Below are 52,065 nucleotides of genomic sequence, written 5' to 3'. Positions count from 1 at the left end.
CCGCCATCCCCACCCACTGCGCCCCCTGACCCGGAAACACCCACACCGGACGGGAGTCGGTGACCCGGGCGGCGGACAGCGTGAGGGAACCCGGTTCCTCACCACGGGCCATGGCTTCGAAGGCGGTGCACGCGGCCTTCCGGTCCCCGACCACGGTCGCGCTGTACTCGAACCGGGTGCGTGTGGTCGCCAGGGAGTAGGCCAGGTCGGCCGGGGCGAGGTCCGGCCGGGACTCCAGGTGGTCCACCAGCGCCCGTGCCTGGGCGCGCAGCGCGGGCAGGCTCCTGCCGGACAGCTGCCACACCACCCGCTCGTCCCGCGCGAGCGGTCGCCGCTCGGGCGTCTCGGGCTCCGGCGCCTGCTCGAGGATGATGTGCGCGTTGGTGCCGGACACCCCGAACGACGACACTCCGGCACGTCGCGGCCCGCCGGTCTCCGGCCAGTCGGTGGTGTGCGCCAGCGGGGTGACCGCGCCCGACGCCCAGTCGATACGCGAGGACGGCGCCGAGAAGTGGAGCAGACCGGGCAGCACTCCCGTCCGCAGCGCCGCCACCATCTTGATCACGCCGCCGACCCCGGCCGCCGCCTGGGAGTGGCCGATGTTCGACTTCAACGAGCCCAGCAGCAGGGGCCGTTCGCGATCCTGACCGTAGGTGGCCAGCAGCGCCCCGGCCTCGATCGGATCGCCCAGCCTCGTGCCGGTGCCGTGTGCCTCCACGGCGTCCACGTCGGAGGGGGCGAGCCCGGCGTTCTCCAGCGCGCTCCAGATGACCTGCTGCTGTGCGGTGCCGTTCGGCGCGCTCAGACCGTTGGAGGCGCCGTCGGAGTTCATGGCGGAGCCGCGGATCACGGCCAGCACCTCGTGGCCGTCGCGCCGGGCGTCGGACAGCCGTTGCAGGGCGAGCATTCCCGCCCCCTCCGACCATGCCGTGCCGTCCGCGTCGTCGGAGAACGACTTGCACCGGCCGTCCGGGGCGAGGCCGCCCTGTTTGGTGAACTCCAGGAAGGGCGAGAGCGTGGTCATCACGACCACGCCTCCGGCCAGCGCCAGCGAGCACTCCCGGGCACGGAGCGCACGCACCGCCGAGTGGAGCGCGACAAGGGACGCCGAGCATGCCGTGTCCACCGTCAGGGAGGGGCCTTCCAGCCCGAGCGTGTACGAGATCCGGCCCGACATGACGCTGGCGGCGCTGCCGGTGCCGACGTAGCCCTCGACCTGGTCGGCGGTGTCCCGCAGCAGTTCCGGGTAGTCCTGGGCACAGGTGCCCACGAACACGCCGGTGTCACTGCCCCGCAGGGAGTCCGGTGCGATGCCCGCGCGCTCGACCGACTCCCACGCGGTCTCCAGCAGCAGCCGCTGCTGGGGGTCCATGGCGACCGCCTCCCGGGGGCTGATCCCGAAGAACTCGGCGTCGAACCGGTCGATGTCCCGCAGGAAGCCACTGGCCTCGGTGGCCACGCGGTCCCGCACCGAGGCCAGGTCCCAGCCGCGGTCGGTGGGGAACTCGGTGATCGCGTCCACTTCGGACACGGCGAGCTCCCACAGCTGCTCGGGGGTGCGTACACCGCCCGGGTAGCGGCAGGCCATGCCGACGATGGCGATCGGCTCGGTGGCCATGGCCTCGTAGCGGCGCAGTGACCGGCGGGTGCGCTTGAGGTCGGCGGTGACCCGGTTCAAGTAGTCACGGAGCTTCTGCTCACTCATCGGACACCCAACTCCTCGTCAATCACATCGGACGGCGCGGCGTCGAAGGCGGGCGCCCGGGTAGCGCGGCCACGGGCGCCCGGCCCGTCGCACAGGGACACGTTCACAGCTCGAATTCCTCGTCGATCAGCCGGAACAGCTCCTCGTCGGGGACGCCGTCCACCTCGTCCAGCTCGCCGGGGTCGTCGTCGAGCCGGCTGCTGAGGCTCCGCAGCCGGGCGGCGAGCCGGGAGCGCGCCGCACGGTCGGCGCGTACGGCGGGCAGGGCCGACTCCACGTCGTCGAGCCCGCGGAACACGGCGTCGATCCGCTGCCGGTCGTCGGGCAGGACGACGGTGTCCAGGTACTCCGCCAGCGCCGCCGCGCTGGGATGGTCGAAGGTGATGGCGGTGGGCAGTTCGGTGCCGGCTCGCCTGGCCAGCACGTTCCGCAGCCGGACCGCGGCCAGGGAGTCCATGCCCAGCTCGGCGAACGACACGGTGGGCTCCACCTCGGCGACCGTGCGGTGGCCCAGCACCGTCGCGACGTCCTGGCGGACGACCGACAGCAGCAGACCGGCCCGCTCGGCCCGGGTCAGGGGGGCCAGCCGTTCGGCGAGAAGGGGCTCCGGGACCTCATACGGCTCGATGTCGGCTGGCTCCGGGACGTCCGTGGTGTGCTCCGTCGCCACGGCTTCGACGGGCCCCCCGGCCACGTCCGCCACGGCTTCGACGGGACCCCCGGCCACGTCGCGCTCCGGCCAGTAGCGCTCGCGCTGGAAGGCGTAGGTCGGCAGATCGACGCGTCCGCCTCCGCGGCCGTCCAGGACCGAGGACCACGCGACGGTGACACCTCGCACGGAGAGTTCGGCGAGCGCTCCGGTCAGCGCGGACACCTCGTCGCGGTGACGGCGCAGCGCGGACACGACGACCGTCGAGCCCGGGTCGGAGACGCTGTCCTCCGCCATCCCGGCGGCGACGCTGTCGGGTCCGAGCTCCAGGATCGCGGTGACGCCGTCGGCCTCGGCCGAGCGCACCCCGTCGGCGAAACGGACGCAGCCGCGCACCTGCCGCACCCAGTACTCCGGGGAGCACAGCTCCTCGTCGCTCGCGACCTTGCCGGTCAGGTTGGACACCACGGGAACGGCCGGCGCCCGGTAGCGGATGCCCTCGGCGACGGTGCGGAACTCGTCCAGCATGCCGTCCAGGTGAGCGGAGTGGAACGCGTGGCTGACCCGCAGCCGGCTCGTTCTGCGTCCGGCCGAGCGCCAGTGCTCGCGGACACGGTCGACTTCGGCGGCGTCCCCGGTGATCACCACGGCGGACGGCCCGTTGACGGCGGCGAGTTCGACGCCGGGGCCGAGGCCGGACACGATCTCCTCCTCGGATGCCTCGATCGCGGCCATCGCCCCGACCGCGGGCCGTCCCTGGATGAGCCGGCCCCGCGCGGCGACCAGCGCGCAGGCGTCGGGCAGCGACAGGACTCCGGCGACGTGTGCCGCGGTGAGTTCGCCGATCGAGTGGCCCAGGAGCAGATCGGGGGTGACTCCCCAGTGCTCCACCAGCCGGAACAGGGCCGTTTCCATTGCGAACAGGGCCGGTTGGGTGTACTCGGTGCGGTCGAGGACCTCGGCGTCGGCGTCGAGGACCACATGGCGCAACGGCAGTGCGAGGTGGCGGTCGAACTCGGCACACACCGCGTCGAACGCGGCCGCGTACGGCGGGAAAGCGCGGTACAACTCCCGTCCCATACCGGGCCGCTGGCTGCCCTGTCCGGAGAACACCATGGCGAGCCGCTGTGGCCGGGCCCGGCCGGCGCCGCCGGTGAGCTCGCCGTCGGCGAGGTGGGCCAGTTCGGCCAGCAGCTCTTCGCGGCTGTCGCCGACCAGCACCGCACGGTGCCCCATCAGCGACCGGCCGGTCGCCAGTGACCAGGCGACATCGACCGGGTCGTGGTCCGGGCGGTCCGTCAGCCAGGAGTGCAGGCGGGCGGCCTGGGCCCGCAGTGCTGCCGCGCCACGGGCGGAGAGCACCCACGGCACCACGCGGGTGGACACCGTGGGAGGCGCCGGTGGGGGCGCGGTCCCGGCCGGGGCCTGTTCGAGGATGACATGGGCGTTGGTGCCGCTGATCCCGAACGAGGAGACTCCGGCCCGGCGGGGCCGGTCGGCCGACGGCCACGGCGTCGGCTCGGTCACCAGGGACACCGCGCCCGCCGACCAGTCCACATGCGGAGTGACCTCATCGACGTGCAGCGTCCTGGGGACGACACCGTGCCGCATGGCCAGCACCGCCTTGATCACCCCGGCGGCGCCCGCGGCGGCCTGGGTGTGGCCCAGGTTGGACTTCACCGAGCCCAGCAGCAGGGGGCGTTCGCGGTCCTGGCCGTAGGTGGCCAGCAGCGCCCCGGCCTCGATCGGATCGCCGAGCGCCGTACCGGTGCCGTGCGCCTCGACCATGTCGACCTCGGAGGGGGCCAGCCGGGCGTCGGCGAGGGCCTGCCGGATGACGCGCTGCTGTGCGGTCCCGTTCGGCGCGGTCAGCCCGTTGGAGGCGCCGTCCTGGTTGACGGCCGTCCCCCGGACCACGGCCAGCACCTGGTGGCCGTTCTTCCTGGCGTCGGAGAGGCGTTCCAGCAGCAGCAGGCCGACTCCCTCGGACCAGCCGGTGCCGTCCGCCGCCGCGGCGAACGCCTTGCAGCGCCCGTCGGGGGCCAGTCCGCGCTGCCGGGAGAACTCGACGAAGGCGTTCGGAGTGGACATCACGGTGACGCCGCCCGCCACCGCGAGCGTGCACTCCCCGGCGCGCAGCGCCTTGGCCGCCGCGTCCAGGGCGACCAGCGCGGAGGAGCACGCCGTGTCCATGGTGACCGCGGGCCCCTCGAGGCCCAGGGTGTAGGACAGCCGCCCGGACAGCACGCTCGCCGCGGTTCCGGTGAGCAGGTAGCCCTCGGCGTCCAGGGCCCCGGGGGCGATCCCCGTGCCGTAGTCCTGGCCGTTGGTGCCCATGAACACCCCGCAGCGGCTGCCGCGCTGGGCCTCCGGGTCGAGTCCCGCCCGTTCGAACAGCTCCCACGCGGATTCCAGGACGAGCCGCTGCTGCGGGTCCATGCCCAGCGCCTCGCGCGGGGAGATGCCGAAGAACGCCGCGTCGAAGCGGTCGGCGTCGGGCAGGAAGCCGCCGGTGCGGGCGTAGCTGGTGCCCACCCGGTCCGGGTCGTCGTCGTACAGGCGGTCCAGGTCCCAGCCCCGGTTCCCGGGGAAGGGCGACACCACATCACGGGCCTCGTCGAGGAGCCGCCACAGGTCTTCGGGGGAGGACACGCCGCCGGGGAAACGGCAGGCCATCGACACGATCGCGATCGGGTCGCCGGTGGCGGCCACGGCCGTCGGCGCTTCCGCCGACGCGGCTGCCACGTCCAGCAGTTCGGCCAGCAGATAGTCGGCCAGCGCCGCCGGGCTGGGGTGGTCGAAGACCACGGTGGTGGGCAGTCGCAGCCCCGTGCGCGCACCGAGGCGATTGCGCAGCTCGACGGCGCCCAGCGAGTCGAACCCCAGGTCACGGAAGGGGCGGGTCAGGTCAGGAGAGCCGGACTCGGTGTGCCCGAGGACGGTGAGCACCTCGTCACGGACCACGTCGAGCAGCAGCCGCGGCCGCTCCGACTCGGGGCGTTCCCGCAGCCGTTCCGCCAACGCGGAGGGCCGCTGGGCCGAGGTGCCGGAGGCCCGGCGCGCCGGGGCCCTGACCAGTCCGCGCAGCAGGGCGGGCAGGGTACCGGCGCCTGCCTGTGCGCGCAGTGCCGAGAGGTTCAGGCGCACCGGTGCCGTCACCGGGTGGCCGGCGCGGAGCGCGGCGTCGAAGAGGGCCAGCCCGTGGTCCGTGGTCAGCGGGTCGATTCCCGCGCGGGCGAGTCGTGCGAGGTCCCCTTCGGCGAGATGTCCGGTCACACCGCCGCGCTCGGCCCACAGGCCCCACGCCATCGACACGCCCGGAAGGCCCTGTGCGCGCCGGGTCTGCGCGAGTGCGTCGAGGAAGGCGTTGGCCGCGGCGTAGGCGCCCTGCCCGGCGTTGCCCACGAGGCCGGAGTACGAGGAGAACAGCGCGAAGACCTTCAGGTCCGCACCCGTGGCGAGCTCGTGGAGGTTGACCGCGGCCCGCACCTTCGGGCGGTACACCCGTGCCACCTGGTCGTCCGTCATCGAGGTGATGACGGCGTCGTCGACGATTCCGGCCGCATGGACGACGGCCGTCAGCGGCCGGTCGGCGGGTATGGACGCGAGCAGTGCGGCGAGTGCGCCGCGGTCGGCGGCGTCACAGGCCGCGATGGTGACCTCGGCCCCCATGGACTCCAGCTCGGCGCGCAGCCCGGCGGCGCCCTCGGCGGCCGCACCACGACGGCCGGTCAGCAGCAGGTGCCGTACCCCGTGTTCGGCGACGAGGTGGCGTGCGGCGAGGGATCCCAGCGCACCGGTTCCGCCCGTGATCAGCGCGGTCCCGGTGAGGGTCGGCGGGGTGCCGTCCACGGCGGGCGCGGCGACGAGCCGTGGTACGCGGGCCCTCCCCTCGCTGAGGACGATCTGCGGCTCGTTCGAGGCGAGCGCGCCCGGCAGTGCGCGCAGCGACGCTTCGGTGCCGTCGAGGTCGACGAGGACGAACTGGTCCGGGTGTTCGGTCTGGGCGGTGCGTACCAGCCCCCACACCACGGCCTGGGCGGTGTCCCGGAGTTCGGTGCTGCCGTACACGGCCCGGCGGGTGAGGAAGACCAGGCGCGCGCCGGCGGGGTGTTCCTCGGCGAGCCACGTCCGGAGGAGGTTCAGCGCCCGTGAGGTGGCCTCCTGCGCCCTTGCGGCGATGTCCTCTTCGTGGCCGGGCTCTTCGTGTCCGGGTCCGAAGGCGGCGAGCACCACGTCCGCCTGCCCGTCCGCCGTGGGCGGGAGCTCGATACCGGCGTGGACGGCGCGGAGCCCGTGCTCGTCCTCACCGTCCAGGGCCCAGCGGCCCGCTTCCGCCACGGGCAGCCGAGTGACCGTCCACGTAAGTCGGTGGAGCGGCGCGTGGTGCCGGGCCCGCGCGGTGTCCACCGCCGCGAGCGTCACGGACTCGACGGTGTACACGGGCTGACCGGCACCGTCCGTGATCCGCAGCGCGTAGGTGTGCTCGCCGAGCGGCAGCAGATGGACGCGGACCGATGCGGCACCGGCGGCGTGCAGACGTACTCCGTGCCACTGGACGGGGGTCTCGTCCTCGGCCGCCATCAGGCTCAGCGCCGCACCGACGAGTTCCGGGTGCAGACCGTACGGTTCCGCCTCGCTCCCCTGCCCCAGAGCGGCCTCCGCGAACAGCTCTCCCCCGGCGCGCCAGACCCGCTCCAGCAGGGGGGACGAGCCGTCCGGGAGGCTCACCGCTTCGGCGTCGGCCGGTGGCCACCGGGTGAGACCGGCCCCGGTGTCCGGGGGCGCGACGACGGCGCTCGCCGTCGCGTTGCGGGTCCACGGGGTCTCCTCGTCCGGCTGCGAGAACACGTCGATGGTGCCGTCGGCGCCCACGCGCACCTGCACCCGGAGCACCCCGGAGTCGGGCAACCGTGGCGGGGTCACCTGGCGCAGGGCGTCGACCCGGTCGAAGCCGGCCTCGGCCGCGGTGTGCACCACCAGTTCCAGCAGTGCGGCATCCACACCGGCGGGATCGGCCAGCCACGGATGCGCACCGGCGGACAGCACACCGGTGAACACGGTGTCACCCTGGTCCGCCAGGCGCACCGCGGCGCCCAGCAGCGGGTGGTCCACGGCCGTCATGCCCGCGGTCCGCACATCCGCCGCGCCGCCGCTCGGCAGCCAGTAAGGGCGGTGCTGGAAGGCGTACGTCGGCAGCTCGAGGTGTCCGTGTCCGGCCCCGGCGAACACCGTGGCCCAGTCGACCGCGACGCCGTGCGCGTGCAGGGCGGACAGCGAGCCGAGGAAGCAGTCGGACTCGTTGCGCTCCCGCCGGAGGGTGCCCTGGACCGCCGCCCCGGCACCGAGTTCGTCGACGGTCTCCTGGACGCCGACCAGCAGCACCGGGTGCGGGCTGCACTCCACGAAGGTGTCGAAGCCGGCGGCCAGCAGCGCCCGGGTGGCCGGTTCGAACTGGATGGGGCTGCGAAGGTTGCGGTACCAGTACTCCCCGGTGAGCTCGGCCGGGTCGATCCAGTCCCCGGTCACGGTGGACATGAACGCCGTGGACGTGGCGGTGGGCCGGACCGGGGCGAGCAGTTCCACCACCCGCTCCCGGATCGACTCGACGTGGGCGGAGTGGGACGGGTAGTCGATGGGCACCCGCCGCGACCAGACGCCCTCCTCCGACAGGGCGGACTCCAGCCGGGCGAGGGCGGGGAGATCGCCCGCGACCACGGTGGACGTGGGGCCGTTGAGCGCGGCCACGCTCACCCGCTCCAGGCCCTCCAGGCGGGACCGGACCTCGTCCAGGGGCAGGTTGACCGAGAGCATGCCGCCGCGGCCGGACAGGCCCTCGGCGATGGCCTTGCTGCGCAGCGCGACCGCGCGGGCGGCGTCCTCCAGGGACAGGGCGCCCGCGACGACCGCGGCGGCCATCTCGCCCTGTGAGTGGCCGATCACCGCGTCCGGCACCACCCCGACGGACTTCCACAGCGCTGCCAGCGAGACCATCACCGCGAACAGGACCGGCTGCAGGACCTCGGTCCGGTCGAACTCCCCGGAACGCACCACGTCGATGAGCGCGAAGTCCACGTGGGGGGCCAGTGCGCGCTCGCAGTCGGCCATGGCCCGGGCGAAGACCGGCGAGGTGCCCAGCAGGTCCACCGCCATCCCCGCCCATTGCGGGCCCTGCCCCGGGAAGACGAACACGATCTTGCGTGGGCCCGCCGTGGCGCGTGTGACGGTGGAGTCGGGCTCGTCGCGGGCCAGTGCGGCCAGCCCCGTGCGGAGCTCCCGCGCCGACCGGCCGAGCAGCACGGCACGGTGTTCGAACGCGGTCCTGGCGAGGGCGAGCGAGGCGCCGAACGCGGTGAGGTCCGCGTCGTCGGTCAACGCCGCCGACAGCCGGCCGGACTGCGCCCTCAGCGCCTCCGGGGTACGTCCGGACACCACCAGCGGCACGCTGGTCAGGGTCAGCGGCGCGGCGGCCGGCACGGGCTCCGCCGGTTCGGCCGCGGGCGCCTGTTCGATGATGGCGTGGGCGTTGGTGCCGCTGATGCCGAACGAGGACACCGCGGCGCGGCGCGGGCCACGGGTGTCCGGCCAGGGCGCGGGCTCGGTGAGCAGCCGGACCGCGCCGCTGTCCCAGTCCACCAGCGGTGTGGGCCGGTCGATGTGCAGCGTTCTCGGCAGCCGGTCGTGCTGGAGGGCCATCACCATCTTGATGACGCCACCGACCCCGGCCGCGGCCTGGGCGTGGCCGATGTTGGACTTCAGCGAGCCGAGCAGCAGGGGGTGCGCACGGTTCTGTCCGTAGGTGGCCAGCACGGCCTGGGCCTCGATGGGGTCGCCCAGCCTGGTGCCGGTGCCGTGTGCCTCGAGGGCGTGCACATCGGCCGGGGACAGGCCGGCGCCCGCCAGCGCGGCGCGGATCACCCGCTCCTGCGACGGGCCGTTGGGGGCGGTGAGGCCACTGCTCGCGCCGTCCTGGTTGACCGCTGTCGACCGGACCAGGGCCAGTACCCGGTGGCCGTGGCGACGCGCGTCCGACAGCCGCTCGAGCACCAGCACCCCGACCCCTTCGGACCAGCCCGTGCCGTCCGCCGCCTCGGCGAAGGACTTGCACCGGCCGTCCGGGGACAGCGCCCGCTGCCGGGAGAACTCCACGAAGGTGCCGGGCGTGGCCATGACGGTGACACCGGCGGCCAGCGCCAGCGAACACTCACCGGCGCGTAGTGACTGCGCTGCCAGGTGCATCGCCACCATCGACGAGGAGCACGCCGTGTCCACGGTGACCGCCGGCCCCTCGAGACCGAGGGTGTAGGCGACGCGACCGGACAGCACGCTGGCGGTGGTGCCGGTCAGCCGGTGCCCGTCGACCGCGCCCGCGGTGTGTTCCAACGGCGGTCCGTAGTCGTGGTACATCACTCCGGCGAAGATTCCGGTGCGGCTGCCGCGCAGTGTGGACGGGACGAGTCCGGCGCGTTCCAGCGCTTCCCAGGACGCCTCCAGCAGCAGCCGTTGCTGCGGATCCATGGCCAGTGCCTCACGCGGGCCGATGCCGAAGAAGTCGGCGTCGAAGCCGGCCGCGTCGTGCAGGAACCCGCCCCGGTCGCAGTAGGACGTTCCGGGGTGCGACGGGTCCGGGTCGAAGAGCTCGGTCAGCCGCCAGCCCCGGTCGACCGGGAACTCGGTGACGGCGTCGCCTCCCCGCTCGACCAGATCCCACAGGTCTTCGGGCGAACGGACGCCACCGGGGTAGCGGCAGCTCATTCCCACGATCGCCAGGGGCTCACTCGCGGCGGCGGTGAGCTCGTGGTTCTTCCTGCGCAACCGCTGGACCTCGCGGAGGCTGTCGCGCAACGCGTCGGTGACCGCGGCAGCGGATGATTCGCTCATCGGTGTCGTCTCCCGGCTCGCTCAGGATTCCAGGCTGCGACGGGCGAGCCTGACCAGGTCGTCCGCGTCCAGCTCGTCGAGGCCGTCCAGTTCGTCGAGGCCGCCCAACTCGTCGGCGGCGTCCGGCCCGTCGGGACCGGCCACTCCGTCGATGCCGTACGGGGGCGCGGCCTGGGCGGAGGTCTCGGCCACCAGCGTGAGAAGGGGGTCCAGCAGTCCCGCGGTGCGCAGACGGGCCACCGGCAGCGTGGCCAGGGCCCTGCGCAGCGCCTCCTCGTCCACCGGCTCCGGTGCGGCGGGCTGCATCTTCTGGGCGATCAGGGCGGCCAGCCGATGCGGAGTGGGGTGGTCGAAGACGACCGTGGGGGTCAGGGTGAGTCCTGTGACCCGGTTGAGCCGGTTGCGCAGGTCGACCGCGATCAGTGAGTCCACGCCCAGTTCCCGGAAGCCGCGGTCGAGGTCGATCGGCTCGTCGGGGCCCTGGCCGAGGCAGCCGGCCAGTTCCCGGCGCACCAGGTCGAGCGGTGAGGCCTCCGGCTCGGGAGGTGTCCTCGACACCACCGGAACCAGGCCACCTGGCAGTGGCCCCGGGTCGTCGGACACGGACCGCGGCCGGCCGGGCTTCCGGCCCACCGCCACCAGCAGCGGGGTGTCCCGTCGCAGCGCGGTGTCGAACAGCGCCAAGCCGTCCTCGGTGGACAGCGTCGGCATGCCGATGTCCGCCAGCCGGTCGAGGTCGGCACGGGACAGCTCGGCGGCCATGCCCGTGTGCTCCCACGGGGCCCATGCGAGCGAGGTGGCGGGCAGCCCGTGGGCCGCTCGGTGCTGGGCCAGGGCGTCCAGGAACGTATTGCCGGCGGCGTAGTTCGCCTGTCCGGCGGCACCGAGGACGCCGGACGCCGAGGAGAACAGCACGAACCCGTCGAGGGCGAGGTGCCGGGTCAGCTCATGGAGGTGCCAGGCCCCGTCCACCTTCGGACGCAGTACCGATGACAGCCGCTCGGTGGTCAGCCCGGAGATCACGGTGTCGTCCAGGGCTCCCGCCGCGTGCACCACCGCGGTGAGCGGATGCTCGGCCGGGATCGAGGCCAGCAGCGCGACCACCGCGTCGCGGTCGGTGACGTCGCAGGACCGCCAGCTGACCCCGGGGCCGAACTCCTCCGGGTCCACCGGCCGCCTGCCGGCCAGCACCAGGTGGCGCATGCCGTGCTCGGTGAGCAGCCGCCGGGCGACCAGCCGGCCGAGCCCTCCGGACGCGCCGGTGATCAGCACGGTCCCGTCGGGGTTCCATCCGCGGGAGGCGGCGGGCCCGGGGCCGCGCGTGAGCCGAGGCGCGAGGAGTGTTCCGGCGCGCACCGCCAGCTGTGGCTCGTCCGGCGGGAGCACGTCCAGGACGGCCCTCGCGGCTTCGACGTCGACGTCCAGGTCGAGCAGGACGAACCGGCCGGGATGTTCACGCTGCGCGGTCCGCACCAGACCCCACACCGGGGACTGCGCGAGGCCCGGAACCTCCTCCCCCTCCCGGGTGGCCACCGCCGACCGCGTCACCAGTACCAGCCGAGCCGAGGCGAACCGCTCGTCACCGATCCACGAGTGCACCAGCTCCAGCACACCGGCGGCCGCCGCGTGGGCGGCGCCGGGCAGTGTCGGGTCCTCCTCCGAGGGCACCGGCACCACCACGAGGTCCGGACGCTCCTCCGCGCACCGGGAGAGATCGCCGTTGTCCGGTACGGCGACGCGGTAGGCCATGGACGCCGGGGCGACCGGCGCCCAGTCGACCCTCAGGAACGGATCGCCGTGCGCCACGGGGCCGGCGGTGCGGACACTCAGCGCCTCGACGTCGGCGACCGCTCGCCCGGCGGTGTCGGTGATCCGCAGCGACACCGTGTCGTCACCGGTGCGTTTGATGTGGACCCGGACGGCGGCGGCGCCGGTGGCGTGGACGACCGTCCGCTGCCAGGAGAACGGCAGTTTCCCGCCGTCGAAGAGGCCGAGCGCACCGGCACCGTGCAGACACGCGTCGAGCAGTGCCGGGTGGAGGGCGAACTCGCCGGCCCGCCCCGCGAGGTCCGCGTCCAGTTCGACCTCGGTGATCACCTCGTCGTCGGCGTGCCGGACACGGCGTACGTTGCGGAACCGCGGACCGTACTCCAGCCCGCACCGGGCCAGGCCGCTGTAGAGGTCCCGGGTGGACAACTCGACGGCGGACACCGGCGGCCGGGGATCGAAGTCCGGCTGGGCGGCGGCCGACGCGGGGACGAGGGTGGCGGTCGCGTGCAGTGTCCACCCGGCGTCGCCGTCCGACGGCCTGGAGTGCACGCTCAGCGCACGGCGCCCGTCGGCGTCCTTCTCCCGCACCCCCACCCGGAGTTCGACGCTCTCGTGCGGCGGCAGGGCGAGTGGCGCCGGCATCAGCAGCTCCTCGACGGTGCGACAGCCCGTCACTGCACCGGCGTGCACGGCCATCTCGAGGAAGGCGGTGGCCGGGACGAGCACGGTGCCGCCCACGACGTGGTCGGCCAGCCATGGATGCGCCTGCGTGGACAGCACACCGGTGAACTCCACGGCGTCGCCGTCGGGTTGCGCGATCCGCGCGCCGAGCAGGGGGTGCCCGGCCGGGCGCAGCCCGACCGCGCCCGGCGAGGAACCGGTGCCGGGAGTCCGGTCCAGCCAGTAGCGCCTGCGCTGGAACGGATAGGTGGGCAACTGCGTACGGCGTGCCGGGGTGCCGTCGAACACGGCTGCCCAGTCGAGGGCGGCACCGTGTGCGTACAGCCTTGCCACCGCCTCGGTGAGCGTGGCCACCTCCGGGCGGTCGCGGCGCAACGCGGGCACGAACCGCGCGTCCCCGTCGACACACTCCGGCCCGAGCGTCGTCAGCACGGCATCCGGCCCGAGCTCCAGGAAGTCCCTGACGCCGTGGTCGTACAGCCACCGCACACCGTCGCCGAACCGCACGGCCGCGCGCACCTGCCGCACCCAGTACTCCGGGGAGCACAGCTCACCGTCGGCGGCCACCCGGCCGGTCACATTGGACACGATGGGGATCGCCGGTGCGTGGAAGGTCAGCTTCTCCGCGACCGCGCGGAAGTCGGCGAGCATGGGCTCCATGTGCGCGGAGTGGAAGGCGTGGCCGACCCGCAGCCTGCGGGTGCGGCGGCCGTGCCGCTCCCAGTGGCGCAGCTGCCCGGTGACGGCCCGCTCGCCCCCGGCGATCACCACGGCCCGCGGCCCGTTGACGGCGGCGATCTCCACGTGTCCGTCCGCCCCCGGCAGCCGGGCCAGCACCTCCTGCTCGGTCGCGGCGATCGCGGCCATACAGCCCGCGCCGGGAAGCGCCCGCATCAGCGTGCCGCGCGCGGCCACCAGCGTCACGGCGTCCGCCAGGCCGAGCACACCGGCCACATGCGCGGCGGCGAGCTCACCGATCGAGTGCCCGACGAGGTAGTCGGGCCGCAGTCCCCAGCTCTCGACCAGCCGGAACAGGGAGACCTCGATCGCGAACAGCGCCGCCTGGGTGTAATCGGTCCGGTCGAGCAGATCCGACCCGTCGAACACCACGCCCTTCAGCCCGGCGTCGAGGTGCTCGTCGAATCCGGCGCACACGCGCTCGAACGTCTCGGCGAACACCGGGTACCGCACGTGGAGTTCCGCCGCCATCCGGCCGCGCTGGCTTCCCTGGCCGGTGAAGAGGAAGGCGAGTGCACCGGGCGTCGCCGTGCACACGTCGTGGGCCTCCAGGGAGTCCAGCTCCGCGATGAGCGTGTCGCGGTCCCCGCCGACGACGACCGCGCGGTGCTGCCGGTGCTGCCGGGTGGTGGCCAGCGAGAAGGCGACGTCGTCCGGGGCGGCCCCGGACAGCGCCACGGCCAGCCGCCGTGCCTGGTCGACCACCGCCTGCCCGGTGTGCCCGGACAGCAGCAGGGGCATGGTGCTGCCGCTGTCCGGTGTCCGGTCGGGATCGGGCGCGGGGACGCCCTCGACGACGATGTGGGCGTTGGTCCCGGAGATGCCGAACGAGGAGACGGCGGCGCGGCGTGGGCGGCCGCGCGACGGCCACGGTGCGGCCTCGGTCAGCGGGCGCACCGTCCCCGCCGACCAGTCCACATGCGCGGTCGGGTCGGTGATGTGCAGGGTCTTCGGCGCGATGCCGTGCCGCATGGCCTGCACCATCTTGATGACCCCGGCGATCCCGGCGGCCGCCTGCGTATGGCCGATGTTCGACTTGAGCGAGCCGAGCAGGAGGGGGTGTTCCCGGTCCTGGCCGTAGGTGGCGAGAATGGCGTGCGCCTCGATCGGATCGCCCAGGACGGTGCCCGTGCCGTGCGCCTCGACCACGTCGACATCGTCCGGCGCCAGCCGGGCCCGGGCCATGGCCTGGCGGATGACCTCCTCCTGCGCCGGCCCGCTGGGCGCCGTGAGCCCGTTGGAGGCCCCGTCCTGGTTCACGGCGGTGCCGCGGATCAGCGCGATAACGTCGTGGCCGTTGCGCCGGGCGTCGGACAGGCGCTCCAGCACCAGCACACCCAGCCCTTCGGCCCAGCCGGTGCCGTCGGCCCCGGCGGAGAACGCCTTGCAGCGCCCGTCCGGTGAGAGACCGCCCTGGCGGCTGAACTCCACGAACATGCCCGGGGACGACATCACGGTCACCCCGCAGGCCAGGGCGAGCGAGCACTCCCCCTGCTGCAGCGACCGTACGGCGAGATGCACGGCCACCAGCGAGGACGAACACGCGGTGTCCACGGTGACGGCGGGCCCCCGCAGGCCGAGTGTGTAGGCCACGCGACCGGACAGCACGCTCGGGCTGGTGCCGGTGAGCAGGAAGCCTTCGGCACCGTGCGCGGTTTCGTGCAGACGCGGCCCGTAGTCCTGCGCCGTCGCGCCGACGAACACTCCGGTCCCGGTGGCGCGCAGGCTCTCGGGAACGATTCCGGCCCGTTCGAGCGCCTCCCACGTGCCCTCCAGCAGGAGGCGCTGCTGCGGGTCCATCGCCGTGGCCTCGCGCGGGGAGATGCCGAAGAAGGCCGCGTCGAACTGGTCGATGCCGTCGATGAATCCACCCTGCCGGGTGGCGGTGCTGCCGGGGGCGATCTCCCAGCCTCGGTCGGTGGGGAACCCGCTGATGGCGTCGCGTTCCCGCACCACCAGGTCCCACAGGTCCTCGGGCGAGGTCACCGAGCCCGGCAGCCGGCAGCTCATGGCGACGACGGCGATGGGGTCGTCCGTCGCCGTCGGGATGGCGGCGACCGCCGTCCGGGCGGCCCGGGGGCGCTCACCGCTCAACCGGTCGGCGAGGTGTTCGGCCAGCGCCGCGGGGGTCGGATGGTCGTACAGCACGGCGGACGAGAGCGGTACGCCGGTCGCCGCGACGAGCCTGTTGCGCAGCTCGACGGAGGTCAGCGAGTCGAAGCCCAGGTCACGGAATGTCTCCGTCACGGCCAGCGACCGCGGATCGTCCCGGTCGAGCAGAACGGCCCCGTGCTCGCGCACCAGGTGCAACGCGGCGTCACGTCGCTGCTCCGCGGTCTGCCGCGACACCCGCGGCGCCCCCGCGGCGGACTCGTGAGCCGGCTCGCCGGTCGGCTCGTCAGTCGACTCATCGGTCGGCTCGCCGGGCCAGTACCTGCTGCGCTGGAACGCGTAGGTGGGCAGATCCACCGGCCGGCCGCCCGGGAAGGCGGGCCGGAAGTCCACCTCCATTCCCCGCACATGGGCCTCGGCGACCGACCGCAGAAAGCGCCCGATGCCGCCGTCGTCACGGCGCAGCGAACCCACGACGACGGCCTCGGACCCGACGCTCTCCTGGACCGGCATGACCAGGGCCGGGTGCGGGCTGCACTCGATGAACCCGGTGAAGCCCTCGGCTTCCAGCGCCCGGACACCGGCTTCGAACCGCACGGTCTCCCGCAGGTTGCGGTACCAGTAGCCGGCGTCGAGTTCGATGCCGTCGGCCCAGCCCCCGGTGACGGTGGAGAGCATCGGGACCACGGAGCGGGTGGGGCGGACGGCGGCCAGCTCATCGAGAAGTGCCGACCGGATGTCCGCCACGTGCGGGGAGTGCGAGGCGTACGCGATCGGCACCGTGCGCACCCACACTCCCCGGGCCGACAGGGACTCCAGAAGTTCCCGCACCGGCTCGGTGTCGCCGGACACCACGACCGAACGTGGGCCGTTGACCGCACCGATCGTGACACCCCGCGGCAGCAACGGCTCGACCTCGGCCGCGGGCAGGGCGATCAGGCCCATGCGGCCACGGTCCTTGATCGCCTCGACAACCCTGCTGCGCGACACCACGACACGTGCGGCGTCCTCGAGGCTGAGCGCTCCGGCGACGACAGCGGCGGCGATCTCGCCCTGCGAATGCCCGATCACCGCGTCCGGCCGCACTCCGTGGGAGCGCCACAGTTCGGCCAGCGACACCATGACCGCGAAGGTGGCCGGCTGCACGACATCGTCACCGGTCATCGGTTCGCGCAGGACGTCGAACAGATCCCAGTCGACGAACGGGGACAGCGCCCGTGCGCATGCGCGCATCCGCGCGGCGAACACCGCCGACTCCTCCAGCAGTGCCAGTCCCATACCGGACCACTGGGAGCCCTGACCGGGAAACACGAAGACGGTCCGCCCCGGTTCCCGCGCCGTTCCGAGCGCGGGTCCCGGCCGCTGCTCCCGGAGTGCCACCAGCTCCTCCCGGTCGAAGACCACGGCGCGGTGTTCGAGGGGCGTGCGCGTGGTGGCCAGCGAGTATCCGACGTCGGCGGGCGACGGATCGTGGCGGTCCAGGTGGTCGAGGAGGCGTTCCGCCTGACCGCGCAGCGCCTGTCGGCTGCGGGCGGACAGGACCCACGGCGTCACCACGGGGGATTCGGCGGGCGGCGGCGGCTCGACGGAGGGCGGCTCGGCGAGCACGACGTGGCAGTTGGTGCCCCCGATGCCGAAGGAGCTGACCCCCGCCAGCAGCGTCCGGTCCTCGTCCGGCCATGCGGTGGTCTCGGTCTGTACCCGCAGGTTCAGCTCGGACAGCGGGATCGCGGGGTTGGGCCGGGCGAAGTTCAGGCTCGCGGGCAGCCGGCGGTGGGTGAGGGCCAGTACCACCTTGAGCAGCCCGGCGATTCCGGCCGCGCCTTCGAGGTGACCGATGTTGGTCTTCACCGAGCCGACCCGTAAGGGCGTGCCCTCCGGCCGTCCGGAGCCGAGTGCCGCTCCCAGCGCGGCCGCCTCGGCCGGGTCACCGGCCCTGGTCCCGGTGCCGTGCAGCTCGACGTACTGCACCGCATCGGGTGCGACACCCGCGGCCCGGTAGGCGGCGCGCAGCACATCGGTCTGTATCGCGGGATCCGGTGTGGTCAGATTCGCCTGACCGGCGCCGTCGTTGTTGACGGCGCTGCCGAGGATCACGCCGTGCACGCGGTTCCCGTCCAGCAGCGCGTCGGCGAGCGGCCGGAGCACGATCATGACGCCGCCCTCGCCGCGCACATAGCCGTTCGCCCGTTCGTCGAAGGTGTAGCAGCGGCCGTCCGGGGAGAGGACGCCGAGCGCGTCGACCGCCCGCGCGGAGGCCGGGGCGAGGTTGAGGTTGACCCCGCCGACGAAGGCGTGGTCGACCTCACCGCGGCGGATGCTGTCACAGGCCAGGTGCACCGCCACGAGGGAGGAGGACTGCCCCGAGTCGACGGTGATGCTCGGGCCGCCCAGCCGCAGCAGGTGCGACACCCGGTTGGCGATCATGGAGCGGTGGGTGCCCGTCAGGGTGTAGCGGTCCTCCGCCGTGCGGCGGGCGCGGGTGAGGGCGGACCAGTCGTCGGACGAGACCCCCAGATACACACCCGAGCGGCTGTCGCGAAGGGGGTCCGCCACGAACCGTGCGGACTCCATCGCCTCCCAGGCCAGTTCGAGCGCGAGCCGCTGCTGTGGATCCATCGCGGCCGCCTCGGCCGCGGTGACTCCGGCGAACTCGGCGTCGAAATGGCCCACTTCGGAGAGGAAGCCGCCTGACTCGACGGCTTCTTCGGCGCTCCAGCGCCCGTGCGCGGTCCCGTCGACCGCATCCCGCCCGGCATGGAGCAGCCGCCAGAATTCCTCCGGGTTCCGGCCACCGGGGAGACGGCAGGCGATACCTGTGATCGCGATCGGCACCGACGCATGAGCGCCCGTGGAGGGCACGACGGACCCGGCCAACCTTTCCTCCCCGCGAGATCAGGACAAGCGGCGAGAGGATGTCGTCCGGAAAATGCTTCCCATGCGAGCGGAATGCCGCTGGGCGAAACCAGATCCATCGCCGAGTCAGTGGCAGCGACAGGTTTTCGCTGCCTTGACCCGAGACGCTAATCAGTTCACTGATCGCCCGGAAGGCAACTGGCATCGATCATGGCCATCCGCGCCAGGGATACCGGACGTATCATACAAACAGCCCACATCCGCGCACATGGAGCGCGGGGTCACAACCGTGCCGCCATCTCCTGGATACGCTCGCGCAGCCAGCGGTGCGCCGGATCCGCGGTGTGCCTGGGGTCCCAGTACATCGCTTCCGTCAGCTCCCCCACCGGCTCCAGGGGCACCGCCCGCAGGCCCATCGCATGCCCCAGCCGCTCGAAGAGCCGCCGGGGAATCACCGCGACCATCCGGGTGCCGGACACAAGGCAGGCAGCGCCGACGAAGGTGTCGCTCATCGCCACTGTCCGGCCGGACAGGCCGCCTTCGCCGAAGGTGACGCCCGACGACGGCGTGGCCTGCGAGCCGATCCCGATACCGGGCAGGTCGGCCAGTTCCTCCCGGCTCAGGCTCGGGCCCACGTCGGGATGGTCACCGTCGACGACGGCGACCAGCTCGTCCGGGGGCAGATCGCCGCGGGAGAACGACGTCAGCTCGTCGGCCAGCACGTTCGGCGGCCAGATCAGCAGGTCGGACTGGCCACGGCGTAATCGGTCGAACATGCCGGTGTGCACTCCGGTGACGCTGACCCGCACATCAGGGGCCACCTCGCTGAGCTCGCTGAGCAACGGACGCAGCATCACTATGGTCACGTAGTCATCGGCGATCAGGTTGAAGGTTCGGGCGCTGGTGGCCGGATCGAACTCCTCCGTACGGTCCAGGACCCCGTACATCCCGCCCAGGAGCTCCTTGACCGGGTTGACCAGCGACTCCGCGAGCGGGCTGAGGACCATCGCCCGCCCGGCCCTGACCAGCAGCGGATCGTTGAAGTGCCGCCGCAGCTTCGCGAGTGCCGTGCTCATCGCGGGCTGGCTGACGGATATCCGCTCGGCGGCCCTGGTGACACTCCGTTCCGAAAGGAGCGCGCTCAGCGGGATCAGAAGGTTCAGGTCAATCTTGGTGGGCCGATCCGCCACGACGGGCGGCAGGCTCCGCTCGGCCGAGGACGCCGGCCGGCTCCCCCTCCGCCCATGGGCGGCCATCCGCCGGAAGAAGTCGCCGAGATTCCGTACGTGGTGCGGAACGGTCCCCTCATCGGTGATTTCCTCCAGCTCCTCGACCATGGCCGCCGCACGCTCACGCATGGTCTTCTCGTACCCGGCGATCGCCGCCGTGAGGTCGTCACCGGCCCCGATGACGGCTCGGGCAAGGTCGGCGGCATCCCGCATGGCGAGATTGACGCCCCAGCAGAACGACACCATGCCGTGGGCGGCGTCACCCAGCAGAGTGCGGCCCGGTGTGGTCGGCCAACTGGTGCCGGCGGGAAGGCCGTAGAGGCGTCGGGGCACCATCGTGTCATCGCAGTGGCGGACGAGGTCCGTCAGTTGCGGGGCCCAGTCGGTGAAGTGCTCCAGGATCGCGGCGCGGGCCCGCTCGGGCCGGTCGTAGGGGATGCCGTTCGTGGTCAGCCAGTCCTCGGGAACGCGGAAGGCGATGTGGATGCGCAGGCGGCCATCGGCGGCGCGCTGCGCCATCAGGCCCTTGTCCTCCTGGAGCGCGAACATGGTGCCGCGGCCCACGAGCGCGGCCAGCGCCGGCTGGGTGCGGTGGGCCTCGGGGACACCGATCTCGATGCAGCTGATCCCGGCGTACACGGGCTCGGCATCGGTGAACGTCGGACGGACACGGGACCAGATGCCGTCCGCTCCGATGAGCAGGTCGCAGGTCTCCACCGCACCGCCCTCGAAGTGGAGTTCGTGGCGGCCGCCCTCCAGGGCGGTGACGGTTCCGAGGGTGTGGCCCCAGCGAACGCTGTCGGGGGGCAGGCCGTCGAGGAGCATGTCGCGCAGGGCGCGGCGATCGATCTCCGGCCGGCCCGTGTCCCCTTCGGGGGTGACGTCCTGGGGTTGGACCGTGGCGTCCTTGCCGAGGATCTTCACATCCAGACCCCTGGGGCGGGCCCGGGCCCAGAAGTCGTTCTCCAGCCCCGCCTCGCGCAGTGCGTGCAGGCCGAGCTCGGGGTGCAGGTCGAGGGCGCCGCCCTGACCGCAGGCGGCGTCGGCGGACTCGCGCTCGTACACGACCGCGTCGATGCCGTTGGCCTGAAGAATGCGCGCGAGGGTGAGGCCGCCTGGGCCACCGCCGACGATGGCGATACGGGGGGTGGTGTTCATGACCGAGGAGTCCTTCTCAGACAGCTGGGGGTGTGCGGCAGGATATGCGGAACCCTTCATCCACCGCTGGCACAGCACACCTCATGCATCGAGTCAGCCGAGGCTGACGAGCGTCTTTCCAGCCGTTCGGCCGGCGATCATCTCCGTCAGCGCATGCGGAGCCGACTGCAGACCCGCGAAAACCGTCTCGCGATAATCCAGCTCGCCGCTGCGAAGCCACTCGGTCATCCGGCGCCGCATCTGCCCCATGAGATGCAGGTTGCTGCTCCCGCGAAACCCACGAAGGGTCAGGTCCTTGGACACCGCGAGGAACAGGTTCCGCGGCCCGGCCGAGCCGGACTCGTACTCCGAGATCGAGCCACACATCGCTACGCGCCCACCCCTCCTCAGCTGCGACAGGGCGGCCTCGAGGTGGGTCCCCCCGACGGAGTCGAAATAGACGTCGATTCCGTCGGGCGCGATGTCGCCCAGCCTCGCCTCGATGTTCCCCGCCCGGTAGTTGAAGGCGTCGGCGCCCAAGCGGTCGCGCAGCCAGTCGACCTTGTCGTCGGTGCCCGCGCTGGCGACTACCCGGTTGCCCGTGAGCCGTGCGATCTGCACGGCCAAGCTGCCCACCGCCCCCGCAGCCGCCGAGACCCAGACCGTTTCCCCACCTCGTAGCGCGTCAACGACGTACAGACCGGCGTAGGCCGTCAAACCCATACCGCCCAGGGGGCCGAGATACCACTGCGGCTCGCATTCATCGACGTCCAGGCGTGTCAGGGTGCCGAGTCCGCCGAGCTGCTCGGCACCCGCGTCCACGACGGCGTACTCGCGCCAGCCCTGGGCGTGCCACACCACGTCGCCCGGGGCGAAGCCCTCGGCCCGGGACTCCACCACCTCCCCCACTGTCATGATGCCGTCCATGGCGCGGCCGAGAGCGAAGGCGGTGAAATAGCCGGAGGGCGCGTCGGGACGTAGCCGCAGCCGAAGGCCGGGGTCCACCGATGTCCACGTGTTGCGTACGAGCACCTGCCCCGGCCCGGGCCGGTCCACAGCGACCTCGACCACCTCGAAGTCGTCCGGGCTGACGCTGCCGGCCGGGTACGTCCTGACCCGGATCTCCCGTCCGGTCCGCATCATGCCGGTACCACCGTGACGGGCGTCATGAGACGTAGTCCGGTTCGTTCAAGCGCATAGGTCGAGCCATATTGAACCAATATCAGTTTGGTTGGATCGGGCGCAATGGTTGAGCGCGTCCGTGCGGCATACGGTGTCGTACCGCGGTGGCGATTCTGACGGCGGCCTCCCGCCCCTCGGCGATCGCGTGCGCCACACGTCGCGGAACCACGGCGTCGCCAACCGTCAGTACCAGGGGGACGGCGTAGTCCAGGGCGCCGCGCGGACGGCGCTCCCCCACCACGACGACCCGGTCCGCGGGCACGGTGGTGGCCCCTCCGGAGGTGCGGTGAGCGACGGTGACGCCGTCGGGGCTGATGCCGGTCGCCGTGCACAGCGGCAGGATCTCAAGTTCGCAGGTGCCCGACAGACGTTCCAGCAACTGGACGCGGCTCTCGGGCGGGATCGCCCCGGCGAAGGCCGTTCCCGGCGTGACGAAGGTGATGCGGGGAACTCCTGCGGCAACGGCCAGTTCTGCGACATCGCACCCCGGCCACCAGCCGAACCCGTCGTCGGCCACGACCACATGCGCGGCACCGGCCAGCGACGGAACTCCCCGCGCCAGCGCGACCGACGAGGCCATGGCACCGGCTTCCAGCAGCGGCGATGTCTCCACCGCGCCCGTGGCCAGCACCACGGCGTCGAATCCTTCGAGTTCGGCGCCCGGCTCCGCGGTCTGCCCCAGACGTACCTCGACACTCGCGGCGGACAGCCCCCGTTCGTAGAAGCCGAGCAGCGCGGCCCAACCGGCGCGATGGGGCGCCAGGGCTGCCGTGGCGAGCTGTCCGCCCAGCCGGTCGGCGGCCTCGTAGAGGACGACGTCCGCCACCCCGGCGTGGGCGAGACTCAGCGCGCACTCCAGGCCCGCGGGTCCCGCCCCCACGACGGCGACGCGCTCTCCGGTGACGCGTGCCGGATCCCACGCGCGCACCAGCGGTGCGGCGGGCCGACGCGGTTCGCCGGGCGGCGCGAGGTCCGGGTTGACCACGCACAGCAGCACTGGGTCGAACGTCCGGCAGTCCTCGTTGCAGGCCACGCAGGGCCGGACCTCCGCCGCACGGCCGGTGAGCACCTTGCGCGGCAGGTCCGGGTCGGCGATGAGCGCGCGCGCCATCCCCACCAGGTCGGCTCCGGCCGCCAGGGCGTCGCCGATCGAGGCCGCGGTACGGAAGGCATGGGACGCCACGAGCGGCCGGGTGACAAGTGGCCGCAGACGGGCCAGATCGTCCAGCACCGGCGGTTTTTCGGTGGCCATGTCACGGACGTACGTGGTCCGCACCCCGACGGTGACGTTGACATAGTCGACCAGCGGATCGACGGCGGGCAGCAGCTCGGCCAGCTCGTCCGGCCTCAGCGCCACGTCCTCCGAGGCGTCGACGCTGAAACGGATGCCCAGCAACGCGTCCGCCGACAGCCCGCGAATCGCGGCGATCACCCGCGCCAGTACCTCGAGCCCGTCATCGCGTGGGTTCGTGCGCGGCGAGAGGAACTGCTCCAGCAGATAGCCGTGCGCGGCATGCAATTCGATGCCGTCGAACCCCGCCTCCAAGGCGTGGGCGGACGATACCCGGAACGCCTCCACCACCTCGTCGATCTCGCCGCCGAGCAGGGCACGCGGCGCCGTCGGCTCACGGGGAGAGCGCACGGCCGAGGGAGCGACCGGGGCGTAGTACGACTGCGCGCCGAGCGTCTCCCGGCCGAGGTGAACAAGCTGGCAGACGGCGACAGCGCCTTCGGCGTGCATGGCGTCCACCCGCTCCCGCAGCGGCTCGACCGCCTCCGGACGGTGGAGCTGAAGGATGTTCCCCTGCCGCGGCGCGGACTCCGGTGCCACCGTCGTACCGCCGCAGACCAGCAGCGCCGCGCCACCGGCCGCCAGACGGCCCCAGTACTCGGCGTCGCCGCCAACCGGCAGCCCGTCCCGTATGAAACCGCTGGCATGGGCGGTGGCGACCAGCCGGTTCCGCAGCGTCGACGAACCGATGACCAGCGGCGCGGCGGCCAAGGGAAGAGGTGAGGCGGCCATGGGCCCTCCGGCATCGGTCATGATCGTGACTACGCTGGGGTGACGGCGCTCTCGCCCGCGATGGGACCGGCCAGGCGCCCGCGGATGAGGTCCGACAGCCGTTCCGCGGCAGCGATGGTCGGCAGGTTCGTGTTGGCCCGCGGCACTTCCGGGAACACGGAGGCGTCGGCGACCCAGAGTCCGTCGACGCCGATGACGCGGCCGGACGGATCGACCACCGCACGAGGGTCGTCGGGCGCGCCCATGCGGCAGGTTCCGCAGATGTGGCCGGTGTCGCCGATGGTCTCCATCAGCCAGCGGTCGACCGTCGCGTCGTCGGACAGCGCGTCGAGGCCCCGGCCGGCGATGTCGATGGCGATGTGTTCGAAGGCGGTGTCGAACGGTCCGCTGCGCAGCAACTCCACGCAGTGTTTGACGCCGTCACGCATCCGGACGAGGTCCGCGGGGTGGCTCAGCAGATCCTGGTCCATCACCGGATGCACATCGGGGTCCGCGGAGGCCAGGCGCAGCACGCCGCGCGAGAACTGCTGGTTCGCCCAGAGACAGAGCAGGCCGGGACCGCCCGCGGTGTGGCCGCCGCCTGCGCCGCCCCAGGTTCCGCCGGTGCCTTCCGCGACGAGATGCGAGTCGCCGGGGTCCGGCAGGGCGAGCGTCTGGTTGATCGAGGCGATCATCATGTCGTTCTCACCCGCTCCCTCCAGTCCGGAGGAGTAGCGCAGACAGCAGTTGGTCTGCCGGGCATCGACATCGGGATGCCTCCCGGGCCGGGCGTACAGCCAGAACAGCGCCAGAGGATGTTCCTGCATCCCCTCACCGACCGGGAGCGCCGCCACCGGGCCGTCCGGCCCGATACCGGACCGCAGCAGGATCGCCGGAGAGTGCACCGCTCCGGCGCAGAGGACAACGTGCTGGGCACGGACTTCCGTCCAGTCGTTCCCCCGGCGCAGCCGCACCCCAACGGCCCTGCCGCCCTCGACGAGCACCGTGTCCACCGTCGCGCAGCCGAACACTCGCAGGTTGGGGCGCTGTCGGGCCGGCTCGAGGTAACCGTCGTTGGTCGTGACCCGCGCACCGTCGCGGGAGCTGATGGCGTACGGCGAGACGCCGGTCCCCGCCGGCCCGTTGTGGTCGTCACACCAGGCATGGCCATGTCCCAGCGCGGCCTCGGCGAGCGCGTGGTCGGCAGGGCCCCAGTCCTCGCGGCCGAGCCGCTGCACCGGTATGGGTCCGTGATCGCCGTGGTGAGGGCGGTCACCGAAGTCCGCGTCGCTCTCCATGCGTCGCAGGTACGTCAGCATGTCCGCGTACGACCAGCCGGGACAGCCGTACGCCGCCCACCGGTCGTAGTCGTCCGGCATGGCCCGCAAGGCGATCATGCCGTTGACCGACGACGATCCGCCGAGACCCCGTCCGCGCACATGCGGCCGCGGCGCCTGGGCGCGGCTGCGCCGTGACGTAAGACCCGGCCACTGGAACTCCGCGCAGGCCGTCCCGTCCAACGCCCGCCAGCCGTTCATACTGCGCAACTGCGGTGGAGCGTCGGCGGACCGCCAGTCGCGCCCCGCCTCCAGCAGCACGACCTCGCTGGCCGGATCCTCGCTCAGACGCGCCGCCAGCACGCTCCCGGCACTGCCACCACCGACGACCGCCCAGTCGGCCTCCACTGTCGGCGTCATGGTGCCCCCACCTCCATCCACACGCTGGACATCGTCACCTCGTCGAGCGAAGGATCCGTCAACTGGGTGGACATGCGCGGCTCCCCTTGGTGCGACGCTGCGCGTGGTCGGTCGGGTCGGACAGCCGTAAGGGTCGTCGTCCCACGGCGACCCGGGCGCCGGATCGCCCACCCAAGACAGAGATTGAACTAACTTCAATTCTGCGGAGAGCGTACTGCCCCGAACGGAAGAGCGGCAAGGCTCGTGACGGACATTGACATGCCGCGTGTGACCACCACGCGCCCCGCGCGGAAAACGTGTCGGCCGCGCAAGCCGACTGACCACCGACAGCGACCACGGTGGACCTTCGCCGTCGTCGTCCCCTCCATCAGCGGCCACGCGGAAAGAGCTCAGCGTTTCGAGTTCGGCACCGTTCCGGGGCTGAGGGCATGACGCCCCTTCACGCGGCAGGCCAGTGTGATACGGCCCGGTGGCGGCGGTGCGGCTCACCGATGGCAGTGCCGTCGGCGATGTCGAAGGCGGCGAACAGGCTGGTGTTCACTCAGCCGTGAACGGCGTTGAGGACGGCGGCCAGCTTTCCTGGAGCGCTGATCATTGCCATGTGGCCAGCGTCGAGATCGATGACCTCCGCCCGGAGCAGCGCGATGGATCGCTGCTGGAATTCCTCGACGTAACACTGGTCCCGGGTGAGGTGCACATACGTCCGCGGGATGTCCCGTCGGTAGCCTCTCAGGTTCACGGGCTCGCTCAGCAGAGCGGCCGAATCGTCGGCCAGTCGGCTCAGAGCTGACGCGGCGGTCGCCTCGTCCATGTCGTTGCACAGCATCGCGACAGCACCCACGCGGGCCTGGTGGTAGACCCCAGCGGTGATGGACTGCTCGACCAGGTCACGCACGCCGGGATCAATCTGGTCGAGTACCCGGGCCCCGTCGGGAGGCACGACGGCCGACACGAGGACGACCTGCCGGATTCGTTCGGGTATGCGGTCGAGGACGAGCGGCACGGTGACTCCCGCGAAGGAGTGGCCGACCAGCACCACGTCCCGCAAGTCCTTCGCCTCGACGTCCTCGCGGACGGCGTCGGCGCAGTCCGCGAGGGTGACCGTGCCGAGTGCGACGTCAGCCCTCGTCCCGCGCCCCGGAAGGTCGACTGCCAGCACTTCGGCGCTCAAGTAAGGAATCAACTCGTCCCAGCAGTCCGCGCCGAAACCGGCACCGTGAATGAGAACGAAAGACATACGCGACCTCCCAGGCCATAACGGCAACTTTAACTGAATTCAGATCGCCCTCCTAGGGTTTCTGATGGCCGGCCCCGTGACGTGAACGCCGCGAAGAAATTCCTGGCCGCCGGACGGGCAGCGTCGGTCCGTGGAGCCGGCCGGCGTGTGCGGACGAGCATCATGCGTGGGGCGGTCGGCCTTACGGCACCAACGCGATGCCCCCGTCGACGCGCAGATCGATTCCGTTGATGTAGCCGGCCGGCGGACTGGCGAGAAACGCGACCGCTGCCGAGATATCCGCCGCGGTGCCGAGCCTGCCCGTCGGGTTCGGGGCGTACTCCGCCACCACCAGCGGTTCCAGCTCCGTCCATTGCTCCGGCCAGCCTCGCGCGGCCGCCCCGTCCTCGAACATCTGCCGCATGCCGTCCGTGACGATGACACCGGGGCTCACGGTGTTCGCGGTGATGCCGGATCCGGCCAGATGCCGGGCCAGGCTGGTCGTCATGTTGACCACCGCCGCCTTCGCCGCCGAATACTCGACCATGTTCGGCAACGGAGTCGTCGCGGCCCGGCTGCCCACATTGACCACCCTCCCCCAGCCGCGCTCGCGCATCTGGGGCACCAGGGCCCGGATCATCCGCACCGCGGACACGACGTTCCCGTTCACCGCGTCCAGCCACAGCGTCGGCTCGGCGGTGTCCCAGTCATGCTCGGCGAAGGGGCCGGCGTTGTTGACCAATATCTCCACGCCCCACTCCCGGGCCCGCTCGGCCACCGTCTCCGCGGCAGCGTCATCAGCGAGGTCCCCCAGCACGACGTCCACCACCCCGCCAACGGCACGGAGCCGCTCCGCGACGTCGCCGACACGCGCGGGGTCGCGACCGTGCACCAGCACGGCGCACCCCTCGCCGACCAGCCGCCGGGCCACCGCGGCACCGATACCGCCGCTGCTCCCCGTCACCATCGCCCGTCGTCCCGCAAGCTCCAGGTCCATACTCCGCACGCTAGACCACGCCTGTGACAACGGCGCCGGCGAAGAGGACCGCGAGGGTGGGAGCGCTCCCAACCCGCCACTGTAACTGGCACACGACAAGCCGGGAAGGCCAACCGCCGTCTTGGTGAGGGACGTTGACGCTCCTGAAAGCGCTTGCTAATTTTCCGACTCGCATTGCCGCACCGTCACCCGTCACATCCCGTTCACCTCTGGGCTCTGACGATGGGGAATGGTCAGCAATCGCTCTCATGTGCTGTCTGTCGTCTCCACGGCAGCTCCCCCACATCAGGAGGTCTCAGCGCCATGAAGCACTCTCGGACGCTCCCTCGCACCCTCGTCGCCGCGGCGGCGGCCCTGATCGCGTCGGCGGGTCTGCTCGCCGTCCATCCGCCCGCCTCACGGGCGCAATCCGCCTCCTTCGACGCCGACGACTTGTTCGTGTCGCCGAAGGGCAGTGCCGACGCCCCCGGGACGGAGTCCTCTCCGACCACGCTCGCCTCGGCGATCACCCGTATCACCCCGGGCGGCACGATCTACGTACGCGGCGGGGCCTACAACCTCTCGCAGACGGTCACCATCGCACCGGGCAACAACGGCACGTCGAGCGCCCGCAAGGAGCTGGCCGCCTACCCCGGCGAGACCCCGGTGCTGAACTTCTCGGCCATGAGCGAGGATTCGGCGAACCGCGGGCTCGCCCTCAACGGGTCGTTCTGGCGCGTCTCCGGCATCACCGTCGAACGCGCCGGTGACAACGGAATCTTCGTCGGTGGCAGCAACAACGTCATCGAGCGCACGGTGACCCGCTTCAACCGTGACACCGGGCTCCAGATCTCCCGCATCGCCTCCAGCACCCCGCAGAACCAGTGGCCGTCGAACAACCTCGTCGTGAGCTCGGAGTCGCATGACAACGCCGACTCCGACGGCGAGGACGCCGATGGATTCGCCGCGAAGCTCACGGTCGGCTCCGGGAACGTGTTCCGCTACGACGTGTCCCACAACAACATCGACGACGGCTGGGACCTCTACACCAAGAAGGACACCGGCCCCATCGGCCCGGTGACCATCGAGGACTCCCTCGCCTACGGCAACGGCACCCTCTCGGACGGCACCCAGAACTCCAACGGCGACCGCAACGGCTACAAGCTCGGCGGCTCGGACATCGCCGTCGACCACGTCATCCGGCGGAGCATCGCCTACCACAACGGCAAGCACGGCTTCACCTACAACAGCAACCCCGGCCATATGTCGGTGTCGGGCAACGTCGGCATCGACAACGGGCAGCGCAACTTCTCGTTCGACGGCGGCACTTCGGTGTTCCGGGACAACGCCTCGTGCCGCGCCGGCAGCAGCGGGACGAAGGACCGCATCATCGGTGACGCCGACGGTTCGAACCAGTTCTGGTCCGGGACGAACGGATCCCGGTGCTCGTCCTACGCCGGCGCGCTGAAGTGGTCCTTCGCCGCGGACGGCAGCCTCCGCGTGAGCTTCGGCGGCCAGGCCCCAGGGCGTTCCTGATGACTCTTGGACACCGCCCCCTTCCCGTCGGCAGCGGTCGTCCGCGTTCAGCGCGTCACAGCGGACCTTGGCCATCGCGAAGTTGAGTGTCTGTCATATTTTGCCGTCGGAGCCCTTGTGAGAGGTACCCACCTTCATTACTTTCCAGTAAGTGGCGCCCGACGACGACAGACCCCCACCCCCGATGGAGTGACCATGGCTCCCGAGCACCGTGGCTCCACCCGAATGCTGCTCTCCCTTGCCGCCGCCGTGGCGCTGGCCGTGACCGGTTCCACGGCGGCCAGCGCCTCCGCACAGCCGAAGTCGGCCGGCCTGCGGGAGGTGATGTTCGTGGGCAACAACTGGGACGGCACCGCCGACGTCATCAAATCCACCGGCGACTTGGCCAGGATCGGCCGGATCAACGTCATACCGGACAAGGACCAGCGGCTCACCGAGATCTACCTCAACCCCATCAAGCTCGCCTTCTTCCTGGGGATCCGGCTGGGGCCGGGTGAAGGACACGACCAGTTCGTGGACGACATGTACTCGACCCCTGACGGCTCGGCCATCGTCGTCTCCCGGCCCAGCTTCGCCGATGTGGTCTCGATCGACGTGGCGACGGGCAAGGTCAACTGGCGCTTCCCCGTGTCGGGGTTCCGCGCGGACCACATGGCCGTGTCCCCCGACGGCAAACGCGTCGCGGTGTCGGCTTCGACGTCGAACACGGTGCATGTCCTCGACATCGTGACGGGGAAGCAGCTCGGTTCGTTCTCCGCCGGTGACAAGCCCCATGAGAACGTCTTCACCGACGGCGGCAAGTATCTCTGGAACATGTCGATCGGCGAGGTCAACACCGACCTGGATGATCCGTCGATGGACTGGACGAAGGGCGACCGGCACATCACCGTGGTCGACGCGACCACATATCGGCAGGTCAAGGTCATCGACATGCGCGAACGGCTCGACGCCTTCGGCCGCAAGGACCTGTCCGACGCCGTCCGGCCCGTCGCCTTCACCCCCGACGAGTCCAAGCTCTACTTCCAGGTCTCCTTCTTCAACGGGTTCCTGGAGTACGACGTGGCCAAGGACAAGATCACCCGCGCGAAGACCCTCCCGAAGAACCCTGAGACCAGCGAGGACCGCACCACCTGGGTCAACGACTCCCGCCACCACGGCCTGTCGATGAGCCCCGACGGCAAGAAGCTGTGCGTGGCCGGAACGATGGACGACTACGCGACCGTCGTGGACCGGGAATCGCTCCAGGAGGGCCCCCTGGTGCCGACCTCGAAGCCGTACTGGGCGACGGTGAGCGGCGACGGCACCGCGTGCGTCGTCTCCGAGAGCGGTGCCGACCGGGTCACCGCGATCGACTTCGCGACGGGCGAGAAGACCGCGTCCGTGTCGGTGGGCGACCACCCGCAGCGGGTGCGCATCGGCCATGTGGCCGCCGACTGGACGGGACCGTCGGGCTCGTAGCCGACGCGGACTCGGCGATCGACGGCGACGCGGAAGGCTAGCGGGAGCGGTCCTCGACGCGAACCACGGACGCGACCCTCAGGTCTGCTCCTGCCCCGCATCGGAGGTGTCCGGAACGCCGACGGCAGAGGTGCCGGGATCGGCGGACTGCTCGGCCAGTGTGGCGGCCCAGGTGGCCGACCAGTCGACGAGGGGGCTGAGCGCGGTGCGAGCCTCCCGTCCCAGCGCGGTGAGGGCGTAGTGGCCATCTGGGGTTTGGTGCACCAGACGTGCCTCGATCAGCTCGACGAGGCGTTGACGCAGCACGCTGGAGGACATGTTGCCGCAGCGTCCCCGGAGAGCGCGGAAACCCAGGCTGCCTTCGTGCAGCTCCCACACCACTCGCAGGCTCCATCGCCGGCCGAACAGATCGAGCGCGGCCATGAGAGGGCGTCCGGTGGTCGAGCCACGCACCGGCCGTCCTGGTGTCGGTGCAACCATCGCGGTCCTCCTGCCCTCCCGTAGATCCACAGCCCCTGGTGTTTCGGTTTCCGAAACATTAACATCGCCCGGTGATTCGGAAACCGAACCGCTCCAATGTGTGGAGGGCAGCATGACAGCATTCACCACACCTCTGTGTCGGCAGTTGGGGATCGAGGTGCCGGTGGTGCAGGCGCCCATCGGGTCTGCGGTCACGACGGACCTGGTGGCCGCGGTGGCGGACGCCGGCGGCCTCGGCACCCTTGCTCTGACGTGGGTGACCGCGGAAGAGGCGGTGCGCCGGATCCGGGAGGTTCGGCGGTCGACGCCGAGGCCCTTCGCCGTGAACTTGGTGCTGGACTTCCCCGTCGACGAACTTCTGGACGCCTGCCTGGCGGAGAGCGTGCCGGTCATCTCGACGTTCTGGGGCGATCCCTCGGCCGTCGCCGGACGTGTGCACTCGGCCGGCGCCGTTCACCTCCACACCGTCGGTTCCGTCGCCGAGGCCGAAGCCGCCGTTGCCGCGGGTGTCGATGTGATCGTGGCCCAGGGGTGTGAGGCAGGCGGCCATGTGCGCGGCGAGACCACCACGATGGCGCTCGTGCCCGCGGTCGTGGACGCTGTGTACCCGGTGCACGTCATCGCGGCGGGCGGCATCGCCGACGGGCGCGGGCTCGCGGCCGTACTGGCTCTCGGGGCCCAGGCGGGATGGCTGGGCACCCGATTCCTGACGGCATGCGAGGCCGCCACGCACGAGGTCTACCGCCAAGCCGTCATCCGGGCGGCGCCGCAGGAAGCCGTGCACACCCGGTGCTTCGACGGAGGCTGGCCAGGCGCACCGCATCGTGCGCTGCGCAACTCCACGCTCAGCGCCTGGGAGGCCGCGGACCGTCCCGCCGCGCCGCATCGCCCCGGAGAAGGCACCGTGGTGGCCCGCGGCGCCGACGGACGGGCTTGGCCGCGCTACGCGGACATGGTGCCCGTGCCCGGCATGTCGGGCGACCTGGAGGCTCTCGCCCTCTACGCGGGCCAGACCGCCGGGCTCGTCCACGACGTCGTCCCGGCGGGCCGCATCGTGGCCGACATCGCCGCTCGAGCCGCGGCCCTGATGCGGACGCCGACACCCTGACGCTGTGTACGGCATCCGCACGGCCCCCGTGCACGGGAGTACTCCGGACTCAGACGACGCCCTGGGCGGTCATGGCCTCGGCGACACGGAGGAAGCCCGCGGCGTTGGCGCCGAGCACGTAGTCGTCGGCGTCACCGCCGTAGGTCTCCGCGGTGGCGCGGCACTGCGCGTGCACCTGCCGCATGATGGTGGCGAGCTGGTCCTCGGTGCGTTCGAAGCTCCAGCTCTCGCGGGACGCGTTCTGCCGCATCTCGAGTGCGGAGGTCGCCACCCCGCCCGCGTTGGCGGCCTTGCCCGGACCGAACAAGATCCGCGCGTCGCGGAAGATCTCGACCGCCTCGGGTGTGCACGGCATGTTCGCGCCCTCGGCCACGGCCAGCACACCGTTCTTCGTCAGCGCGGTGGCGTCCTGCTGGTGCAGCTCGTTCTGGGTCGCGCAGGGCAGTGCGACCTCGCATGGCACGTCGAACACCGACCCCCGGGCGGAGAACCGGGCGGTCGTCTTCACCTCGGCGTAGGCGGAGATCCGCTCGCGGCGCACCTCCTTGATCTCCTTGAGCAGCTCCAGGTCGATGCCGTCCTCGTCGACCAGATAACCGGAGGAGTCGGAGCAGGCCACCACCCGTCCACCGAGGGCGTGGACCTTCTCGATGGCGTAGATGGCCACATTGCCCGATCCGGAGACCACGGCCCGCCGTCCGTCGAAGTCCTGGCCGCGCGTGGCGAGCATCTCCTGGGCGAAGAACACCGCGCCGTAGCCGGTGGCCTCGGTACGGGCGTGCGATCCGCCCCAGCCGACCGGCTTCCCGGTCAGCACGCCGGACTCATGGCGGTTGGTGATCCGCTTGTACTGGCCGAAGAGGTAGCCGATCTCACGGCCGCCGACTCCGATGTCCCCGGCGGGCACATCCGTGTGCTCGCCCAGATGACGGTACAGCTCCGTCATGAACGCCTGGCAGAAGCGCATGACCTCGCCGTCCGAGCGGCCCTTGGGATCGAAGTCCGAGCCGCCCTTGCCACCGCCGATCGCCATGCCGGTCAGCGCGTTCTTGAAGATCTGCTCGAAACCCAGGAACTTGACGATGCCGAGGTTGACACTGGGGTGGAACCGCAGGCCGCCCTTGTACGGGCCGAGTGCACTGTTGAACTCCACCCGGAAGCCTCGGTTGACCTGTACCGTCCCCTGATCGTCCACCCACGGGACCCGGAACATCAGCTGCCGTTCGGGCTCGCAGAGCCGTTCCACGATCCTGGCGTGCAGATACTCCGGGTGGGCCTGGAGCACGGGTCCTATGGCCTGGAGGACCTCGTGTGCCGCCTGGTGGAACTCCGTTTCCGCGGGATCCCGGCGGTGGAGATTGCCGTAGACGGCCTCGAGGTAGGCACTGACGTCCATGTGCGCTGTTCTCTCCGTTCGCATGCGTGCCGGCCGGGCGCCGGCACGAGCCGTGCTTCAGGCGCGGGAAGTGCGCCGACAGCGTACTTCAGCCGGTGTCGCCGTTCAGTGGGGAAGAGACCAGACCTGACTCCTCCGGCGCGCCGTGCCGGGCCGCCGACCACCCGATCAGGGCTCCGCGCAGTGCGCCCATGAGGCGGGTGGCGGCCTCGTCCTCGGTTCGTCCGCTCTTGATGAGGTCGAGGATGTCCCGCGGGTCGAACAGCGCGTTCCACAGATACAGGGCCTCGTCGCCCAGGTCTCCGAGGCCGAGCTCCTCCGCGGTCTGCCGCAGTGGTTCGGTGAGCGCCTCGGCCTGCGGGGTGAGGTAGCCGGTGCCCTCGCGAAGCCGTTCGAGGTAGCCGCGGTGCGAGCGCATCTGCGCCATCGCGCCGCCGTGTTCGAGGACCAGGGACACCCAGTACCGCGACACCGCGTCGAGCTTGCACATGCCCCGGGTCGTCTGGGCGGCGCTGAAGTCCCGAAGTTCGGAGCCCACTTGGGCGCGGAAGGCGTGCAGGACCTCCTCCACGGAGGAGAAGTGGCGGTAGGCGGTCGCGGTGGACACCTCGGCGTGCTTGGCGATCTCCGCGAGGCTGACCGGGGTGGGCGAGTTCTCGAAGAGCCGTGCCGCCGCCCTGATGAGGTGCCTGCGGTTGCGCTCGGTGTCACTGCGCATGGGACGACTCCTCCTCGTGTCCGGAACGGCGTTCATCGCAGGGCGGCGAGGCCGTCGGCCAGCCTGCGGACACCCTCGATGATGGACCGCGGGCCGGCCGCGTACGACAGGCGCAGATGCCCCTCGCCCCGGGCCCCGAACTCGCTTCCGGGACGGACGGCGACACCGTGCGCGCGCAGGGCCGCCACGACATCGGCGGAGGGCAGGTCGAGGTCGTACCGCGGGAACTGGTAGAAGGCACCCTCGGGCACGCTGAGGGTGAGACCGGGGATCGAGGCCAGTTCCCCGCGCATGATCTCGCGGCGTTCCTCGTAGGCGGCGCGCATCCGGACGACGTCATCCGCACAGTTTTCCACCGCGACGAGCGCGGCGTCCTGGACAAAGGTGTTCACGGACCCGTTGAAGGTGTTGTGGACGCGTGCGGCCGCCTGGATGAGGGGCGAAGGACCCCAGAGGTAGCCCACCCGCCAGCCGGTCATCGCGTAACTCTTGGAGAAGGTCTGGCAGTAGACGGTCCGCTCGCGCAGCCCGTCGACGGAGACCGCGGACGTGAAGGGCCGCCCGGTGTAATCCAGGTCGGAGTACGCCTCGTCGGAGACGACGATCGTGGAGGTGCCGTCGAGCAGCTCGGCGAGCGCGGAGAGTTCCTCGCGGCCGTGGACGATCCCGGTCGGGTTCACGGGGTTGCAGAAGACGAAGAGCCTGGCGTCGTCAAGGGCGTCGGCGAGCCGGTCGAGATCCCAGTGCAGGTCCGGGCCGAGCGGGACGGGGTCGAGGACACCCCCGGCCATGGCGACGAGGTCGGCGTAGAGGGAGTAGGTGGGGTCGGGGACGACCACCTTGTCGCCGGGGTTGACGAGGGAGAGGATCGAGGCGGCGAGGCCGGCGGTCCCGCCCTGGGTGATCAGGATGTCGGCGGCGGAGACGGGCGCTCCGGCGGTGGCGGCGAGCTTCCCGGCCAGCGCTTCCCGCAGGGCCGGTTCGCCGAGCAGGGGCGAGTAGTGGGTCCGCCCGGCGCGCAGCGAGGCGTGGGCCGCCTCGGTCACCAACGGGGGCGTGTCGAAGTCGGGTTCGCCCATGGCGAGGGAGACGAGGTCGGCCCGGGACTGCGGCTGCTGTGTCCGGCGGGACGCGGCCGCGATCCGGGCTACGGCGTCGGCGGTGGCGAACCGGGGCGGCTGCGTGGTGACGGTGGGCGGCATGCGCTCCTCCTGGTGGCGGGTGGTCAGGCCGGCGGTGCGGCGTCGGCGGGCGCTCCGGCCCAGCGGCTGATCTCGAGGTCGTCGGAGGTGTCGCGCTGCCGGGTGGGGGCCACGACGATCTCCTGGAGGACGACGCGCTGGGGAAGGGTGACGGCGAGGCGGATGGCCTCGGCCACGTCTTCCGGCCGCACCATGGTGGCGCGCTCCTCCGGCTCCGGAGGCCGGGCGCGGTTGTCGAGGATGGGGGTGTCCGCCTCCCCGGGCAGCACGGTGATCGCTCGCAGCCCCTGGTTGCGGAAGGTGTTGTGCAGGAAGGTCATGAAGTTGCGGGCCCCGGCCTTGGCCGCGCCGTAGGCGGCGCCGCCCAGCAGGTTGGGGTTGACGGCGGCGAGCGAGGAGACGGTGACGATCGTCCCGGTGCCACGGCCGAGCATGTCGGGCAGGACGGCCTGGGTGAGCTGGAAGACCGCGGTGAGGTTCACCTCGAGGACCTGGCGCCACTCGTCGTGCGGGAGCCACTGCGGGTTGAGCACCGACGAGGCGCTCCCCGCGTTGTTGACGAGGATGTCGATCGGGCCGAGCTCGGCATGGACCCGCTCGACGACGCGGGTGACGTCCTCGGCGCGGGTGACGTCCGCCGCGAGGGGAAGGGCGGTGCCGCCCTCGGCGCGGATCGTGTCCGCGACGGTGTCGAGGACCCGCTGCCTGCGGCCGAGCAGCACGACCGTGGCGCCGTCGCGGGCCAGCAGCCGGGCGGTCTCGAGGCCCATCCCGCTGCCCGCTCCCGTGATGAGCGCGATCCTGCCGGCCGACGCTGTCACCGCTCCTCCTCCATGATTCATTTGCGACTCCCATTTCAAGTGAGAATATCTTCTCATTTAGTCCGCGACAAGGGTTCCATGAAACCGAGGGCGCCGAACGCCTCGGCGGCGGCCCGCCCGAGGGCCCTGACCTCCGCCGCGCGCCGCGCGAACTGCCGCAGCGAGCACTCCCGGTCGATCCAGCGGAACCGCAGTTCCCGGCCGGGGCCGGCCTGCCCGAGCATCGGCAGGGAGGCGCGGGCGGCGACGCCGACGATCGGATAGCCCGCCGTCAGGCTCCGATAGCGGCCGAGCACGATCAGCTCGTCCGCGTGCGGGATCTGTAGCGCCCCGATGGGCACCCCGTGCGAGACGATCTCGGCGTCGGTGTCCGGGTGCAGTACGGGGCCGTCGAGCCGGAGCCCGACGTGGTTGGAGCGAGGGGTGACGACATACGCCGACTCCTCGACCACTTCGCGGATGCCGGGGATCGCGTGGCCGCCGTGACCGGCGACGACGTCGATGACCCAGGGGCCGTCGTCGAAGCGGGGCACGGGGACAGGGAGCCGGAACAGCGGCGGATCGAAGTGACGGCGGCCGAATCCGCCGAACCCCGTCTCCAGCAGTACCCGCGAGCCCGGGGCAAGGGTCTGCCCGAATCCCATCCGGGCGTCCGGGGCCGCGCTGCCCAGCAGCGTCCGCGCGGTCATTGCGCCGTTCACGGCCAGATAGACGCGGGCTCCCCGGTTCATGTCGCCGCGGACCCGTATCTCGTGCCCGGCGGGAACGACCAGCGGCGACCAGCCCTCGACGGGCCCGCCCGCGACGGTGATCCGGGCGGGAGCGCCGGTCACGGCGGCCAGGACGTCCTCGTCGGGCACGAGCGCCAGCTCGCCTCCGAGACTCTCGATCAGGGTCGCGCCCGGAGCGTTGCCCACCAGGAGGTTCGCGACCGTTGCCGAGTGCTGGTCGGCGGCGCCACCGGTGGGCACCCCACGGCGTTCGGTGTCGCGTCGGCCGAGGTCCTGGAACGTGGTGCTCCAGCCGGTGCCGGTGATCTCGAGTGCCACGGTCTTCATACGCCCTCCCCCGTCGGCCGCGGGAAACCGGCGTTCAGCGCCTCGGCTTCGTCCCGTGTGACGGGCACGAAGCGCACGATGTCACCCGTCCCGAACGCGGCGGGTTCCGGGCGGGAGATGTCGACGATGGTGTGCGGGGTGCGGCCGACGACCCGCCAGCCGGTCGGTCCCGGGAACGGCTGGATGATCGCGTTGGTACCGGCGACCATGACGGCTCCGGGGGCGACGTCGGTCCGTGGCTCGGCACGGCGGCGCACCGGCCCGGGTACCTTCAGACCGTCCATCATCGGGGCCATCGCCGCGCCGAGGAGGGCGACGGTGAAGGTGGACTCCGCGATCGCCTCGACGACCTCGGAAGGCGAGAGTCCCAGTTCTTCTGCGACGGAGACCAGGTCGGGACCGTTGTCGTGGTCGAAGACGACGGGGATCGCGAAGGTCCGCACGGCTCGCCCGCCGTCCACGGGGCCCGACGGGGACGGCGCCCACCGCGCCACCAGACGAGCCGCGTACTCCACGTGCTGGGGTGCGGTCCGCAGCGGATCGAACTCGATGAGCAGGGATTCGAGACCGGATACGACGTCGAGCACACCGTGCGGGCGGTGTGCCAGGAACCGGTCGCGGAAGGCGACGATCGCGGCTCTGCGGATGGACTGGTCGGCGTGGGGGATGGTCACCATCACCGCCGAGTCCCCGAAGGGTTCGACGGTGACGGCGCCGTACTGTGCTGTGGTCATCTCCTGGTGCGCCCGGCGTCAGCCCGCGAGCGCGGCCTCCGCCTTCTGTGCCTTCTCCGCCAGGACGTCCCGCAGTCCGGTGACCCGTATGTCGGCGGCGTCGAGCGCCGCCCGCACGGCGGTGCCGTTCTCCAGCACGGTCGGGTGGTCACCGTGCAGGAGCAGGACATCCGCGTCATGACCGAGGGGGACCACATTGCCGTTGACCGAGCGGACGGTGCCCTCCTGGACGACCTGGGCGGAGCGCCGACCGATGAGTTCGGGATCGTAGATCAGGCCGCCCTCGTGCGAGCGGGGCACCGGCATGCCGTCGTCGCCGTAACCGCGGTCAGCCAGGAAGACATAGCCGACCTCGAGGCCGCGCTTGCGGGACTCCTCGGCGAGCAGGCCGCGCTGGCAGATGACGATGTAGTCGGTGTTGTACGCCGCGATCGCGTCGGTGATGGCCCGGGCGTGCTTGGCGTCGGTCTGGGCGATGGAGCCCATCCGGCCGTGCGGGGCCACATGGCTGATGGTGCCGCCGTGCACCCGGGCGAACGCGTCGAGCGCGCCGAGCTGGTAGAGGACGTCCGTGCGGATCTCCGCCTCGGTGGCCTCGATGAGCCGGCGGCCGAAGCCGACGAGGTCCGGGTAGCCGGGGTGGGCGCCCAGCTCGATGCCCCGCTCGACACAGTCGGCGACGGTGCGGTCCATGATGCGCGGGTCACCGGCGTGGAAGCCGCACGCGATGTTCGAGGAGGTGACGAGGGTGAGCAGGGCGGCGTCGTCGCCGATCGTGTAGTTGCCGAAGCTCTCGCCGAGGTCGGCGACGACGGCCACGGAGTTGTTTCCCATGAGGTGTCTCCTGAGGTAGGGGCGGGCGCCGAGTGGGATGCCGCCGGGTGGCTCAGTGGCCGGCGAGGGGCCGGCCCTTGGTCTCGCGTACGAAGGCGACGGTGGCCAAGGTGATCAGAGCGGTGAGGATGGAGGCGAAGGCGGGGATCATGTTGGAGCCGGTCGATTCGATCAGCTCGGTCATCACCAGGGGGGCGCTGCCGCCGAAGATGATGGTCGAGACGGAGAACCCGATGCTGTAGGCGGAGTAGCGCACGCTGGTCGGGAACATCTCGGCAAGCACGGTGTGCACGACGGCGGCGTGCCCGGAGAAGGCGATCGCCAGCACGATGGTGCCGATGCAGGCAAGCCCGAACTCGCCCGTGGTGAGCAGCCGGAACATGGGGTACGAGACGGCGGCCATGGCCACGGCCGAGCCTGCGAGGACGGGTTTGCGGCCGATCCGGTCCGACAGACGGGCCATCAGCGGGATGCATACGGCGATGGCGATCAGGCTGAAGGCCGTGACCGTGAGAGCGCGCAGCATGGAGAAGTTGTGCTGGCCGAGCGATGTCTTCAGGTACGTCGGCATGTAGACGAAGAGCAGGTAGTAGCCGGGGCCGTTGAGCGCGGGGAGGAAGATGGTCAGCCCGATCGCCTTCAGGTGGCGCGGTGAACTCAAGGCTTCCCGCAGCGGGTTGCGCGCGACCGTCCGCTGTTCGCGCAGCGCCTCGAAATGAGGGGTCTCCTCCAGCCGGCGGCGGATGTAGAAGCCGATGTACCCGAGCGGGACGGCCAGGAGGAACGGCAGACGCCAGCCCCATGAGGTCATCGAGTCGTCGCCGAGCGCGGTGATGAGGATGGCGGAGAAGGCACTGCCGAACATCAGGGCAATGAACGAGCCCACGGCGATGAAACTCATCATGTAGTTGCGGCGCGCGTCGGGGGCGTACTCCCCGACGAAGGACATCGCGCCGGCCACCTCGCCACCTGCCGAGAAGCCCTGGAGCACCCGCAGCAGGACCAGGAGGACGGGCGCCGCGACGCCGATGACCGAGTGGGAGGGGATCAGTCCGATCGCCGCGGTCGCCGTACTGATGAGGACCAGCAGGGCGGCCAGGAGGGACTTCCGGCCGATTCTGTCACCGAGGTATCCGCAGATGACACTGCCGAACGGACGGGCGGCAAAGCTGATCAGAAAGCCGACGTTGGTGAGGAGGAGGCCGCCGGCCTCGGCCTCCCCCATGATGTCGATCGCGAGATAGGTGACGAGCAGGCCGTAGATGCCGTAGTCGTACCACTCGACGAAGGACCCGATCGCGCCCGCGAAGGTGGCCCTGCGCACCACCTTGTCATCGGCGGAGACGACGTCGGCAGCTGCGGTATCGAACTGGCCCGGCACCGCCTCGCGGCGGGCTGATGTGGTGTCAAGCCGATCTGACGCTGTCATACGCGTTCACTTTCGGTGTCGCGGACTCCGGGAAGGGTGTCCTGAAGAAGGATCGTGAGCTGAGCCTGGTAGCCGCCAGCAGCCGCGGTGTTGCCGAGGCGCGCCCCTGCGCTGTGGTCCGGCGGTGACGGCGGTGACGGCGCCTCGGGAGAGTTGGGTGGCTTCTGGATGTTCAGGAACCCGTCCGTCCAGGGCTCGCGGTGGTCCGTGCCGGACCGCTCGTCGCGACGGTTCCAAGGTGCGACTCGAATCGCGAATGAGAATAGATTCGCATTCTTGGGGCGGTCAAGGGTCCGCATTGCCCCCACGTTAACCTTTCGCTTCCATCACACTTCCGTCCCGAATTGTCGGAGTTGCCCGGCCGATCGAGGCCGCCTCCGGTAGCGCACTCCCCCACGCCGACCCTTGCCCCGCGGCGCGGACCGATGCAGACTGACACCCACTGAAACGCGAAAGCTTTCGCATTTTCTGTGCCGTATGGCACCGTCGCCGGCGCGCCTCATCCCTCGCGCCGGACACCATCCGAAGGAGCCCGCGATGACTCAGGACAACGTGCGCGTAGCGCCCCCGTGGGAACGCGTCGACGGTCAGCTGCTGGACCGGTTCCGCGCCCACTCCGTGGCCAACCTCGGCGACGCGCTCGACCGGCTGAACATCGTGGACGGCGGCATCGCACCTGTCTGGCAGGGCGCCAAGGCCGTCGGAACCGCCCTTCCGGTCCTGACCGTCGCCGGGGACAACAAAGCGGTGATCGCGGCGCTCGAGCACATACGCCACGGCGACATCCTCGTCATCAACGCCTTCGGCCACGACGGCCGCGCCGTCATCGGGGACAACCTCGCCCAGCGCTTCGCCGCGTACGGGGCCGTCGGCGCGGTCGTCGACGGCTACGTACGCGACGCCGCGATCATCGAGGAACTCGGCGTCCCCGTCTTCGCCCGGGGGCTCACCCCCGCCGGCCCGTTCAAGAACGGGCCCGGTGCCATCGGCGAACCAGTCGCCATCGGCGGCGTCGTGGTGAACCCCGGAGACATCGTCGCGGCCGACGGCGACGGCGTCATCGTCATCCCGCCGCACCGGGCCCAGGAAGCGCTGACGTCGGTGCGGGAGATCGTCGCCCGCGAGGCCGCACTGGACGCCGAGGTCGACGCGCTGCGGAACGCGGGCGTCCGATGACCGGCGGGAACCAGGCGGGAGACCGCCTCAACCAGGCGGGAGGCCGCCTCCGGGTCGCGGTCGCCGCCCCGCTGTCCGAGGAGAACCGCGCCCGCGTCAGGGAGCTGGAGCCGCGGATCGACCTCGTCGTCGACCACGATCTGCTGCCCCCGATGCGCTGGCCCGCCGACTTCGCGGGGGATCCGGCCTGGCGGCGCGGGCCCGCGCGGCAGCGCGCCTACGAGGAGGCCATCGACTCCGCCGACGCCCTGTACGGCATCCCCGACGTGGACCCGGCCGCCCTGGCGCGAGCCGTCCGGGCCAATCCGGGCCTGCGCTGGGTGCACACCATGGCCGCGGGCGGGGGCAGCCAGGTCAAGGCCGCCGGGCTGCGTCCCGACGAACTCGACCGTGTCCTCTTCACCACCTCGGCCGGGGTCCACGGACGCCCGCTCGCGGAGTTCGCCGTCTTCGGCGTGCTCGCGGGAGCCAAGGACCTGCCCCGCCTCGGCCGCCAGCAGCGTGACCGGGAGTGGAGCGGCCGCTGGACGATGGGGCAGGTCAGCCGCCAGACCGTGCTCGTCCTCGGCCTCGGCGGGATCGGCCGGGCCGTCGCCGAAGCACTCCGGGCACTGGGCGCGACGGTCATCGGCACGAGCCGGAGAGACGTCGCCGTCCCCGGTGTCTCCGCCGTGGTCCACCCCGACCGCATCGCCGAGGTGGCACCGGCCGTGGACGCCGTCGTGAACACGCTCCCCGGCACCGAGGCGACCGAGCACCTCCTCGGCGAGCGGTTCTTCGCCGCCCTGCGGCCCGGGGCCTGCCTCGTCAACGTCGGCCGCGGCAGCGTCGTCGACGAGGCCGCCCTGGCCCGGGCCCTCGACTCCGGCCGGGTCGGCTTCGCCGCGCTGGACGTGTTCGAGACGGAGCCTCTGCCGGCCGACAGTCCCCTGTGGGACCACGAGCGGGTGCTGGTGAGCCCGCACACCGCCGCGCTCGACGCGGCGGAGGACCGTCTCATCGCCGAACTCTTCGCCGCCAACGCCACCCGGCTGCTCGACGGACACGAGCTGATCAACCGTGTCAACACCGTCGAGTTCTACTGACCGGGAGGCCGTCCCGCGCCCGGCCTCCCCAGGACCCGGACGGCCTCCCCCGGACCCGGACCCCCGGCTCAGTCCGGCAGTCCCCACGGCTTCGCGTCGCCGACGGCCGGTACGTCGCGCGGACGCAGATCCGGGTGGCTGCCGCGCGGGGTGACCACGGCCGTCTCGTCCCGGCCGAGCGGGATCTCGATACGGCCGGGTCCCGTCTCCCGGTACCGCAGCCGACGGCCGTGCTCGTCCCGTACGTCGATGGCGCCGGCGATGCCGTGCTGGAGCACCAGCGGCGCACCCGCCTCGCTGTGCACCCGCACCCACCGGGTCCTGCCGCCGGCGCGGTCCGCGTCGACGAGGAACGCGCCCTGGGCGCGCAGGGCCTGGAACGAGACATCGGGCCAGCGCCGTGAGACGGAGGGGAAGACCCGCACGACGCCGCCATGGCTCTGCATCCCCATGTCGAGGATCGACTGGGCCGTGGTCAGCGGGCTTTCGATGCCCAGGTTGGTGTCCTCCGCGTACATGGTGTTCGCGGTCATGTAGCAGTCCATGTAGGACTCGTCGAAGAGGTTCCCGGTGAAGGCGGTGAGGAAGTCGAGGGCGTCCTCGGGCCGTTCCATCCGCGAGGCCATGGAGGAGGCCGCCGCGTAGCTGTATCCCGCCCAGAGGCTGCGGTCCTCGGTCCAGTGGTCGAACGTGGTGCGCATGATGTCCCGGTCGGCCGGCCGGTCCCAGGTGAGCTCGTGCAGCGGGTACAGCCACAGCATGTGGGAGAAGTGGCGGTGGGAGTCGGCGAGTGGAACGCTGGCGCCGATCAGGACGCCGTCCGCGCCGCGCGGGTAGTCGACCAGACGCCGCAGGATCTCCCGCCAGCGCCCGGCGCGCGGGTTGTCGGTGCGGAGGATGCGCAGGCAGTCGAGGAGCGTGGCGCAGCCCCAGCGGAGCAGGGAGAGGTCATAGGTGCAGTCCACCGCGTCCGCGTACTCCGGGGACCGGGTGAGCGGCAGATGCAGCTTGCCGTCACCGCCCTCGTAGAGGAAGTGGTCGTAGAAGTTCACCGCCTTGACCAGGATCGGGTAGAGGACGTCGCGCACGATGCGGATGTCCATGGTGTGGCGGTAGCTGAGCCAGACATTGTGCATGGCCCAGATGAGATTGCCGTTGTTGTCGGTCTTGGTGGAGGTGCCGGGGACGCCGACGGTGTGGGCGCCGGGGCGCAGCGTCCAGTCGGAAGGGTGGGACAGGGCGTAGATCTCTTCGTTCGGGATCTCGGGCGGGAGGGACAGCGGCAGGTTCTTCTCGAAGTTCTTGAAGGTGGAGGTGACGGAGTCGAGTTCGAGGTGGTTGGAGCCCTGGATCAGCCAGGTGGCGATCTGGACGTTGAGGTTCCACCAGACCGCGGTCCAGCTGCCGCCGGTCTCCGGGTACCACGGCCCCCATTCGGACATCGAGGGCCCGTCGGCGCGGGTGGCGCAGGCGGCCTTGTAGAGCTGGATCCAGTAGAAGTGCTGAAGGCGCTTGTCGGGTACGGAGAGCAGGCTGCGCTGGTAGTAGCGGTGCCACCAGGCGCGGTGCTCGCGCACCAGGTCGTCCGGGTCCTCGGCCAGGGTACGCGCCACCTCGGCCACGGCGCGTTCGGTGGTCTTCGAGAGATCGCCGGGGTGGCGGTAGACGATATGCGCGGCGAGCAGTCTGCCGGTGCCGACTCGACGTTCCCGCCAGGCGGTGGTCCAGCCGCCACCGGCGATCAACGGCTGTTCGACGTAGTGGGTGTCGCCCGTGGAGCCGGTGCGGGGGTCGGGGTTGCCGGTGTAGTCGGCGGGCTTACCCTTCGTCCGGGGCGAGGTGGCGGACATCCATGTGAACGACCAGGCCGCGCTCTCCTCCCCCGCGCTGGGGTGGGTGGAGATCAGCAGCGCGGTGCGGGCGTTGTGCACCAGCATGGTGAAGCGGACGCTGCCCCGGGTGGTGGTGACGGTGCCGCGCAGCTCGGCGTCCCACAGGTCGAGGGTCCAGTCGATCCCCGTCACCTCGCCTGCCAGCGTGAGGTCGAAGTGGCCTATGGGCAGCCGTGAGTAGCCGTACGTGGCGGCCCACTGGGGCCGCTGGTCCTGTACCTGATTGTGGCTGACCATCACCTTCACGGAGTTGGCCGTGGCGCCCCGGTAGACGTTCACCCCGAGCAGACCGTTGGCCAGGAAGGGGCCGTCCTTCCAGTCGCCGGGCATCCGCCGCCAGCGCGGCGCCGCGGCCCTGGCCAGCCGTTCGGCCAGGCTCCCCGACCCGCCGGGCCCCCGGGGCGCGGCCCAGGCGGTACCGGACCCGGTCAGCGACCCTCCGGCACCGAGCGCGACCGCCGAGCCGGCTACGGCCGCCGAGCCGATCACTCCTCTTCGAGAGATCCCGTTCCCTGTTGTCGGGGTCACGTATGTGCCTCCCATATCCGGTGGTGAACTACCCGGCATGGTGCAGGCCGATGAGGTTCAGGGGAAGACCTCCGACGTATCAGAATTCAGAAGAGGCCATATCCGCAGGTGAGTTGAGGCCGCTCAGCGACATCGAGGCGATGGAGGACGCCAACCAACCGATGTATGGCCGCGACTCACCCCCGTGAGCCGGCGAACGGGTGGGGCAGACCGCACCCGGTTCGGTGTCAGGGGCCTACATGAAGGTGGGAGGCCCAGAGGTCCGGCCTGTCGGGGTGGGCACGACGGAGTTCCGCGGTGGCCGTGTGCAGGGCTTGGGCGGCGTGGTCGGGGCCATGGGCCGCGATGATGGTGTAGAAGTGGTCGGCGATGTCGGCCGCCGCCAGGTCGTCGATGCGCCAGTGGGTGCCGATGACATGGCGGAAGCCCGCCAGGTGGAAGGCGGCGGTGATGTGCAGGGCTTCGTCGGCGCCGAGGAAGAGGACATCGCTGGTGGCGCAGGCTGACAGGTAGGCGAGGTCGGCGTCCAGGCCGAACGGCAGATCTCTCGGGGTGAGTGGCTGGTCATGGAGGAACAGGCGGCTGCGGGTGGGTTCACGGGTGTCGGCTTGCGCATGGCAGGCGAAATGGATGATCCGGGTGCTGGGCAGGGCCGTCAGGACGGCGTCGCGGGTGGCTTGCTCGTTGTGCAGGACCGTGGCCGAGAGCAGCCGGGAGAGGCTGTTCGCCTCGGACGCGGCACCCGGCAGTGAAGCCTGGCCGGGAGTTCTGCTCATGGCCACCACGAGGGCCTTGCCCGGGGAGGCGGGGCGCCGGCGCTCGGCGGGCAGGGACCGGACGGTGGGCAGATACGAGGACACCGCTCTGTCCATGACACCGTCGTGGCCGTCGCCCGCAGCGTGCAGGGGGAAGAGCGACATCACCCCCACCGGGCACCACCAGAGGCGGGACCCCTGCCACCCCGCGGCCTTCAGCGCCTCCAGTACGGGGCGGGCGACCGTGTACCAGAGCCAGGCGAGGACGTCGAGGACGTCCTCCCAGGCGCCGGAGGCAAGAGCCATCTTGAGAGCTTTGTGCCGGGCCCTGGCCTTGTGGAGCCTGAGGCCGGGCAGGGCGACGGGGTGGACACCCGACGGAGTGACGAGCAACGCCAGACCGCCGGTCTCGATCGCGCTGACCGTGACGATCGGGCCACGGGTGGCGTTACGGCACAGGTGGCGGGCGGTGGTGGCCCGAGTGCCGCGCCATCCCGGCGTCGGCGCGGTGTCGGCGAGGATGCCGCGCGCCTTCTCCAGGAGTTCCAGGGCCCGATCAGGGCGGTTGGCCGCGACGGCGGCGTCGGCTGCCTTCGCGCCCAGGCCGGCGTGGACGGACAGCATGAACTCACGGTCCTCGTGGTGGGGGCTGCTCAGGCCGACCTCGGGCAGCAGCTCGACGGCTGCCTCGAAGGCCGACAGCCTCTCCTCGGGATTCACCGTGGAAAGCGACGCCAGCTCAGTCTGCTCCAGACTGATCCGCATCCGGTATCTGGCCGAGAGAGCGGGGAGGGCGCGCGCCTCGGCGAGCGCCGCCCTGGCGCGGTCGAGATCGGTGGTGTCGCCGGTGCCGCCGAAGCGCAGCCGGCGGGCGCCGCTGAGATCGAGCAGGATGCCCGCCCGCTGTTGGGCGGGGGCGAGCTCCAAGGCGCGTTCGCCCGCGGCGATGGACTCGTCGAGGTCGGTGGTGTCCCGTGTCAGTTCGTACCGGTACCCGAGGGCGGCGGCGAGCAGCGCAACCGGCAGGTAGCGGTCGGGTGCGTCGTTGACGGCTTCCCGGAACCGGTCGATCGCCTCGGGCAGGGCATCTCGCTCACCGCGCAGGGCGAAGCGCGTCATGTGGACTCTGCCGAGCCCGCACAGGAAATTCGGGCGGCGACGCGCGTCGGTCGCGGCCACGAGGTCAAGCGCGGCGCGGCCGTTGTCGACCGCGCTGTCCAGGTCCCCGAGCGAGCCCATCCGTCGGTACCAGTGCATCTGGGCCTGGCTGAGTGAGTACAGGGCGTCCGCCCGGGAGAAGTCGTCATCTTCGGGGAGTTTGCGCAGTACGCGTTTCCTCAGGGCGAGGACTGTGAAGAGGTGCTCGCTGTCCTCCGTGCGCTCGTACTGGGCGAATGCGATGTCGGACTGGAGAGCGGTGATCTGGAGCTCACGGGTCAGGCACAGGGTGGCCTCGAGGATCGCTGCCGCGGCCCGGTCGAGGTCGTCGCCGGAGTGTGTCGTGTGGTAGCGCGCGAAGTACAGCGAGGCGATCTGCCACTTGATGAGCGGGTAGTCCTGGTGGTTCCGCTGGACCAGCTCCTCAGCCTGCTCGGCCCGGGCGATCGCCTCGGTCACGATGCCGGGGTCCCGGGCGGTGGCGGACCAGAGGCTGAGGGCGCGCGACAGGACCAGCAGCCGGGTCGGCAGCTGCGGGCCGGGGAACTCGACCGAATCCTGAAGGAAGCCAATGGCGCGGCGCAGGTCCGCGGTGTCCGGGTCGCGCAGGAACCGCTGATAGAGCTTCTCGCCGAAGGAGAAGAGGAGGGAGCATCCGATGGCGTCGCGCGCCGAGGTATGGGCGTATGCGGCCAGTTCCTCCGCGCACCGGAGCGCCGCCTCGTGATCCTCCGCGTTCCCCGTCGCCTCATAGCGTTCTTCCAGCGCCAGGAGGAGCTCATGACAGGTGGCGAGGCGGTCCCGGTGGCCCTGCGGGACAAGGCCCGCGCGTGCCGCGGCGACGGCCTGGTCGAGGTGGGCGGTGTCGCCGCGCCGGGCGGCCAGCAGCCGCAGCGACCTCCGCAGGGCCCGCTCCCGCTCCTCGCGCTGCGGATGGCCGTCCTCGGTGGCCATGACGATGCGTTGCCAGGCGAACGCCGCACGCTCGGCACGTGCGGGATCGGGTGAGCTGCGGGCGTTCTCACGCAGCCGTTCCGCCTCGCAGACGCCGTAGTCGGCGAGGAAGGGGAGCATGTCGGGCGGCAGGGCCATGTCCTCGTACAGCAGACAGGGCATGAGCGCCTGGATGGCCATGAGCATGTCGGTTCGCTCATGCGCCGCGAGATAGCGGTAGAAGGAGAAGACGCCCAGTACCCGGGACGATTCGGTGTCCTCGTCGTCCCAATCCCGCCGGGCGTCCGAGAAGGGCTTTGCCATCTCGTCCGCGAGGGTGAGCCCGACGTCGCCGGTCTCGGTCACCCGATTGACACAGGCGGTGAGTTCCTGTAGTACGCGAGGGTCCATCAGTTCGTCTCCGGTGACGTCCGGTCACCCGCTCACGGCGCGCTGACGGCGGGTGAGGTCCACGAACGTGTGGGCTCCGAGAAGGAACGCCGGTACCAGCGTTACCACGAGGAGCGGGTGAGGTATACGGATCAACAGGGCGATCGCCCCCAGACTCAGGCTCAGCGCCGAGGTGACCGAGCGCCGCAGGACGAGCGGCAGGAGGCACAGCAGGAGGCAGGCGGCGCCCCCGATACGTACCGGCCATCCATGCCAGATGCCGGGCGCCGACACCGATACCGGGATGGCGAGCAGGACGGCCATGCCGAGCCAGGCGTCGCGGCGGATCGCGCGGTCGAGAAAGGTGGCCCTGACCAGCCAGGCGAGTTCCCCCACAATGCCGGCCGCACAGACGGCGAGGACCGTCCAGCGGCCGCCGGTCAGCTGCCCTCGTGGCACGCAGATGACGAGCAGCCCGGCGAGCAGCGCGATGATCCCCGCGTGGTAGAAGCCGCGTGCCATGTTCGCCCAGCGCTGGGCCTGCCGCAGATGGCTCTCCTGCATACCGATCAGGAACGGGCTGGGAGTCCCGTCGGTCTCCTCGCCCGGGAACCACTCCCGAAGGTCGCCCGGGGTGCACATATAGCGTCGTGCCCATGCCGTCGCCTGAATGGTTGCGATCTGCAGCAGACCGGACAGGACGAACAGAGCCAGGGCGGCGTTCGGCCATCGGCTGACACCCGCGGGGCCCGGGGCCGACTGAAGCGCCACCACCGCGAGCGTGAAGCTCCCCCCGGCGAGCAGCGGGGCGGCGAACCCGCCGACCGCCTGGATGCTGTCCAGGTAGCCCATCGGGACGGGTGGCCGCCAGCTCATGTGCCGGTCGCTCTCGGGCACTCCGCGGTGTGATCGCCGTCGACCCCGCCGCAGGAGCAGGAGTAGCCGCGCCCGGCGATGCCCCGGACCTCGGAGACCGCGCGCTCGAAGGTGATCCGGGGCGACGGCAGGGCCAGCACGCCCGCCACCGCCGAGCCGAGGGCGATCAGGTCTGCCGTCTCCGGCACCACGATCAGCATGCGGAGGTCGCCCGGCCCGACCGGCATCACCGCGACGAGGTCCGCGCCGAACCGCGCGAGAGCGGTACCGACCAGCTCCCTGTCGGGCGGTTCGGTCTGCTGCCACGTCCCGCGCAACCGTACTATCAATTCTTCCCGCACCGGGCCATCATGCCCGTGCCATGCCCCGGGGATTCACGGAACCGAGGACAGAGCCTCGTTCAGCCGGACGGCCCGCCGGACACTCCACGCCCGCGTCATGTGTTGTCCAGGCCCTGTCAATTCGGCCTACGGGATGGCTCTCTAGGTTCAGGGCCGTGTGACCCCGCCGTCGGCCGGCGGCGGGGTACGGTCACGGCACTCCTTGGAGCCAGAGTGAAACGTCGCACCCTCCTGCGCGCCGCCGTCATCGGCGGCTCCTCGGCAGCTTTCGGCGGAACCCTGTGGCGCGGCGCCGCGTACGCCGCACCGGCACAGCCGGGCGCCGGCCCGTACGGGGCGCTCGGTTCGCCGGACGCCAACGGCGTACGGCTTCCGGCCGGGTTCACCAGCCGGGTGATCGCCCGTTCGCGGCAGACGGTCGCCGGCACCTCGTACACCTGGCACGACGCCCCGGACGGCGGGGCCTGTTACGCCGACGGCAGCGGCTGGATCTACGTCTCCAACTCGGAGATCAACCCGTCGGGCGGGGCGAGCGCGGTGGCGTTCTCCTCGGCCGGGGCGGTCACGGGCGCGTACCGCGTCCTCTCCGGTACCCGGCAGAACTGCGCCGGAGGCAAGACCCCGTGGAACACCTGGCTGTCCTGTGAGGAGGTCGACCGGGGCTATGTGTACGAGACCGATCCGTGGGGCGTGAAGACCGCAGTGCGGCGCGACGCGATGGGCCGCTTCAAGCACGAGGCGGCGGCGGCCGATCCCGTCCGCCGGACCGTCTATATGACCGAGGACGTCACGGACGGGTGCTTCTACCGTTTCACGCCGACGACGTGGGGTGACCTGTCCTCCGGCAAGCTGGAGGTCATGGTCGCCGGTTCCGGCACCAGCGGCCCCGTCACCTGGGCGACCGTGCCGGACCCGACCGGCGCCACCGCCACCCGCAACCAGGTGTCCGGGGCCAAGCGGTTCAACGGTGGCGAAGGGTGCTACTACGCGAACGAGACCTGCTGGTTCACCACCAAGGGCGACAACCGGGTGTGGCAGTACGACGCGGCCGCCCAGACGATCGAACTGGCCTATGACGATTCGCTGGTGACCGGCGGCACGGCCCCGCTGACCGGCGTGGACAACGTGACCGGGGCGTCCTCCGGCGATCTGTACGTGGCCGAGGACGGCGGGAACATGGAGATCTGCGTCATCACCCCGGACGACGTGGTGGCCCCGTTCCTGCGCGTCGATGGCCAGTCGGGCTCGGAGATCACCGGCCCGGCGTTCTCACCGGACGGCAGGCGGCTGTACTTCTCCAGCCAGCGCGGCACCAGCGGCAGCTCGTCGGGCGGCATCACCTACGAGGTGACGGGGCCGTTCCGCGGCTGACGGCCCGCGGTGCACCGGAGCCGGGGCCGCCGCCGGTCGAGGGCCCGGCGGCGGATCCGGCCCACTCCGCTCATCGAGCGGACGCTGCCCCATCGCCCGTCACTGTGCGTCGGTCACCGTGACCGGGTCGTCGTTCCTGAGCTCTTGCACAAGCTGTTTGACCTTGGCCTTGTCCCACTGGAGGTTGCCGCCGACGCTGCCGGAGATCGGCATGTTGATCGACTTGCCGTCGCTGCCGGTGACGTCCCGCATGGCGAAGAACATCTTGGCCAGGTAGTAGGGGTTCATGTCCTTGTCGACGATGAGGGTGTCGAGTCCGGCGCCCATGGTGGGGTAGAGCTTGAAGGGGTTCAGGAGCGTGCCGGGCGTCGCGGTCTGGTCGGCCAGCGCGGAGAGGAACTTCTGCTGGTTCTTGGTGCGCTCCAGGTCGCTGGTGGCGAACGCGTGCCGGGTGCGGACGAACGCGAGTGCCTGCCGGCCGTTCAGCGTCTGCTCGCCCGCCTCGAAGTCGGCGCCGGACCACTTGTCCTTGAAGCCCTTGTCGAGGTTCATGTCGACGCCGCCGATGGAGTCCACGATGTTGGCGAAGCCGGAGAACCCGACCTCCGCGTAGTGGTCGATGTGCAGGCCGGTGTTGTACTCGACGGTGCGGACCAGCAGCTGTGGGCCGTCGATGGAGTACGTGGCGTTCAGCTTGTTGTCGCCCAGCGGGCCCTTGAGGCGTCCGGACTCGGAGCCGCGGAACTTCGGGATGGTCACGTTCGAGTCGCGCGGCAGCGATATGAGTGTCGGGCCGGACGCGCCGTCGTGCAGGATCATCATCGAGTCCGTGCGCTTGCCGTCGGCGGAGCCCGTGTGCAGGTCCTTCTTCTGCTGGTCGGACATGCCCTCGCGGCTGTCGGATCCCACGATCAGATAGTTGGTGCCCCGTTATGTTTTTCGCGGTCCCGCAAGG

28 protein-coding genes and 1 pseudogene are annotated in these 52,065 nt (G+C 71.3%); 6 read left to right on the top strand and 23 right to left on the bottom strand.

Annotated features, from left to right (window positions below; all coding sequences use genetic code 11):
* The 9 genes from IEJ02_RS42495 to IEJ02_RS42440 form a co-directional block, all read right to left on the bottom strand.
* On the bottom strand, positions 1–1,705 hold a 1,705-nt coding region (locus IEJ02_RS42495; protein ID WP_191069667.1), incomplete at its 3' end, for a type I polyketide synthase.
* 103 nt (positions 1,706–1,808) lie between these two features.
* Entirely contained in the window at positions 1,809–10,235 is an 8,427-nt protein-coding gene (locus IEJ02_RS49435) for a type I polyketide synthase (protein WP_223865365.1), read from the bottom strand.
* 21 nt (positions 10,236–10,256) lie between these two features.
* Positions 10,257–18,413 carry a type I polyketide synthase gene (locus IEJ02_RS42470; RefSeq protein ID WP_191069666.1) on the bottom strand — a complete coding sequence of 2,719 codons (8,157 nt, stop codon included), beginning with the start codon at positions 18,411–18,413 and terminating at the stop codon, positions 10,257–10,259.
* Between the two features lie 260 nt (positions 18,414–18,673).
* A complete protein-coding gene (locus IEJ02_RS42465; protein ID WP_191069665.1) occupies positions 18,674–20,779 on the bottom strand; it encodes a LysR substrate-binding domain-containing protein in 2,106 nt (701 codons plus the stop codon).
* Between the two features lie 93 nt (positions 20,780–20,872).
* On the bottom strand, positions 20,873–21,901 hold the full coding sequence (locus IEJ02_RS42460) for an NADP-dependent oxidoreductase (RefSeq protein ID WP_191069664.1): 1,029 nt from the start codon (positions 21,899–21,901) through the stop codon (positions 20,873–20,875).
* Positions 21,902–21,980: 79 nt separating this feature from the next.
* Positions 21,981–23,984: an oxidoreductase gene (locus tag IEJ02_RS42455; RefSeq protein ID WP_223865364.1), complete on the bottom strand. Its 2,004-nt coding sequence runs from the start codon at positions 23,982–23,984 to the stop codon at positions 21,981–21,983.
* An 8-nt stretch (positions 23,985–23,992) separates the two neighbouring features.
* The gene (locus IEJ02_RS42450) at positions 23,993–25,639 is read right to left on the bottom strand and encodes a GMC family oxidoreductase (protein ID WP_191069663.1); all 1,647 of its coding nucleotides are present in this window, start codon (positions 25,637–25,639) and stop codon (positions 23,993–23,995) included.
* 541 nt (positions 25,640–26,180) lie between these two features.
* Entirely contained in the window at positions 26,181–26,876 is a 696-nt protein-coding gene (locus IEJ02_RS42445; RefSeq protein ID WP_191069662.1) for an alpha/beta fold hydrolase, read from the bottom strand.
* A 181-nt stretch (positions 26,877–27,057) separates the two neighbouring features.
* On the bottom strand, positions 27,058–27,852 hold the full coding sequence (locus IEJ02_RS42440) for an SDR family NAD(P)-dependent oxidoreductase (RefSeq protein ID WP_191069661.1): 795 nt from the start codon (positions 27,850–27,852) through the stop codon (positions 27,058–27,060).
* A gap of 303 nt (positions 27,853–28,155) precedes the next feature.
* Between IEJ02_RS42440 and IEJ02_RS42435 the strand changes: the two genes are divergently transcribed.
* Together IEJ02_RS42435 and IEJ02_RS42430 are read left to right on the top strand one after the other, a co-directional pair.
* Entirely contained in the window at positions 28,156–29,367 is a 1,212-nt protein-coding gene (locus tag IEJ02_RS42435) for a right-handed parallel beta-helix repeat-containing protein (protein ID WP_191069660.1), read from the top strand.
* A 195-nt stretch (positions 29,368–29,562) separates the two neighbouring features.
* Positions 29,563–30,825 (top strand): outer membrane protein assembly factor BamB family protein, encoded by a 1,263-nt coding sequence (locus IEJ02_RS42430; RefSeq protein WP_191069659.1) that lies wholly within the window; start codon positions 29,563–29,565, stop codon positions 30,823–30,825.
* Positions 30,826–30,903: 78 nt separating this feature from the next.
* On the opposite strand, the gene IEJ02_RS42425 is transcribed toward IEJ02_RS42430, so the two are convergent.
* Positions 30,904–31,248: a winged helix-turn-helix transcriptional regulator gene (locus tag IEJ02_RS42425; protein WP_370467224.1), complete on the bottom strand. Its 345-nt coding sequence runs from the start codon at positions 31,246–31,248 to the stop codon at positions 30,904–30,906.
* Between the two features lie 169 nt (positions 31,249–31,417).
* On the opposite strand from IEJ02_RS42425, the gene IEJ02_RS42420 reads away from it, so the two are divergent.
* Entirely contained in the window at positions 31,418–32,413 is a 996-nt protein-coding gene (locus tag IEJ02_RS42420; RefSeq protein ID WP_191069657.1) for an NAD(P)H-dependent flavin oxidoreductase, read from the top strand.
* Positions 32,414–32,462: 49 nt separating this feature from the next.
* Here the strand turns inward: IEJ02_RS42420 and gdhA are convergent, their stop codons facing one another.
* From gdhA to IEJ02_RS42380, 8 genes are all read right to left on the bottom strand, one after another.
* Positions 32,463–33,809, bottom strand: coding sequence for an NADP-specific glutamate dehydrogenase (gene gdhA / locus IEJ02_RS42415; protein WP_191069656.1), 1,347 nt, complete (start codon positions 33,807–33,809; stop codon positions 32,463–32,465).
* 88 nt (positions 33,810–33,897) lie between these two features.
* The gene (locus IEJ02_RS42410; RefSeq protein WP_191069655.1) at positions 33,898–34,527 is read right to left on the bottom strand and encodes a TetR/AcrR family transcriptional regulator; all 630 of its coding nucleotides are present in this window, start codon (positions 34,525–34,527) and stop codon (positions 33,898–33,900) included.
* Positions 34,528–34,559: 32 nt separating this feature from the next.
* Positions 34,560–35,729: a pyridoxal phosphate-dependent aminotransferase gene (locus IEJ02_RS42405; RefSeq protein WP_191069654.1), complete on the bottom strand. Its 1,170-nt coding sequence runs from the start codon at positions 35,727–35,729 to the stop codon at positions 34,560–34,562.
* A 23-nt stretch (positions 35,730–35,752) separates the two neighbouring features.
* Positions 35,753–36,550: an SDR family oxidoreductase gene (locus IEJ02_RS42400; protein ID WP_191069653.1), complete on the bottom strand. Its 798-nt coding sequence runs from the start codon at positions 36,548–36,550 to the stop codon at positions 35,753–35,755.
* A gap of 53 nt (positions 36,551–36,603) precedes the next feature.
* Positions 36,604–37,608 carry a 5-oxoprolinase subunit C family protein gene (locus IEJ02_RS42395; protein ID WP_191069652.1) on the bottom strand — a complete coding sequence of 335 codons (1,005 nt, stop codon included), beginning with the start codon at positions 37,606–37,608 and terminating at the stop codon, positions 36,604–36,606.
* Positions 37,605–38,342 carry a 5-oxoprolinase subunit B family protein gene (locus tag IEJ02_RS42390; protein ID WP_191069651.1) on the bottom strand — a complete coding sequence of 246 codons (738 nt, stop codon included), beginning with the start codon at positions 38,340–38,342 and terminating at the stop codon, positions 37,605–37,607. Before IEJ02_RS42390 ends, IEJ02_RS42395 begins: the two co-directional genes overlap by 4 nt.
* 18 nt (positions 38,343–38,360) lie before the next feature.
* A complete protein-coding gene (locus IEJ02_RS42385) occupies positions 38,361–39,176 on the bottom strand; it encodes a 5-oxoprolinase subunit PxpA (RefSeq protein ID WP_164427315.1) in 816 nt (271 codons plus the stop codon).
* A 52-nt stretch (positions 39,177–39,228) separates the two neighbouring features.
* Positions 39,229–40,605 (bottom strand): MFS transporter, encoded by a 1,377-nt coding sequence (locus IEJ02_RS42380; protein ID WP_191069650.1) that lies wholly within the window; start codon positions 40,603–40,605, stop codon positions 39,229–39,231.
* 537 nt (positions 40,606–41,142) lie between these two features.
* Between IEJ02_RS42380 and IEJ02_RS42375 the strand changes: the two genes are divergently transcribed.
* Together IEJ02_RS42375 and IEJ02_RS42370 are read left to right on the top strand one after the other, a co-directional pair.
* Entirely contained in the window at positions 41,143–41,781 is a 639-nt protein-coding gene (locus tag IEJ02_RS42375; protein ID WP_164427319.1) for an RraA family protein, read from the top strand.
* A complete protein-coding gene (locus IEJ02_RS42370; RefSeq protein WP_191069649.1) occupies positions 41,778–42,866 on the top strand; it encodes a D-2-hydroxyacid dehydrogenase in 1,089 nt (362 codons plus the stop codon). Before IEJ02_RS42375 ends, IEJ02_RS42370 begins: the two co-directional genes overlap by 4 nt.
* A 68-nt stretch (positions 42,867–42,934) precedes the next feature.
* Here the strand turns inward: IEJ02_RS42370 and IEJ02_RS42365 are convergent, their stop codons facing one another.
* The 4 genes from IEJ02_RS42365 to IEJ02_RS42350 form a co-directional block, all read right to left on the bottom strand.
* Positions 42,935–45,286, bottom strand: a complete 2,352-nt coding sequence (locus IEJ02_RS42365) for a glycosyl hydrolase family 95 catalytic domain-containing protein (protein ID WP_369075663.1) — start codon at positions 45,284–45,286, stop codon at positions 42,935–42,937.
* Between the two features lie 227 nt (positions 45,287–45,513).
* Complete coding sequence (locus IEJ02_RS42360) at positions 45,514–48,543, bottom strand: CHAT domain-containing protein (RefSeq protein ID WP_191069647.1); 3,030 nt, start codon at positions 48,541–48,543, stop codon at positions 45,514–45,516.
* Between the two features lie 24 nt (positions 48,544–48,567).
* Positions 48,568–49,398 (bottom strand): hypothetical protein, encoded by an 831-nt coding sequence (locus IEJ02_RS42355; RefSeq protein WP_191069646.1) that lies wholly within the window; start codon positions 49,396–49,398, stop codon positions 48,568–48,570.
* Positions 49,395–49,739, bottom strand: coding sequence for a hypothetical protein (locus IEJ02_RS42350; RefSeq protein ID WP_191069645.1), 345 nt, complete (start codon positions 49,737–49,739; stop codon positions 49,395–49,397). Before IEJ02_RS42350 ends, IEJ02_RS42355 begins: the two co-directional genes overlap by 4 nt.
* Before the next feature lie 213 nt (positions 49,740–49,952).
* Between IEJ02_RS42350 and IEJ02_RS42345 the strand changes: the two genes are divergently transcribed.
* Positions 49,953–51,110, top strand: coding sequence for an alkaline phosphatase PhoX (locus tag IEJ02_RS42345; protein WP_191069644.1), 1,158 nt, complete (start codon positions 49,953–49,955; stop codon positions 51,108–51,110).
* A 99-nt stretch (positions 51,111–51,209) separates the two neighbouring features.
* Here IEJ02_RS42345 and IEJ02_RS42340 read toward each other — a convergent pair.
* A pseudogene (locus tag IEJ02_RS42340) lies at positions 51,210–52,037 on the bottom strand (LCP family protein); the annotation flags it as partial.
* Positions 52,038–52,065: the final 28 nt, after the last annotated feature.

It is taken from the genome of Streptomyces sp. 5-10 (assembly GCF_014712245.1).
Lineage (GTDB): Bacteria > Actinomycetota > Actinomycetes > Streptomycetales > Streptomycetaceae > Streptomyces > Streptomyces violaceusniger.
This window is presented reverse-complemented; position numbering and strand designations above follow the sequence as displayed.

What these genes read in the sequence shown, in the direction of transcription:
- IEJ02_RS49435 (WP_223865365.1), bottom strand. Translation starts at nt 10,235, where the DNA reads ATGAGCGAATCATCCGCTGCCGCGGTCACCGACGCGTTGCGCGACAGC.
- IEJ02_RS42465 (WP_191069665.1), bottom strand. Translation starts at nt 20,779, where the DNA reads ATGAACACCACCCCCCGTATCGCCATCGTCGGCGGTGGCCCAGGCGGC.
- IEJ02_RS42460 (WP_191069664.1), bottom strand. Translation starts at nt 21,901, where the DNA reads ATGATGCGGACCGGACGGGAGATCCGGGTCAGGACGTACCCGGCCGGC.
- IEJ02_RS42455 (WP_223865364.1), bottom strand. Translation starts at nt 23,984, where the DNA reads ATGACCGATGCCGGAGGGCCCATGGCCGCCTCACCTCTTCCCTTGGCC.
- IEJ02_RS42450 (WP_191069663.1), bottom strand. Translation starts at nt 25,639, where the DNA reads ATGACGCCGACAGTGGAGGCCGACTGGGCGGTCGTCGGTGGTGGCAGT.
- IEJ02_RS42445 (WP_191069662.1), bottom strand. Translation starts at nt 26,876, where the DNA reads ATGTCTTTCGTTCTCATTCACGGTGCCGGTTTCGGCGCGGACTGCTGG.
- IEJ02_RS42440 (WP_191069661.1), bottom strand. Translation starts at nt 27,852, where the DNA reads ATGGACCTGGAGCTTGCGGGACGACGGGCGATGGTGACGGGGAGCAGC.
- IEJ02_RS42435 (WP_191069660.1), top strand. Translation starts at nt 28,156, where the DNA reads ATGAAGCACTCTCGGACGCTCCCTCGCACCCTCGTCGCCGCGGCGGCG.
- IEJ02_RS42430 (WP_191069659.1), top strand. Translation starts at nt 29,563, where the DNA reads ATGGCTCCCGAGCACCGTGGCTCCACCCGAATGCTGCTCTCCCTTGCC.
- IEJ02_RS42425 (WP_370467224.1), bottom strand. Translation starts at nt 31,248, where the DNA reads ATGGCCGCGCTCGATCTGTTCGGCCGGCGATGGAGCCTGCGAGTGGTG.
- IEJ02_RS42420 (WP_191069657.1), top strand. Translation starts at nt 31,418, where the DNA reads ATGACAGCATTCACCACACCTCTGTGTCGGCAGTTGGGGATCGAGGTG.
- gdhA (WP_191069656.1), bottom strand. Translation starts at nt 33,809, where the DNA reads ATGGACGTCAGTGCCTACCTCGAGGCCGTCTACGGCAATCTCCACCGC.
- IEJ02_RS42410 (WP_191069655.1), bottom strand. Translation starts at nt 34,527, where the DNA reads ATGCGCAGTGACACCGAGCGCAACCGCAGGCACCTCATCAGGGCGGCG.
- IEJ02_RS42405 (WP_191069654.1), bottom strand. Translation starts at nt 35,729, where the DNA reads ATGCCGCCCACCGTCACCACGCAGCCGCCCCGGTTCGCCACCGCCGAC.
- IEJ02_RS42395 (WP_191069652.1), bottom strand. Translation starts at nt 37,608, where the DNA reads ATGAAGACCGTGGCACTCGAGATCACCGGCACCGGCTGGAGCACCACG.
- IEJ02_RS42390 (WP_191069651.1), bottom strand. Translation starts at nt 38,342, where the DNA reads ATGACCACAGCACAGTACGGCGCCGTCACCGTCGAACCCTTCGGGGAC.
- IEJ02_RS42385 (WP_164427315.1), bottom strand. Translation starts at nt 39,176, where the DNA reads ATGGGAAACAACTCCGTGGCCGTCGTCGCCGACCTCGGCGAGAGCTTC.
- IEJ02_RS42380 (WP_191069650.1), bottom strand. Translation starts at nt 40,605, where the DNA reads ATGACAGCGTCAGATCGGCTTGACACCACATCAGCCCGCCGCGAGGCG.
- IEJ02_RS42375 (WP_164427319.1), top strand. Translation starts at nt 41,143, where the DNA reads ATGACTCAGGACAACGTGCGCGTAGCGCCCCCGTGGGAACGCGTCGAC.
- IEJ02_RS42370 (WP_191069649.1), top strand. Translation starts at nt 41,778, where the DNA reads ATGACCGGCGGGAACCAGGCGGGAGACCGCCTCAACCAGGCGGGAGGC.
- IEJ02_RS42360 (WP_191069647.1), bottom strand. Translation starts at nt 48,543, where the DNA reads ATGGACCCTCGCGTACTACAGGAACTCACCGCCTGTGTCAATCGGGTG.
- IEJ02_RS42355 (WP_191069646.1), bottom strand. Translation starts at nt 49,398, where the DNA reads ATGAGCTGGCGGCCACCCGTCCCGATGGGCTACCTGGACAGCATCCAG.